The sequence below is a fragment of the Desertivirga brevis genome (assembly GCF_017355835.1).
In genome coordinates this window covers 1-57,671 of the sequence record NZ_JAFEWF010000010.1, presented here as the reverse complement: position 1 = coordinate 57,671, position 57,671 = coordinate 1, and the positions used below count along the sequence as shown (strand labels likewise).

The following is a 57,671-nucleotide window of genomic DNA, read 5'->3' as shown; positions in this document are numbered from 1 at the left end:
GTTGTATCAGAATCTCCTGCTTCACCAGCTAGTATTCTGGCGTTTTCTAACATCAATGACCCTAATGCTGTTGTTATTGGCTTACTTGCAAATAAAACTTATCACTTAGAGTGGAAGATCAGCAATAGTTGCGGTACGATCACCGATAATGTTACGATCAATACGACTAACAGCAACGGTCCTAAACAAGCTGTTGCAGGTGCAGACCAATGTAAGACATCTGGTACCACTAGTTTTACCTTAGCCGGAAATACCCCAGCAGGTGCTGAGACTGGTACATGGACCCTAATAGCTGGTGCTCCTAATACCCCGACATTTAATGCTGGCGTCTATAATACTACAGTATCCGGTGCGGTTAATGGTACCTATAAATTCGAATGGAGGCTGGAAAATGGTTCTTGTAATCCAACCAGGGATACTGTAACCATCACTATTTCAGGACCAACCACTGTCGCAACTATTACGGGTGCTCCCACTGTAAACGTTTGTAGTTTGACCGATATTAATTTACAGGGAAACACCCCCGCTGCCGCTGAGACAGGCTACTGGACACAAACTGCTGGTCCCGGTGGGGCAGTAATAGCTGACCCAAATTCCGCGGCTACTACGGTTTCGGGACTTACACCAGGCCGCTATAAATTTAAATGGACTATCTCAAATGGTGCTTGTTCAAGTTCTTCAGCTGAAATCACTTATAACATCAGCGAACCTCCAACAACATCAGTTGCAGGTTCCGACCAAGTGCTTTGTGATGCGACTTCTGTAAGCCTTGCAGCGAACAGTCCAACTGTCGGAACGGGACTATGGTCAGTAGTAAGCGGACCAAATAATCCTACATTCTCCAGTCTGAATAATTCAGCTGCAACAGTAAGCAACCTCGATCTGGGAGTTTATATTTTCAAATGGACGATTACAAATGGTTCTATTTGTGCTCCATCTTCTTCAACTGTAAAAATTACTGTTGGAAAGTCGGCGAACGCTGGAGCTGACCAGAACTTATGTAATACCACAACAACTTTATTACAGGGTAACGAGGGAAGTATGGGAAACTGGAGCTATGTATCAGGCCCTGCTCATACATTATCTCAAAATCCTAATACCTCTTACGCAGTTCTATCGGACCTTATACCTGGTAGTAGCTATGTATTTAGATATACCATCACAAGCGGAGGCTGTGGTACTGTAACAGATGATGTTACCATTAATGTGAGTGGTCCACCATCCACAGCTGACGCTGGTACAGACCAGGATCTTTGTACTGCAAATGGAACAAGTGTTTCTATAGCTGCGACAGCACCATTGATTGGAACAGGAGCCTGGAGTATCAGAAGCCAGCCAACAGGAGGAACAGCTGTAATTACCAGTACAAGTTCAGCATCTACTACGGTTACTGGCCTTACCAAGGCTGGTGTTTACATACTAGAATGGACCGTAAGTAATGCTAATTGCAGTGGTACTCAATCGAACAAAGATGTACTTAGAATTACGGTTTCGAACCCTCCTACAACTGTTCAGCCTATGGCTGCTCAGACTTCAGCTTGTACAGACAGGGTTGTATTAACCGGAACTACACCTCTGATTGGAAATGGTACCTGGACTTATGTTAGCGGTGGAACAAGTACCCCTGTTATCACAGCGCCAAATTCTCCAACTACTACTGTTACAAACTTAAATGCTGCACCCGGCAACCCTTATATTTTTAAATGGGAAATAAAAAGTGGTTCTTGTACTCCGTCATCTCAGACTGTTAGCGTGAATGTTACGGATGTAACTCCTTCAGCCGCAAATGCAGGATCAGATCAAACTACATGTACAAACGCTATTGGTGGAACAGGGAGTGTGACCCTTGCAGCAAACGCAGCAGTTGGTTCTGAACTTGGAACCTGGACAGTTGCTTCAAAGCCCGTAAGTAGCAGCCCTGCTTTTGCAAATCCTACAGTAGCCAGTACCTCGATCAGCAATTTAAAGGCAGGTGTATATGTACTAAAGTGGACACTTGCTAATGGAAGCAGCTGTACCAATGAAGATGAAGTTACTATCACAGCATTTGATCCTCCGTCAACAGCTGATGCGGGACCTGTTTCTGCAACCTATTGTTTATATGCTCCTGTTCAGCTTAATGCAACTGCCCCTGTTTCCGGTGTTGGAACATGGTCAGTAATAACTAAACCTGCCGGAGCGAGCGATCCTGTTTTCAGTAATGTAAATGCCGCTAATGCGAGTGTAAATGGTCTTATTCAAGGTGCTTATCAATTGCGTTGGACTACCTCTAATGGCCCTTGTACTACCAGTCAGGATGATATCACCGTTAACATTGAGGATTGTCAGATAGCGGTATCTAAAACGGCTGGTACTCCGGTACAGCAAAACGATGGAAGTTATAATGTAACCTTCTCGTTTAAAGTGAAAAATTCAGGATCAACTGCGCTAAGTAATGTACAGGTAGAGGATGATCTGGCTTTAACCTTCCCATCTCCTAAAACCTTCACGAAGGTTAATATTAATGCGACCGGTTCTTTAGTTGCAAATGCCAATTTCAATGGTGCTGCGGATAAAAACCTTCTTACTGCGGCCTCCTCTACTTTGCCGGCTAATGCAGAAGGAACGATCACACTTACAGTTAATGTCAAATTGAATTAATTACCGGGAGAACATATAAAATGAATATTACAAAGACATTTTTGAAAATTACCTTACCGGTAATTGGCCTTTTACTACTTACGGGTCGCCAGGATTCTTTTGCACAGGTTACCTTACAGGCAAAGAACACGGCAACGGCAACCGGTACAGCACCTGGTAATGTGTCTGTATCAGATATATCAAACGATGGTTTGACAATCAACAGGCTTTTATCTGATCAAACGCCTGTTATTTTCCCTGTAATCGGGATAGGTAAAACAGCAACTGTTTCAACAATTAAAGCAGACGGTTCTTACGACGTTCTTTATACAATAACGATAAAGAATTTTGGAACTATAGACTTAAAAAAGGTTCAGGTTACTGATGTATTAACAAATACCTTTCCCTCGCCTTTAACTTATACGCTTATCGCAGCTCCTGCTAAAACAGGAACGATTGCTTTGGCGGCGGGATATGATGGTACTGCTGCTAACTCTGCTTTATTAGATCCGGCAAATAGTACCCTTGTTGCCGGAGCATCTGCAACGATTACCATTAACTTAAGTGTTAAGCTGAATGGAGCTGCGGGTGGTACTACTTATAATAATACGGCCAGGGTTAGCGCTGTAACAAATGATGATACTCCGGTTTTTGACGACTCGAATAATTCGACTGATCCGGATGGAGACGGAGATGGAAGTCCTTTGGATGATAATATCCCCACTCCGGTTGTCTTACAAACAAGAGATATTGCAGTTACCAAAACGGTTAATAACGCAACACCGAATGTTGGAGACAATGTGATATTTACGGTTACCGTAAAAAATAATGGCCCTGCAGTAGCTGAAGGCGTAGAGGTTGTTGATCTCCTGCCTGCTGGTTATACTTTTGTTTCAGCTAGTCCTTCTGCTGGAGCTTACGATCCGGCAACAGGTAAGTGGACTGTTGGTACATTAACTAATGCCGCTACTCAGACACTTGCCGTTACAGGAAAAGTGGTGCCTGCAAAAACTGCAGCGGAATATAAGAACACTGCCAGCTCAAATTTAATTGCAGATAGTGAGAGTTCAAATAACAGCGCTTCCGTAAGTACAACTCCTGTTCAATTGCCTCCGGTCCCTGTTAACGATTCTAAAACAGGAAATACCCTGGGTGCTGATGTTACTCTGAATATTTTGTCGAACGATAAAGTCTCGGACGGATCCCTGGCCACTTCATCAAATTCTACAATTGACATTGACGTAAACACTCCCGGAGTACAAACCACCTTTACTAAAACAGGAGAGGGTGTATGGACCTATAACAGTACCACCGGTGAAGTAACGTTCAATCCGGATGCTGGATTTACGGTAGATCCTACGCCACTGGCTTATACATTGAAAGAAACGCTTACCGGACTTTCTGCTAATGCAACAGTTACAATTACATATATACCTACTAATCCTGTTGCTGAAGATGATTCTTCAACAGGTAACACCCTCGGAGCAAACGCTACGGTTAACCTTTTAACTAACGATAAACTGGGAGATAGCAGTGGGGCTCTTCCAGGTTTAGTTACTGTAGACCTTGACCTAACTACCGCAGGAGTTCAAACAACCCTGACGGTAGCTTTAGAGGGTGTCTGGACATATAATACGGCTACCGGAGCGCTTGTTTTTGATCCAAATACTGGATTTACAAAAGATCCGACTGCAATTCCGTACACATTAACGGAAAAGCTTACAGGTTTGAGTGATAATGCAACTGTATCAATGACCTATGTTAAGGGGCCTCCGGTTGCATCAGACGATAGCTCAACAGCAAACACGCCTGGAACTAACGTTACGCAGAACATTTTAACAAATGATAAGCTTTCTGACGGAAGTTCAGCTCTGCCAGCATTGGTAGCTGTGGATCTTGATCCTTCTACTCCGGCTATAGACCTGACTAAAACAGTTACAGGAGAAGGGGTATGGACCTATAATCCAGTTACGGGTAATCTTACATTTGATCCGAACAGCGGATTTACTACAGACCCTACCGCTCTTCCATATAAGCTGACAGAAACACTCACTGGGTTAAGTGCCAACGCTAGTGTAACAGTAGGATACACAAAAGTTCCTCCGGTTGCAGCTAACGATAGTTCATTAGGAAATACTCCTGGAGCTACCGTAACGCAGAATATCTTAACAAACGATAAACTTTCTGATGGAACTGACGCTCTGCCTGCATTAGTAACTGTGGATCTTGATCCTTCTTCTCCGGCAATTGATGTTACCAAGACGGTAACAGGAGAAGGAGTATGGACCTATGATCCAACTACGGGTAATCTTACATTTGATCCGAATGCAGGCTTTACCACAGATCCTACAGCGCTTCCTTATAAACTGATTGAAAAGATCACGGGACTAAGTGCAAATGCTACGGTAACCGTGGGTTATACAGAAGTTCCTCCGGTTGCAGCAAATGATAGTTCAACAGGAAACACGCCTGGTGCTAACGTAACGCAAAACATCCTGACGAACGATAAGCTTTCTGACGGAAGCCCTGCTTTACCTGCATTAGTAACGATCGATCTTGATCCTTCTACACCAACTATAGATCTTTCAAGGACTGTAGCAGGAGAAGGTGTATGGACATATGATCCAGCTACAGGTAATCTTACATTCGATCCGAACACTGGATTTACTACAAATCCTACTGCCCTTCCATATAAATTAATTGAGAAGATCACAGGTTTGAGTTCAAGTGCATCGGTAACTGTAACGTATGCAAAACTTCCTCCAGACGCTGTTAACGATATTGGAACCAGTACCGTTCCTGGAGTAAACGTTGTTAATATCCTTACAAATGATAAGTTATCTGACGGTAGCCCTGCAACCCCTGATAAAATAATAGTTGATCTTGATCCTTCAACACCTGGGGTACAAAATACCAAAACGGTAACCGGTGAAGGAACCTGGACTTACGATCCGGCGACAGGAAACACCACATTCGTTCCCGTGTTCGGATTTATCACCAATCCTACCCCAATCCCTTATGAACTTAAGGAAGTGGGAACAGGCTTGACAGACATTGCGACTATATCCTTCAATACTGCAATTAGTCTTAAGATCGGTATTGGGAAGACGGTGTCGGCTCCAAAACTTGAAGGGAACGGTAGCTACACCTTTACTTACACAATGAATGTTAAGAACTACGGAAATGTGGCCTTGAACGATGTGAAGGTTACTGATGACTTGAAAACAGCCTTCCCATCGCCCATGAATGTAAAAGTTAACGCTATCATCGCAAGCGGAACGCTTAAGGCAAACATTGGTTACAACGGAACGAATAACTTAGAGCTGCTTTCAGCAGGAAGTACATTGCCGATTGGTGCTACGGAGACAATAACCCTAACAGTTAATGTAATGCCCAATGGTTCTTCAGGCGTTTTCGAAAATTCAGCAACTGCAACAGGTACTGGAGCTAATACAGGGGGCGTGACTACGGATGTTTCCAATGATGGCTTAAATCCTGATCCAAATGGCAATAATAATCCATCTGAGGGGGGAGAGGCAAAACCTACACCAATAAGTCTCGATCCTACCAATGTGGTTATACCAGAAGGGTTTTCTCCAAACGGTGACGGAGTGAACGACAAGTTCGAGCTTGAAAATGTTGGTCCTAGACGAATAAATCTTGAGATCTATAACCGTTGGGGAAACCTGGTTTATAAAAATCCTGACTATAAAAATGATTGGGACGGAACATGTAATGCTGGTATTTATGTAGGCCAGAATGTTCCGGATGGAACTTACTACTACATAGCCATCATAGATGGAAAAGAGAAGAGAGTAAGGTTCATCACAATTAACAGGTAAAAGAACAATGAAAATCAGTAATCTAATATCGATGAAAAAATATATTGTAGCAGCTGCTTTAGTTTTAACAGCATGGCAGTCGCGAGCCCAACAGGACGCAATGTATACCCAATATATGTTTAACACTTTAGCGATAAACCCGGCTTACGCTGGGAGTCGCAATGTTCCCAGCCTAACAGGTTTATACAGATCTCAATGGGTTGGAGTTGAAGGTGCTCCCGAGACACAAACGGTGTCTTTTGATACCGCTTTACCGAATAAGCGCATTGGCGCAGGGATCCAGGTGTTCAATGATAAGCTGGGAATTACGAACACTACAGGTGCTAACCTGAGCTATGCTTACCGTATACTGATGGAAAAAGGTACGCTTGCTTTCGGTTTGCAGGCTTCTGTTACCCAGTACCGGGCTGATTTCAGTTCTGTTCGTTTAAATTCAGCGAACCCTTCAGACATGGCGTTCTATTCGAATGTGAATAAAGTGATGCCTAACTTTGGTGCTGGTATTTATTATAATACAGATAAGTTCTACCTCGGACTATCAACTCCTCACCTTTTTAACAATCGTCTGGTTAATGATTCTGTGACAACTTCAAACGCTTTGGCCGCAAGGCAATATCTTCACTTTTTTATGTCTTCCGGTTATGTGTTTACCTTGGATCGGACATTCAAATTAAAGCCTTCGGTATTGTTTAAAGGTGTTGCCGGAGCCCCACTGCAGCTCGACCTGAACTGCAACTTATGGATTGCAGACCGTTTTGCTGTTGGTGCCCAGTACCGTACAGGCGATGCTGTTGCAGGAATATTGGAGCTGCAAGCTTCAGACCAGATCCGTATCGGATACTCTTATGACAGAAGTACTTCAAAGCTTGTTGATTATAACTCGGGTTCGCACGAGATCATGATCAGATATGAGTTTGGTTTCAGAAAGGACAGAATTGTTGGACCGCGTTATTTTTAATCATGAGAAGAATCTATTTACTTTCAATAATCCTGTTTATATCCTCTCAAATCTTTGCCCAGAAGAAGGTTATATATAAAACAAAAGGAGATAAGGAGTTTAATGCTTTAAGGTATAGAGCAGCCATCCAACTTTATAAGCTATCTGATACTACCGATCAGGAGGTAATACAGAAAATTGCAGACTCATATCGTGCCGTCAAGGATTATAAAAATGCACAGGCCTGGTATCAGAAGCAGGCGGAACAAGCGGATCAAACAGCAGAGTTCTATTTAAAGTATGCAGATGTTCTAGCTGCAAATGGCCAGTATGAAGCATCTCATAAGTATTATAATCAGTATCTGCTGAAGAAACCATCCGATAAAAGAGCAAAAAATCTTAGCGACAGCTATAATAAGCTAAGTAGCTTTTATAAGGATTCTGCAGACTGGAAGATTAAGTACTTGTCTATCAATACTCCAAAAGATGAATTTTCCCCTGTGTTTTTTAAACGTGGCCTTATCTTTAGTTCTAACAGAGACAGGCGCTGGGGAGTAAGGAATGTTTTTGGCTGGACCGAAACGCCGTTCACTGATCTTTATATGGTTCAGGACACTGCTAAAATTGCTAAGGTTCCACCTGCAAATTATTTCTATAATGATAAAATGAGAGCTACTAAAGCACATAAACAACGCCTTCCGGTTTCAGTGAATGACACGAGGGTGCTTGGGGACATTACCTACCCGAGAACTATTGCCGATGTAAGTTCTTTCAAAGATTCTTCGGTCGTAAAACTGCTAAGGGGAGGTTTGAATACAGCTTATCATGATGGTCCTGCAAGTTTCTCTGGCAGTGAGTATTACATGATCTACAACCGGAACCAACGCGATAGGAGTACGGCAGAAGACAAGAAGAACGGCATTTATAAGTTAAACATGTACTCGGTAAATTACCTTGGTGGAACCTGGTATAATAAGCAGCCTTTCAAGTTCAATAACACAGAATATTCAACGGCTCATCCGGCATTAAGTGAGGATGGAAAAGTTCTTTACTTTGTTTCTGATATGCCGGGAGGCTTTGGTGGGAAGGACATTTACTATAGTACTCGTGAAGATCGGGACGCTGAATGGTCTGAACCAAAGAACCTGGGTTCTCGGGTTAACACTGAAGGTGATGAGACGTTCCCTTACCTTTCTAAAACGAACAAGCTATTCTTTAGCTCCGACGGTCTTTCTGGCCTGGGAGGATTGGACATCTTCTCCGTTGAGCTGAGGAATAATTTACCATTTTCAGAACCCCGTAACCTCGGGTATCCCGTTAATTCAACAAAGGATGATTTCGGTATCATATTAAGCGGAGATGAAAAGAGCGGTTACCTTAGTTCTAACCGCTATGGCAGTGATGATATTTTAAGGTTCAACTATGATCCTTTTATCCTTAAACTGGAGGGAACTGTTTACACAGACTTCGGGGGATATAAGCGAGTAGTTGAGAATGCGATGGTGAAAATTGAACATGACAATCAGGTTGATTCTTTGTTCACTGATAATATGGGACGTTTTACAACCCGGCTTGCTCCTAAAACAGATTATAGCATAACTGGTAACAAAGCAGGGTACTCTACAGACAGTAAAACAACTACAACCAAAGGAATTACGAAGTCGACCACTTTATATACGGAGTTGTTGCTGCATCGTTCCCTGGAGAACATTCCTCCTGCTGAAATTACCAACTGTCAGTTAAGTAAGCTTTTTGGTTTAAATCCGATCTACTATGATCTGGATAAGTCATTTATACGTCAGGATGCTGTGCCTGCACTTACCAGACTGGCTTCCTTGTTAAAGCAATACCCGCAACTGACTGTAATCGCAAGCAGCCATTGTGATAGCCGCGCATCGAAAGCATATAATGTTGGATTATCATTGAGAAGATCTGAGTCGGCTAAAAAATACCTGGTTTCCCTGGGTATTAATCCTCAACGGATAAAGATTACTTACCATGGAGAAACTCAGCTTACAAATGAATGTGGTGATGATGTTCCTTGTTCGGAAGAAGAACAACAAAGGAACAGGAGAACAGAATTCTATATTATTAAAAATGGATTGAACCTGTCGAGGTTAAATTGTGAAGGCAATTCCAGGTAATACCGGAAAACTGATATAAGTAAGAAAACCTGGTTCGAAAGTGTCAGGTTTTCTTACTTATAGTCCAACCCTTGTCGGATCGCAGGAACTGTTTCAACAAATACTACTAACATATCGAATAAATACTACATTAAATAGAAGCAGTAAATAATACTTTTGCTGAACATTTGGTGAGGGCGACAATCGCTTCTAATTATGAGTTTGATGGATAAAACGGGACTCTAAGTCCTTATTTAACAAGTATTTTAAGGGGTTCAAAAAGCTTATTTCTGGGGATATTTTAAATAAGCATAGCTATATCTACTCTCCAGTAATTATTAAATTTCAAATAGTAACATGAAAAATTCAACCATCAGCGTTAATGCAGCGCTTTTATTACTGATTGTGTCTTCCCTTTTTAGCTCCTCATGCAACACGATGACTAAGACGCAGAAAGGAGCCGTTATTGGAGCAGCTTCAGGAGGAACTATTGGGGCTCTTATAGGCAAAAGAGCAGGAAATACGGCCCTGGGTGCAATTGTGGGCGGAGCAATTGGGGGAACAGCCGGAGCATTTATCGGACGAAAAATGGACCGCCAGGCTGCCGAATTAAAAAATACGCTTCCAGGTGCGGAAGTGATAAGAGAAGGAGAGGGGATAATTGTGAAATTCGACTCAGGGATCTTATTCGACACAGGAAAGTCTAGCTTGAAAAGTGAAGCGAAAAAAAATATTGAAAGTTTGGTAGCTTCTCTTAAAAGTAACCCAGGTACTAATGTTATGGTGGTGGGACATACTGATAATGTGGGAAGTGATCAATACAATTTAAGTTTATCAGAGCAACGAGCTTCTTCAGTAAAAAACTATATATCCAATTTGGGTATAAATAGTTCAAGGGTAACTACAAGAGGTATGGGCGAAGCAGAGCCTATCGCAGATAATACTACAGAAGTAGGAAAAGCATCTAACAGACGAGTTGAGGTTGTAATAGTTGCCAATGAAGCCTTGAAAGCTGAAGCAGGTAAACAATAAGTTAAAATATTCTATCTACCTATAGAAGCAATAATAGACAGCCGGGTGTTCTACCGGCTGTCTTAAAATTGCAAGTAAACTTGGAGAATATTAGGTTGGAGATAGCCTTAATTCTGCTTAAAACTATTCTCAAGCACCAACACGATTCTTAAATATTTATATTGCTGCCGATTTAATTGTAGAAGGAAGCGATATAAAATGTTTTTTTTTAAGCGGATTTTGAGTTGGTGGGAATTTCTTAAAGGTTCACCGGAAGACTTTTCTTTACAGAGCAGGATCTATAACTCTGTTTGTATTGTTACTATTTTAGTTATCGCCTATAATGTTCCCTTTGCTCTTGTTCTGGGAAGTTGGGAAGAGGCTTTACCTTTTATTATTCTACTTCCAGTACAACTATTCCTTTATTATCTCTCGCGTTTTAAACATAGGCTTGTTCTAAGCTTTGTTATTTATTCAATTCTCATTAATATTTTTTTCAGTTATAACTATTTTATAAATGGTGGTATTCAGGGTTCTACCCTCTTGTCTTTTTGTATCACCTATTTTTTAATTATCGCTATTGTCCCACGTTGGCAATACGGCATCTGGACTTTTGGACATTTGGTCCTCGTGATGGGGCTGCTATACTATGAACATAAACATCCGGAGAGTATAATGAAAAAATATACCGGCAGTGATGCAGTCTTTATTGATAGTGCTTCTACATACATAATCAACACCATTCTTATTCTTGCTTGTCTCTCCTATATCAGGAATAATTACGCAATAGAAAAATCGAATGCAGAAGAGCGTGCCTTAAAGATGAAAAGCCTGAACCAAAAGAAGGATAAATTGATATCAATTATTTCTCATGATTTCAGTTCACCGCTTACAAACATTCGTACGTATTTAAATATCCTTCAGAAGAAAGAACTAAATCAGGAAGAGAGAGGGATTTTGGAAGGGAATTTACACCAAATGACCATGGACGCCCAGGAGTTGTTGAATAATCTGTTAATGTGGACCAAGAACCAGCTGGAGTTTACCGAAACGGTTATTGATACAATAAATGTAAATCAAGTATTACAGAATACCCTGCGATTGCTAGCTCATCTGGCAGATGAAAAGGGAATTTCTATTGATTACAGAATAGATGATTCGGTTGAAATAGAAGGTAACGCATCAATGTTTGATTTAGTAATTAGAAATTTAATCAACAATGCTATAAAATTTAGTAATTTTGATGGTGTTATTGTAATTAGAAGTGTTAAGGAGGATACACACTTTAAATTTCTAATTGAAGACAATGGGATTGGCATTTCTGAAGAACTACAGCATCGTATATTTTCTAAAGGTGTAGAATCCAGCTTTGGTACCAGGAATGAAAAAGGAGCAGGCATTGGCCTTCAAATCTGCAAGGAGTTTACAAAAGCTCAAAACGGAGATATTTGGTTTTCGTCCAAAGAAGGCGTGGGCACCACATTTTATTTGCGCTTCCCGGCCAAGGCATCTTCGTAGTCTGAAAAGTTTGTAGTTCGCCCCTTCTATAACGTGTTTGGAAATTTGATGAGCTTGAATTACAGGAGAAATATACTGATTGCTGATGATCACGCAATTGTTCGTTATGGTCTAAGCCTTCTTATTAATGAAAACATCCCTACAGCTACTTTGCATGAGGCAAGTACTTTTGATCAGGCGAAGGAGATTTTGAACGAGCAAAGGATTGACCTGCTAATTCTCGATATCAATATGCCGGGCGGGGATAGTATAAAGATGATTGAGAACATAAGGGTAAAATGGCCTGCGACTAGAATTTTAATGTTTTCAAGCTATTTGGAAGATTTGTACGCGATTAGATATATACAGGCTGGAGCTCAGGGTTATGTACATAAAGAGACGAACGAAAAGGATATATTAAAAGCTATCGAGCAGGTTTTATGCGGCAAGACCTTCATGAGTGAACATGTAAAGGAGATTGTAATTAATAATGCTATTGGAGGTGAAAATCCAACAGGTATTAGCTCGCTTTCCAACCGGGAACTGGACGTAGCTAAGCTGTTAATTAAAGGATCGGGGACGGTTGAAATTGCAAACATCCTAAATCTACAGATGTCTACAATCAGTACTTATAAAAAGAGAATTTTTGAGAAGCTTCGCATAAAAAATGTGGTCGAACTTGTTGAGCTGTTTCAAAAGGGTAATGTTAAACTTTAGACTTTGTTCAACTTAATCTGCCATAATCCGCAATTGAATAACAAGGCTTCATTCATCTCTGCCAAGACGATTATAAATTAGTTTTCTGCTTACATAAAACCGCCTGTTAGGTTTACAACCTGTTAGTTCTTCACAATTTCTTCTGCTTCGTCTTCTTTGTCTTGAAGTTTGTCTTCCTCTTTAGCCCGTCCAATCTTTAGTTTTGGATTCTCCTGTGATCCCCTTACTTGTATTGGAACCCCTAAAATACCGAAAGGAGGTAAGCCTAGCCTGAATTGTAAATTGAGATCTCCATCAAAACTTACTTGCCCTTCTATTCTTGGTCGGAACCCCGCAATCTTCATGCGTGTTCTTTCAATGCTAATAATATTATTTGCAATCGAAGAACGAATGGTAATTTGACTTAGTTTAGGATCTTCGAGGTCTTTATGCCCGGTTTTTTTACTAACTGCATTAAAAAGTTTAAAGCCCTTTAGTTTAACGTCTTTAACCGATATTATGCCATTGCCCTTTATTGATGGATAAACAGGTTCCATGTTGCCGTTTAATCTACCGCTGAGTTTGTAATCCAATGAGACGATGCCGCGAACATGTGCAGCAGAAGAAGCTAATTCTCTAAAAACCAGGCTGCTATTATAAGCTTTTTGAATGTCGAAATCCTTAGCATTTATTACGTACTGGAAATATGCCGTCTTTGAAGAAAAGGCCTTATAGGCGGCACTCATTTTTACGGGAGTTCCTATAAAATTGGCACTAAGATTCTGAAGGTCTAGCTGCCCATTTTTAATGGATACCATTCCATGCATTCTATCAAACTTGACTCCCCCGTAATTAACTTCCTTCGCTTCTCCTGAGAACTTGATTTTGAGGTTATCAGGTATCATTATTACCCCAGGCTTCCCTGGCATCGCTTTAGCTCCCCCAGGTGACACTGGTATTGAGCGAAACTCATCCGCAACGATTAAGTCGCTTTTTAGCTTGAAGTCGCCATAGAGCTCTCCTTTTGAGGTAGTAATGTAATCTATAATATTAGAAACACTACCTTCTAGTGCAATTTTGGTTCGGCCGAAACTGGCTTTGAAGGAGTGGAAGTTAATTTCGTCGTTGTTAAAACTAAAAATACCTCTATTAACCATGAAAGGCTTGGGTAAAAGATCGGAGGAGAGAGCGAGGTCTCTAACCCGGAATGTGCCTTTGTTAAAGAGCTTTTTGTAGTTGCCGTTATTCGCATCCTTTTGTTGTCCAGCCAGCTCAACGTTAGTACGAAGCAATCCTTGCACTTTATAATTGTTAGAGGCAAAAACACTGTACAGTTTTCCTATATCAAGAATCCCGTGAGAGGAAATCTTGTAAGAGAGATTACTTAGGTTAGCCAAATTTGCCCTTAATACAAAGGGCTGATTCATAAAATGAAAGGATAAGGGGCTAATGTTTATTTTGAAGTCTTTTGATTTTCCCCCGCTGCTGGATAAAAAAGAACTGATTTGAATTTTGCTTACAGGATATGGACTTTTTGATGTTTTAATGTATCCACCGTTTAAAAGTACAGAGGCATTCGTTGCAGGGTATTTTCTTCCTTTAATTTCTATACCACCTTTCGAGGCTATATCCATTTTTAATTCTCCCTCCATAGACATGCCTTGCATTGGGTAGATTTTGTTAAGGGAGGCCAAGTCTATAAAAGCCTTCAAACGGGTGTCGATATTAAGTTCAGAGTTCCGGGTTATACTTAGATGTCCATTCAGATAATTGTTTAACGACCTGGCATCTATTTTCTTTAAGTCAAGTTGTATGTTCCTATAATTACTGTCAGGGCAAGCAGCTCGTACGTCAAACTCAAAATGGTCAATACTATTTGGCATTGACGCATACTTGAAAAAGCCTTTAGAAAGTTGAGTGTTTAATTCAAAGCGGGGAATACTCATTAAAATAGTGTCAATATTTCCATTGCCATAGTTATTTAATTTGTATCTATAATTGCCCTCAGCACGAAGGCTAAGGTTTAAAATTCCGCGCGTATCTGTTTTTTGAATATTAAGAGCCCTTTGAATCTTCCCGAGGTCCAGGTTTGCCCGCAGATTGCCATTGATATAAGGACTATCTAAACCACGAGTGTGTAACACTCCCGCGAAAGACCCTCCATCAATATTAAAAAAAAGAGTGTCTAAATCAACCTTAGCTTTTTGAAGGTCAAAATCTGGAATAAAAGACCTCGCTTTCATTTGGATGTTATTCAGAGGAATAGAGCTTTTACGATGTCGGAACGCTCCATTTTTAATAGTCCATGACAGATCAAGACTGGGAAGCTCTTGATTTTGCGCGATGTATTTTCCTTTCAATCCCAGGTCAAAAGTTGATTTTCCTTTAATCTCAAATTCCTTAAAGTATTCAAGGTATTGTGGGGGTAGGGTATTAATTAAGTTTTCCAGGTCGGCCTCCGAGCTTCTCAACTTGAAATCCAGATCATAGCCGTTCTGTAGAAATTCGAATTTGCCTGAAAAGCTCAGCGGGACCTGATTTATTTGAAGTTTGTTTTTTATAAAAATCAGCTGAAGGGAATTAGTATTTATTCTGGTGATAAGATCAGCTTTAATTTTCCTTCCTACTGAATAAGGGATATTGTCATAGTAAAGGTCGAAGTGCTTAATTTGTGCCTGGGTTGTAAGATCAAATATTTCTTTGCTCAAATTTCCTTTTCCCGAATAAGTAAGACCTTTGATCTTTATCAGCATTGGCAGACTCTTGTCTTCGTAAATTAAATCACTCCTGGAAATGCTTATATCCTCAATCTTTAATCCGGAACTCTCAGAGGTAGTAGAAGAAGACGAGGAAGCGCCGGTGTTCAGCACGTTATAGTTAGCCCTACCCAAGCTATCAACTAATACATTGAATTTAGCCTTTTCCAGGAAAATCCGGTTGACAATTACCTGATTACCTATTAAACTTCTGAGGTTAATACCTAAGGCGAGTTCCTCGGCAGCTAGAAGTGTATCGGAGCTAAAAGGGGCAGACCCTTTTAAAGAAACATTATACAGGGATAATGTGAGGGCTGGGAAATGCTCAAAAAAGGAAAGTTTCATTTTGGTGAATGAAATTTTGCCATTGATGTTTTTATTGGCACTTTGCTTAACCCTGTCTGAAAAGCTTTTAGGGGTAATATAGGGCATTGCAGCCATTAGCAACAGGATAGTAGAAAGAACTATCAATAGGAAGAAGAAAAGGTACTTAGACAAAAGTTTCATTTTGTAATAGGAGCTGAAAGAATCAAATAAGATTATAGGATAGTTACTTCGGGAAAGTGACACAGGCTCTTCCACAAGTAGCGCTTTTTTCCTGAACCATCACATCATACCGCAAACTATAAACACTTAAAGGACGCAATAAAAAACGAAAAATATTTATGTTAGCGGGCATCTAGGAATGTGTTTAATGGCAAATATAGATATCGTACGTTAAAAAAGGGTTAAGGGAAAATAGAGATCAAGGCATTCTTCCTGGTTAAAAAATGCATATTGGAACTAAAAATGGAAATGAGGACACTTGGCAGATCTTTTCTTTCAGAATAACGATCTTTCTCTTAACCTTAACTTTTTTACCTTTGTGTTACCGCGGCGAAGTAATATATGCAGCTTTTGTCAATTCGGCTGAAACCTGCAACGAAACGCTTCGTATCAAGCAATGATGAGTTTAGGAGGCAGTTCTCCCATAATTCCCGCTTAACAATAAGAAATATTTTAAATGAAATGACTCTCTGTTCCAATGTGGGGATGGAGTAAAGGGGTAACGTGTATTATGGTTAATAGGTTCAAGTACAGAGTGAACGCATTAAATTTTCAACCGCCATGGCTGATCTTATTGATTGATGTGTTCTTTTCTTTTGTATCGGCACTTCTGGTGTTTGTGTTCATTTCACAAAGTGATAATTTTTATTTCCAGGTTCCGTTTTATTCTTCCCTGATTAAATTCCTTATAACAGGACTTATCAGTACTTCTATCACCAAAAGCTATCGCGGAGTGATCAGGCATACTTCCCTGGAAGATATATTAACTCTCCTTAAAACCAGCGCAATTCAATTAAGTCTTTTATTTAGCATCGAAATTATAGGTATCACTTTACTTAACAACACTTCTACTATTATTCTCTACTACTATTTTCTTAGTTCAGCTATGAGCCTGTTCCTCTTCTTTAACTACAGGATGGGAATTAGATATGTATTCTTGTTTGCTCGCACAGCATCGTCAGAGGGACTTAAAATCGGGATTTTTGGAGCGGGCGAATCTGGAATCTTGTTGTCGAATTACCTTAAAAATGATAGGGCGAATAAAATGGATGTCATTGCATTTTTTGACGATGAGTTAAGTAAATGCAGCAAGCTCATTAATGGTATCCCTGTAGTAAGTGCACAGCGTCTTGAAAGCTTTGCCAGGAAAAATGGAATAAAACAAATTATAGCTTCTCCAAGGGTAATTTCAAATGTAAGAAAGGAAGAACTCTTCGAAGCATGTAAAAAAGCGGGTGTTCAGTTGAAGGTAATCCCTCAAGATGATATATGGTTTGTAGAGAAGAAGAAACCTGAGAAATTACATGATATAGAGATCCTTGACCTATTAGGGCGCGAGCAGATTTCTACTGATAAAACAGAGATCCAGGCAATGATCTCAGGCAGGGCGATTATGGTAACGGGGGCTGCAGGCTCTATTGGAAGCGAGCTTGCTCGCCAGATCATTGCTGAAAATCCTTCTCTGTTAATTGTCCTGGACCAGGCAGAATCTCCTCTTCATGATCTGGTTATTGACTTAAAGAACATAATGCCCGAGGTCACATTGGTGCCAGTGCTCACAGATGTGGTAAATAAGAAAAGGCTCGACTATATTTTCAGTACCTATAAGATTGACGTTATCTTCCACGCTGCAGCCTACAAGCACGTACCTATGCAGGAACAGCATCCTTACGAAGCCTTCTATTGTAACATACAAGGAACTTACAATTTAGCTAATCTCGCAGTTAGCTACGAAGTTGGAAAGTTTATAATGGTATCAACAGATAAAGCGGTAAACCCCACCAATATAATGGGGGCAACGAAGAGGGCGGCTGAGATCTATACTCAATCGTTGAATACCCAGCTTGCTGGCAAAGGTACTCAGTTCATAACAACCCGGTTTGGCAATGTATTAGGATCTAATGGGTCTGTAGTTCCCTTGTTCAAAAAGCAGATCGCTGCTGGTGGACCATTGACGATCACTCACCCAGAGATTACCCGCTATTTTATGACCATAAGTGAAGCTTGTAATTTGGTGCTTGAAGCAGGAGCTATGGGTAAGGGGGGAGAAATCTTTGTATTCGATATGGGAACACCTGTAAAGATCAATGACCTGGCGGTAAAGATGATTAAACTGAGCGGAAAGGAACTGGGCAGAGACATTGAAATCAAATATACGGGACTGAGAGACGGTGAAAAGCTTTACGAAGAACTGCTCGCAAATGGTGAAAATACCAAGCCTACCTATAACAAGAAAATTATGATTGCGAGGGTAAGACCGCATGCCTATCAGGAGGTGGTCAGCCAGTTCAATGAGATATTTTCCTACATGAACGAAATGGATGAAATGGGGATGGTAGGAAGTCTTAAAACCTTAATACCAGAGTTCAAAAGCAATCAATCCCGGTTCTGCCATCTCGATAACATTGCGAAAGATTCCCTTCGAAAAAAGGAATATGTTTAATTGTAAAATTGATAACCTTTAAAAGACATTGACGTAAACATTCGATATCCTATGAATAGTCCTGATCCTCTATTGGTTGGGATAATTCATCTACAAATGATAACGAATTAATATCTATTATGCAAAACTGGCGTTCTCTGAAAAACAAACTTTGGTGCTTTCTTCTAACTGTCACCTTTTTCGGAACTTCCTGCATCTCGAACAAGAAGGTAGTTTACATGCAGAATAAGGACAAGAGCAAAGCTCTGGTAACTGATTCTTTAATTCAATATTCCGTTCCTGTTTATCATCTTCAATATAATGATATTGTTGATGTTAAAATAAAAACAACAATTCCTGAGATGAATGCCATCTTCGGATTGGAAGATCCCGAAAGCAAACAGAGTTCTTCGCAGGGAATGAATCAAAACAATGGAGATGTCTATTATATGACAGGCTATACCATTGACCAAAACGGTGAAATCAAACTTCCTTTTATTGGCAAAGTGAAGGTGATGGGCCTAACTACAGGGCAAGCAGAGACAGTTATTAGTCAAAAACTGGCAGGGTATTTCAAAAAAGTATCGGTAGAAGATCTATACGTTCGCGTGAAACTCGGGGGGATAAGATTTAGCACTCTGGGGGAATTCAATAAGCCAGGTAAATACGTTGTTCTTCAGGAGCGCATGACTATTTTCGAAGCTATTGCCCAGTCAGGAGATCTTACTGTGCAGGCCAAGAGAAATAAGGTGAAGCTTCTGAGGCAGTATCCAGAGGGAACCCGTATTCATATACTGGATCTGAATGACAGATCTATAATTAACTCGCCTTATTATTTCATACAGCCTAATGATCAGTTATATGTAGAACCTTTAAAGGTCAGGCAGTTTGGTACAGGGGTAACTGCAGCTCAAACGCTGCAAGTAATTATTTCGTCTATTTCGGCTGTTGTTTTAGTATTAAGTTTAACGAAATGATAATGAAGTCGCAATCGTCCTCCTATACATCAAGTAGTAAAGGATCAGACGATAATTCAGATATTAAGAAATTATTCTTCGATTTTGTTGCCATCTGGCCCGTGGTTCTTCTATTGGTTGTGGCTTTTCTTGGGGTAGCCTACTATATCAATCAAACTACTACACCAGCTTATCAGGTGCAAGCAACCATTGTGATCAAGCAGGATAAAAATGCTGCTTCCAAAGAGTTATTTGAAAGCATTGGCTTGAAAACAACATCCGATAATATGGAGAACGAGATCTCCATAATGAGATCATTCACTCTTGCTTATAATACACTTAAGCAGCTTGATTTCAATGTAGAGTATTACCGGGAGGGTGTATGGCGTAAAGTAGAGATCTATAATTCATTGCCATATAAATTGGAAGTAGACTGGAATCACCCACAGCTGATTGAAGGAGAGTTTTATGTTGATTTTGTTAATCCTCATGAATTTAAGATCTCTTTTAAAAAGTCTGCCTTTGCTCTGTACAATCCAGCGTCCCCCGATCAGAAGAGCGGGGCATTAGTACCTAAAGAGTTGAAAGGAAAGTTCAGGTTAAACAGCTGGATCGAGGGGAAGAATTACCGTTTTAGGATGATCAAGGCTGAAAATCCCGGAGCTAAACTGCAGAATTTCTCTTTTAAGTTGAGGTCTAATTACAATCTTGCTGTCTCTTATAGCAGAGCTCTAAAAGTTGAGCCGCAAAAGAAGGAGTCAACTATTCTTGCCCTCAGCCTGGAGAGTTCTATGGTTGAGAAAGGTAAAAAATATTTGAATAAAATAATTGAGGCTTATCAAGACCGCGAGTTAATTAATAAGAACAGAACGGCAACTAATACTGCCGAGTTCATCAACATCCAGTTGAAAAGCATTCAGGATTCATTGATGTACTTTGAGGATCAGTTGCAGAGGTACCGGTCGGATAATCAAAGTTTCGATGTTGGAGCTCAGAGTAATCTCGCTCTAACCCGGCTTGCCTCTCTGGAGGATGAGAAGTCAAAGATCAGCTTGAAGCTTAAATATTATCAAAACGTTCTAGGCTACCTGCAAAAAGAAGAGATCAACCAGCTTACAGTGCCTTCTTCTGTAGGTATAGAAGAAACAGTACTTGACCAGCTGATTAATGAGTTGATCAACATTCAGAATGACCGGTTGAGGTTAAATCAGTTCTTGTCTGATGATAACCGGACACTGAAGGATCTTAACTTTCGCTATACTACTGTTTTGAATACACTCAAAGAAAGTATAAGACGCGCCTATGAAACGTCAAAACTGTCTTATAATGATGTTGAGAAGCGGATTGCTAATATGAGTGGGGATTTGAATCGAATGCCTAAAGTTGAGCGGAACCTGCTAAGTATTAAAAGGCAATTTTCTATCAGCGAAAACATTTATACTTACTTGTTGCAGAAAAGGGATGAGGCCGAGATCAGCAGGGCAAGTAATATTCCTTCCAGTGAGGTTCTTGATCTTGCCAGACCAATGGGAGGAATGATAACGCCGAAGCCTTTAAGGAATTACAGTGTAGCTTTTTCGCTGGCGCTAATCCTGCCTCTGCTGTTTTTGTTTATCCGTAATATATTCGACAATAAAATTTATGATTCAAAGCTTCTGGAGCAGAAACTTAAGGTGCCGCTAGTTGGCAGTATTGGCAGAAGCAGGAAGAATGTTAATAATATTGTTTTTGAACAGCCTAAGTCTTTTGTGAGTGAAAACTTCAGAAATATAAGGGCAAGTGTTCCCTTTCTGCACTCGGGCGATTCAAGCCTGGTGATAGCATTCACAAGTAGCGTATCAGGAGAAGGTAAGACCTTTTGTTCAATTAATACTGCTGCTATTTATGCACTTGGAGGAAAGAAAACATTGTTAGTGGGTCTTGATCTTCGCAGGCCAAAGATCGCCAATGATTTCAACTTAATTAACGATCGCGGTGTTAGTAATTATCTGAGTAAGCCGTGTGACTTAGGAAGGATCATAAAAGAATCTGGTCGTGAGAATTTAGATATCCTGCTTTCGGGCCCAGTTCCTCCAAACCCAGCGGAGTTGATCGGTAGCGCTAATTTTTCAGCTATGATGCAGGAATTGAGGATGCACTATGATGTTATTATCCTTGATTGCCCCCCGTCTGGTCTCGTGTCCGAAACGATCGATATTTTTGGTGAATCAGACTTAACCTTCTTTATTTTCCGTCATCAGTTCTCCGATTGGGATGCAGTTGATAATATTAATGATCTGGTTGAAAAAGGTTTAATAAAGAAAACTTATGCAATATACAATGATCTGAAGTTGTCAATAGACTATGGATATGGTTACGGTTATATTTATGGGGATGAAGAAAATAAGCCGTCCTTAGTTCGAAGGCTAAAGGAGAAGATCCCTTTTGTAAGTTGATTGGATTGTTGTGAATAATATTATGATGAATACTTCTATAAAAAATTTTGACCTGACACCTCTTGAACAGTCAAAAATCGCAGTGATTGGTTTGGGTTATGTAGGTTTGCCTTTGGCCGTAGCCTTGGCAGAGAGATACAAAGTTGTAGGTTTTGACATTAACAGTAAACGAGCCGAAGAACTGCTTGCTGGCCATGATTCGACCCTTGAAGTAAGTGATGCTGACTTGGAAGCCGTTTTGTTTCCTTCTGCAGAGCGGTTGAATGCCAAAGAGTTTGGATTTGTTCCTACTATTAATCCTGAGGATATTTCTTCATGCAATATTTTCATAGTAACTGTACCCACTCCAACTGATAAACATAATCGTCCGGTACTCACCCCTATGCTTAAGGCTAGCGAAACAGTTGGGCGCGTTTTGAAAAAAGGAGATGTGGTAATTTATGAAAGTACTGTTTATCCAGGTGTTACGGAAGATGAGTGCGTACCCGTATTAGAGAAAGTTTCTGGCCTGAAATTTAATGTTGATTTTTATGCAGGTTATTCTCCTGAAAGGATAAATCCTGGGGATAAAGAACATACAGTTACCAAAATTCTTAAAGTAACTTCTGGAAGTACTCCGGAGGTGGCAGATTACATCGATGCAATGTATCGCTCGGTAATTACTGCAGGAACTTTCAAAGCTTCAAGTATCAAGGTTGCAGAAGCTGCCAAAGTGATCGAGAATTCACAGAGAGATATTAACATTGCTTTTGTTAACGAACTATCAAAGATCTTTAATCTGCTTGAAATTGATACCCATGAGGTTTTAGCTGCAGCGGGTACTAAATGGAATTTCCTTCCTTTTAAACCAGGTTTAGTTGGTGGGCATTGTATTGGTGTGGATCCCTATTACCTTGCACAGAAAGCACAGGAAGTAGGTTACCATCCGGAGATCATTCTTGCCGGAAGAAGGCTGAACGACAGTATGGGACGTCATGTAGCCATGGAGCTGATCAAGTGCATGATGCGTAAGAATATCAAAGTGATTGATTCAAAAGTTCTGGTATTAGGCTTTACATTTAAAGAAAACTGCCCTGATATTCGCAATACAAAAGTTATTTCCATTATTGATGAATTACATTCATTTGATGTAGCTGTTGATATTTATGATCCATGGGCTAGTCAGGCTGAGGTTAAGCACGAGTATGGATTGAACATTCTTCCTCCTGATCAGCTTCCTAATCTTGCCGATTATGCAGGAATTGTACTTGCTGTATCTCACAAACAGTTTGCAGGGCTGGATATTCGCAAGAGTGATAATTGCGTGGTTTACGATGTGAAGGGTATTCTAAATAAGGAGCTAGTTGACGCAAGGTTATAATAGCTTTATCAAGAATTACCTTTTAGGTTTTTAATTTAGAACTCTATGTTTTGTAATCCAGTACTCAATACTTGTAAAGCGTATTGGATTACTTTTAGATAAATATTTTGTCCTCGGTTTCAGCGTGAGGGGATTTTGTGTGGTTATGGAAAGAAATCAGTCGGTCGACACATTAAGGACTATTGCAACCTTATTAGTTTTATTGTTACATGCTTCTGCCAACTACGTTATTCAGCGTAAGGCCGCAGGAGTTTATGATTCGGTTTTTTGGACAGGGAATATTATAGATTCTTTCTGTCGGCTTGCAGTTCCGATTTTTGTTATGATTAGCGGGCGTTTTTTGCTTGGACGATCGGAGTCATTTGCTATTTCTTATAAAAAACGGGCAGTGCGTGTGCTTATTCCTCTAATCGTTTGGTGCTTGATTTACCTCATCTATAGACTAGTGTTCCTGGGCAATAGCAATTTGTCACTACCAACACTATTTAAGCTTATTCAGCCTTTCTATCATTTATGGTATCTTTTTATGATTTTGGGTCTCTATGTCATTACTCCTGTTTTAAATTTGTGTATTGAACAAATTTCTCGAAGGAGTTTATACTACGTCGCGTTTGCATTTTTGTTGATAGGAATGTTTTTGACAGCCTACGATTTGAAACTGGGTAATAAGCCGTTTTTTATTTTATGGTTTATCAATTACCTCGGCTATTTTCTTCTGGGATATCTCCTTGTTGGAGCGAGAAAAGTTTCATTGTTTATATTGATTATAGGCTACCTTGTATCGTCTCTACTAATAGCAGTACTTTCTTACTACACCGCCTCGCGGTTAAATCACTTGTATTTTTATGAATATCTCTCCCCTTTAGTAGTTATAGGAGCTTTAAGCTTCTATAAGATTTTTTGCCAGCTAACGATATCTAAGAATATATTGTCTAACATAGCACATCTAACCTTTGGAGTGTATTTGACACATGCAGGAATATTGGACTTATTTAACAGGATTTTGAAAAGCAGAAATCTTAATTTCTTAGATGATCCTCTCATTGGTATTCCTGTTAAGTTCGTGATCGTGCTGGCGGTATCACTTTTCGTCTCTGCCGCCATTTATAAGAGTAGAATGTTGAGAAAGATTATTTAGCATTGGATGTCGAATGCAGATAATTAATCCAAAGAGCACAAATTTTTGATTCCTTAAACTCTGCTGAGGTGGTAGGAGTGTTATTAGCAATTCGTAATCGTTGCTGATCATTTAATGCAAGTGTTGATAGCCTTGTTGCAAACTCTTTTACGTTAAAGGGAGGTATTAAATATCCGTTATGATCATTAGTGATTAGTCTTTGCGGGCCTCCTTCTATTGCGAATGCAATTGCCGGTAATTTATAATCGAATCCCTCTACGATTACCAATCCAAATGATTCTGATCTTGAAGTAAGGATTAAAATATCGCTATTGGCATATTCTTGTTCAATTGCATCAGTTTTTCCTTTTACAATAACAAAGCCTTGGTCGATATAATCTTTCATTTTTATCAGAAATTCTGCTTTCTGATCTCCTTCCCCGATAATCAGGAATCTCGATTTTGAGTCTTTTAATAAATGATGAGATTCTATAATTATTTCCATTAAAAGGTCTATACCCTTCTCAGCACTAAACCTGGTCACGCAAATGATCTGTTTAACGCCCATTTCTTGTTTCCCAAAGCCTTGACGCATAGCTACAACATTAGGAATGCAGGTTGCATGTATCTTATCCTCCAGATATTGTTTGACATCATACTCTGTCTGACAAACTACTCCTGATAAAGATCTGTACAGGTATTTTCTGACAAGTTGGAATGCTTTGCTCGGGAAGCTATAAAGGACATGTTCCCAAGCTATGATGTTGTAAGCTTTGCTTAAGGGAGCTAAAGTGAAGGAAATATAAAAATTGCAAGAGATAATAAAATCAGGAGAAATTTCTTCAAGTGTTTTTTTTAATTGACCATAGTAGCGGAAAACCTCGGAAGGATTTTTTATATCAATATTCAAGGATTCTTGTTCAATTCTATTATCTACAGCAAACAAAGGTTTCCTTTTCTGTGGGCGAATAGAAATTATAGTGATCTGGAAATCCGTATAAGTAATGAGTGCGTTGGCTAAGTTGATTGTTGCTCTCTCTGTCCCGTTTGAAGCCTGAAGAGAAACTACCAGGAATACTAGTTTTTGTGCCACAATACCTTAAAATTATGTCCTCATCAAATGTAGTTAACATAGAAGAAAAACAGGCATAAGTAAAGTGTTTGAGGAATTTGAATACTCTTTAGATCTCTTCTATAGAGGAAAATAAATTATACCTACTGGAAAAACTGTATTTTTGTGGCATATAAGGGGAATTGTAAATAATGCTATCCAGCGATTTGCAATTATTTTTTCATGCAGAATTTGTCGACATTGAGCTAAAGACATTGAAGCCATTGTACAAATAACTGTAACTGGAAGAGAAATGCTTCGTAAGATGCAGAAATGGGTTTAACAAATAACTCTGAGTTTCTAACAAATATTTAGCCATCAATATATAGTATAATTGAGGACTGTGTTTTTGCGATCTAAAGCAATAGCCAATTAAATGCAATAATCTTTGGCTGAAGTTGAATTACTATAGAATTGAAGAAAAGACGTGAATACATCAACGATAAATAATACCAGGGTGCTGGTAACCGGTGGGGCCGGTTTTATAGGCTCAAATCTGTGTGAGGTTTTACTAGCGCAGGGGAACGAGGTGATCTGCCTGGATAATTTTTCTAACGGTCACCGTAGTAATATTGAGCCATTCCTGCCAAATCCAAAGTTCAAATTAATTGAGGGGGATATCAGAAACTATGAAGACTGCCAGGAAGCGGTGAAAGGGTGCAAATATGTGCTTCATCAGGCTGCCCTTGGTTCTGTACCCAGAAGTATCAAAGACCCCATGACGAGTACAGATGTTAACATTGGGGGCTTCGTTAAAATGTTGCATGCTTCCGTTGAAGCAGGAGTAAAGCGCTTTGTATATGCGGCCAGTTCATCAACGTATGGCGATCATCCTGATCTCCCAAAGACAGAGCATAAAATTGGTAAGTCGCTGAGTCCTTATGCAATAACAAAGTTTGTCGATGAACTATTTGCAGAGAACTTTTCAAAGATCTATGGAATTGAAACAGTGGGCTTAAGGTACTTCAATGTCTTTGGGCGCAACCAGGATCCATTTGGTGCTTACGCAGCTGTTATTCCAAAGTTTGTTATTCAACTCCTTAAACTTGAAAGTCCGGTAATTAATGGAGACGGGGGTTATAGCAGGGATTTTACCTACATTGATAATGTCCTGCTGGCTAATCAACTCGCTGCGGTTACTGATACCGAACTTATTCGCGAGCGTCAGAAATCATACTACTCATCAATTGGCGAGAGCATACCGGCCGAAGAGCAAGCCTTGTCTGAAGTATTTAACGTGGCTTGTGGCGGTAATATAAGTTTAAGAGCTTTATTTGATATACTCAAAAGTAATTTAAGCAGCTTCGATGCACGTATCAGTGAGGTTGAGGCTACCTATGGGCCCGAAAGGTCGGGGGATATCCCTCATTCCCAAGCCTCTATTGAAAAAGGAAGGCAACTTTTTGATTATCAACCCGTATATACTGCTGATGAAGGTTTAGAGCTGGCTGCGAGCTGGTATTGGAACAACTACCGCGACTTACAAGAGCAAAACTCTGTCAGCTAGTTACTAAACATCACATTTATCTAATACAAAACGTCTTGGAAGCCATAAAGAATCTGTTCAGGAAGAACTTTACTAACTTCACTTATTTCTACCGACATTTAAGAGGAAGAATCTTCGTGTCTTTAATGCTCAATATCACCGTTGGCGTTCTGGATGGCTTTGGTCTTGCCATGTTCCTGCCTTTGTTGCAGATGGTGGATGGTAAAATGAAGATGGGTGAGGCTTCGGGAGGAAATATAGGGTTTATCGTAGATTTGCTAAATCGCTTCGGAATTGAGCTCACTTTACTAAAAGTACTACTGATTATAGTACTATTCTTTGCTGCTAAGGGTCTGGTACAATATACTCAAGCTGTTTACTCTGCTACACTTCTGCAAAGCTTTATAAAAAGGATCCGGATAAGAAATATTGCTAACCTTACCGGTCTGGATTACAAGTATTTCATCACGTCGGACGTTGGCAGGATACAAAACACCCTCACAGGGGAAGTGGACAGGGTATCACGTGCCTATCAAACCTATTTCAATTCTTTTCAGAGCGGAGTAATGGTTATAGTATATATGACCTTTGCCTTCTTCGTAGATTGGAAATTTGCGATAATGGTTAGTATGGGAGGAATGTCAACCAACTTTATTTACCGGACAATCTATAAGAACACGAAAGGCTCGTCGAAAAAGGTTACACGGGAGTCGAATATATTCCAGGGGCTTATTATCCAGGCTGTTGCTAATTTTAAATATCTCAAAGCGACGGGTCGTCTGAAATATTACAGCAAAAAGCTCGAACACCAGGTAAATAATATAGAACATAACAATTTGAAGATTGGGGTCTCCAATGCTGTTATGGCATCGACCCGTGAACCACTCATCATTTTCGTTGTTTCAGCGGTGATCTTTCTTCAAACTACTTTGATCGGATCTCCACTATCTGTAATACTGATTAGCTTGTTATTCTTTTATCGTGCACTTAATGCACTGATGATCTTGCAAACGTCCTGGAACACTTTTCTTGGCTTGTCTGGATCCTTAAGCAATATGACATCTTTCACCGAAGAACTGCAGAACCATCAGGAGAAGAATGCTAAGGTTCAGCTGAAGAAGTTCGAGTCGGAGATTCTGTTGAAGGACGTAAGTTTTAGCTACGATAAGCAAAGGATCTTATCGGATATCAATTTGAGGATTGTAAAAAATGAAACTTTGGCCTTTGTGGGCGAAAGCGGCAGTGGTAAAACAACACTTATCAATCTTCTGAGTGGCTTGTTTCCACCTACAGAAGGGCAGATGATTATAGACGGGGTTACCCGGGAAGATCTGGATGTTGGAAGTTATCAGAACCGTATAGGTTACATTACTCAGGATCCGGTCGTTTTTAATGATACGATCTATAATAATGTTACTCTTTGGGCAGAGAAGAATGCTGAGAACTTAACGCGATTTCATGAAGCCTGCCAGAAGGCTGCTATAGCCGGCTTTATTGCATCGTTGTCAGAAAAGGAAGAGACGGAGTTAGGTAATAATGGAATCAATTTAAGTGGAGGACAAAAACAGCGTATATCAATTGCGCGTGAGCTTTTTAAGGAAATTGATATTCTGATCCTCGATGAGGCTACTTCTGCACTTGATTCAAGCACAGAGAGTGAGATTCAGGAAAATCTTGAACAGTTGAAAGGAAGCTTCACCATCCTCGTAATAGCACATCGTCTGTCTACTGTTAAAAATGCGGATAATATAGTGTTCCTGCGGTCAGGTAAAATTCTTAGGATGGATACTTTCGAAGGGCTTACTGAAAGTCTGCCGGATTTTAAGAATATGGTGGATTTACAGGAAATAGGTTAATTAAATGAATCTCTATCGTTTTCTTTACGGTATTTATTTCCTGCAGTTCAGGAACAAAACAATTGATCGTTTATTTACTCGCGTAATTATACGGCTATCCAATGTTATTCTGCCTTTTTGTTTCCGTCTCTCATCTGGGAACAAATTTAATAGTATTGACAACAAGAAAAAGCAAGATGAAAACTTGCTGATAGTTTCTCTCACAACCTTTCCTGCAAGAATCGGTAAGGTTTGGATGACGATAGAATCGATTTTGAGACAGGAAACCAAGCCAGATAAAATTATTCTTTGGTTGTTTGAAGGTGAATTTGATGGTAAAAGGTCCTTGCCGGAAGAGCTTTTAGCATTAGAGAACCGTGGCTTGGAAATTAGGTTTTGTACAGATAATTTAATGCCACATAAAAAGTACTATTATACTTTATCTGAATTTTCGAATGCCAGAATTGTGACTATAGATGATGATATGTTGTATCCTCCAAACCTCTTAACGCTCCTGTTAAAGCATCATAATAATTTCCCAACTGCCATTTGTTGCGCAATTAGCAGGAAGATCAAGGTTAGAAATGGCTTGCTAATGCCGTATAAAGAGTGGAAGTATCTGCACAAAAATTCCTTACCTGGTTATTCAAACCTGATCATGGGAGGGGGTGGGACTTTATTTCCTGCCGGCTCTTTACCAGACCAAGTACTGGACAAAGAGGGGATCATTAAGCACTCATTGCGTACGGACGACCTTTGGCTTAAGATTATGAGCCTTAAAGCGAATACAAAAGTGCTAAGTCTTGCCGGAGAATTTCCACGTTTTTTTATTCCAATTTTATCAAAGAAGAACTTCCGCCTGGCGGATAGTAATATCGGCGACGGGCAAAACGACAAGATCTTTGCTCATTTAGTAAGTGAGTTCGATATAAATATTGAAAAGTTAAATGAAAACTAAAGGGTTAAATATCACCATCATCGCAGGTGCCAGGCCAAACTTCATGAAGGTTGCTCCAATTATTCATGCTATTAAGAAGGCTGGACAGGAAGGTGCTGCAATTAGCTATCGTCTTGTTCATACCGGGCAGCATTATGACTCGAAGATGAGTGATACTTTTTTTCAGGAGCTTAATATTCCCCATCCTGATGCACATTTAGGTGCAGGGGGAGGTACGCAGGCAGAGCAAACTGCAGCAATTATGATTGCTTTTGAAAAGGAGCTTTTAGCTAATCCTGCCGATTTGGTAATGGTGGTAGGTGACGTGACAAGCACTATGGCTTGTAGCATTGTAGCCAAAAAGCTGAACACTAAGGTAGCTCACGTAGAAGCTGGTATCCGTTCCTTTGATCTGAGTATGCCTGAAGAAATTAATCGTATGGTAACTGATGCTATTACAGATTATTTCTTTACAACCAGTACCTGGGCAGGTGCGAATTTGAAAAAGGCAGGTATCCCAGCCGAACGCATATTTTTTGTAGGCAATGTGATGATTGATACTCTTCTGGCGAACCAGGACCGTTTTTCAAAGCCTGCCGTGTGGAATGAAATTGGATTAAAAGAGAAAGAATACCTTATGCTTACCCTTCACAGGCCAGGAAACGTAGATGAAGGTGAGAAGCTTAAGGTAATGATGAAAGAAATTATTGATGGAGCCAGGGGAATTCCTATTGTTTTCCCTATTCATCCACGTACAGCGAAGATCTTTTCAGACCTTAATATTAAAGCTGATAACCTTTATATAACCGATCCGATGGGGTATTTGGAGTTCAATTATTTAGTGCAAAAATGTAAAGCAGTAGTTACAGATTCGGGAGGGATTACAGAGGAGACTACTGTTTTAGGGGTGCCATGTTTAACGTTGAGGGAGAATACTGAACGACCTGAAACCTGCGAAATAGGTACCAATGAACTGATCGGCACCAGAACTGAGGCGATAAGGGCAGCATTGCAAAAACTATTTTCAGGCGATTGGAAAAAAGGTGCAATTCCGGAGAAATGGGATGGAAGTGCCGCAGAAAGGATTGTGTTGGAATTATTGAAATTGTGAGAATGGAAGCTAAGAAAATTCTTATTGTAAGCAGGACCTTTTACCCTGATAATTCACCGCGTTCATTCCGTACAACTGAATTAGCGAAGGAATTTGCTGCCAGCGGTAATGAAGTGACTGTTATTACGCCCCGCAAAGCTGGTATTCACGATGAGTTTGAGAAACAGCATAAGCTCCTTATTAAGGATTTAGGAAAAGCCAGCTGGAAACCTATACAGATAGCTCAATCGGGCGCGCAACGATTCATTACAAGAGCAGTAACAAGGTTAAGCAACCTTTTATTCCTCTTTCCAGAGATTGAAATGATGTTTATGGTGAATAAGGCCTTAAGAAATGAAATAGGGCAATATGACCTGATGATCACCATTGCAGCACCGCATACTGTGCATTGGGGAACGGCAATGGCAATTTCAGATAGGCATAAAGTTGCTAAAAAATGGATAGCTGATTGTGGGGATCCTTTTATGGGAGGTGAGAACGACACGTTCAAGCGGATGTTTTATTTTAAATATTTCGAGAAATGGTTCTGCAGAAAGGCGCATGCGATCACCGTCCCGATTTCCGATGCTATTACCGCTTATTACCCCGAGTTCAGAGAGAAAATACACGTAATTCCGCAAGGTTTTAGATTTGAAGATGTAAAGCTGATTGAGGGTACAGTGAGCAATGAAGTTCCTACCTTTGCTTATGCAGGAACATTGATACCTGGAATTCGTGATCCCCATGAATTCTTTGACTTCATCTGCAAGAGTGATTTCGAGTATCGCTTTTTCATTTATACGAAAAACGTAGAGCAGGTAAAGAAATACGAAGCCGCGTCAAAAGGAAGAATAATAGTAAAAGGTGCTATGCCCAGGCACGACTTATTGCAGGAGTTACAGAAAATGGATTTTGTTGTTAACTTCGAAAACAAAGGGCCTAAGCAGTCGCCGAGTAAACTTATTGATTATGCGATCATTAAAAAGCCAATACTATCTGTAAAAACATTCGGATTTAGCAGTGAGGCTTTTACAGAGTTTTTACAGGGGAACTATCGGAATCAGTTGATAATTCCGGATTCAGATCAGTATCGCATCCAAAATGTTTGCCGTAAGTTCTTAAACATAATCTAGAGTGAAAAAAGACCGTAAAGCTACCCTCTTAATATGGCTACTTTTTTTATTGTCGCCATTTCTAACTCTTCTGTATTCATTAAGGAATAATAAAACAGGTTGGGCTAAGAATATTTTGTGGGCCTTTATAGTTTTTTACGGTTTTAACTTCGTAATATCTGACGAAAAAATGGATGCCAACAGGTATGCAGACAATTTCGTAGCTCTCCATAATAAGGAAATCACCTTCGAAAACTTTTTAAGCAGTCTTCTTACTGACGAGGAGAGCAGCTTTCTGGATTTTGCCTGTCCTGTGATTCAATTTAGTGTATCTAGATTCACCGATAATCCTTCTGCTCTTTTTGGAGCTTTTGCTATTATATATGGTTTCTTTTACTCCCGGAACCTTTGGTTCCTGCTGGATAAAGTAGAAGGTAAACTTCCGTTGCTTTCAGTCGCAATTTTTTCAATTGTGGCTCTTTTAATGCCTTTTTGGTCTATAAATGGATTTCGGTTTTGGGCTGCTTCGCACATATTTCTTTACGGGCTGTTAAGATATTTGTATTGTGGAAGCAACCGGAAGGATTTGCTGGTGGCTTCGGTCGCAATCCTTTTTCACTTTTCCTTTATTATTCCTTTGTTTATCGTAATTGGATCTTCGGTAGTAAACGGCAACCTCAAAGTTCTGTTCTATCTTTTCCTGGCCTCATTTCTTGTAACCTCTTTTAATTTACAGCCATTGCAGGATTTTCTAATGAGATATTCTCCTGCAATATTTCAGAAGAAGCTACATACCTACGTGAATCAGGACTATGCTGATAGTATTGAAACGGCAAAGCAGTCAACCAAATGGTTCGTACTCATGCGCTCAGATTTTCTAAAGTATTTTGCGTTATTATTGGCTTCGCTGGTTTATTTCAGGTCCTCTGTGATCCTAAAGAAGAATTCAGTTTACCTGCCCGTTTTTGCTTTTATATTATTTTTTTCTTCCGTTACTAACATCATATCAATAATTCCATCAGTAGGGAGATTTCAAATGATCAGTTATTTTTTACTTTATGGATTTGTGTTCCTGCTCTTACAAAATTATTGGAGGGAGGTAAGGGCTATTAAACGTGCCGTTCTGGTATGCTTACCACTAATTGTATTTTTTGTGGTGTTTCAGTTCAGACTAGGTTTCCAAACGATCAATGTGTTAACTTTTATCGGGAATCCTTTTGTCTGTATAGTTGATCCAGGGATGGCTATGATTGATTTTATTAAAAAATAAGGTAAGTACTAGCAGGCATATAACATAAAATGATTAGTAAGTTAAAAAAACGGATCTCTGATAGTCTTCTAAGCTACCGCGGTTGGAAAACGAACAGGAAGATTGTTGTTATTGAGTCTGATGACTGGGGTGCTATCAGGATGCCATCTTCGGAGGTATATAACGCTTTGCTCAAGGAGAATATAAGAGTAGATAAATGCGCATATAGTAAATTTGATTCACTTGAAAGCGTAGAGGATTTATCAGAACTTTTTAATGTACTCTCAAAATACAAGGATAAGCATGATAGTCCCGCAGTAATTACTGCGAATTTTATAATGACCAATCCTGACTTTAGGAGAATGAAGCAGGACAACCCCTCAACTTATAAGAATGAGTTATTCACCGAAACCTATAAAAGCTACGAAGGACGCGAAGGTTCTTTAGAGCTGGTTCTTGAGGGGGGTAGAGAAGGGTTATTAAAAGCCCAATGCCATGGTAGAGAGCACGTGAATGTTTTAAGATGGCTGAAGTTTCTGAATAGTGGCTCAAGAGAAACAATGCTGGCTTTCAATCACAATCTATTTGGGTTGAGCCAGACCATTACAAGCGAAGACAGAGGCAGCTTCATGGCTGCGTATGATTATAAGGATGAGAGTGAGAAGAGCAACTATCAGCAAATAGTATCAGAAGCATTAGAACTCTTTCACAAGACTTTTAACTACCATTCATCTTCTTTCATAGCACCTAACTATTGCTGGGATGATGATGTTGAACTTGGCCTGTTCAGAAATGATGTGCGGATCATTCAATCCGGCAGGGTACAAGTGAGACCTTCTTTTTCCGGTAAAGCGTATGTTAAACATTATACTGGTGAAAGAAATAAACTGGGGCAGGTTTATACGGTGCGCAATTGTCATTTCGAACCGTCGCTAAGAAAGAACAGGGCTTCAGCAATAGACAGTTGCCTTAAGGAAATGGAGACTGCTTTTTTCTGGAAGACTCCGGCTATTGTGTGTTCACACCGCTTAAATTATATTGGATCAATAGATCCTGATAATAGAGCTGAGAATTTATTGCTTCTGAATACCCTTCTGACTCAGATCGTTAGGAAATGGCCTGAGGTCGAATTTATGTCTTCGGATCAATTGGGTCGTTTAATCTTATCAGACATACAGCAATAAAATGAAGGAAAAAATAACTCTGTTTATAGCGGGCGATTATTGTCCGGTTAATCGCATAGAGAAACTTGCTGTTAAAGGAGAATTTTCAAAAATATTTAATGACCTGCTTCCGGAAATAAGTGAAGCTGATTTGTCAATTGTCAACCTGGAGTGCGTAGTTACAACAGGTGAAGAAGAGGGAATAGATAAGACAGGACCGGCCTTAAAGGCTGTCCCTGAAACTCTTGATGCCCTTAAGAATGCAGGTTTTAATATGGTGACGCTTGCTAATAATCACATCATGGATTTTGGCAGTGCAGGTTTGCGCAGTACGATTACCCATTTAAAGGAGCGGGAAATAGATTTCCTTGGGGCGGGAAGGAATGCAGCTGAAGCAAGTAAGACCAAGTATTTCAGGCTCAAAGGACATAATATTGCTTTTATCAATATTAGCGAGAATGAGTTCTCTACCACCAATGACGATCATCCCGGTGCACATGCTTTAAACCTTATTGAAAATCACCGTACTATTTCGGAGGCAAAGCGGAAAGCGGAATTTGTTATTCTCATTATACATGGAGGCCATGAAATGTATCAGCTTCCTAGTCCCCGTATGAAGGATACCTACCGTTTTTATGCTGATGCGGGAGCTTCTGTTATCATTAATCATCATCAACATTGTTACAGCGGTTATGAAGTTTATAATAAAGTTCCAATTTTCTACGGTATTGGAAACTTTATATTCGATGAATATGGAAGCAAAAATCCGAAGCATACGAATCCGGTTTGGAGTGAAGGATTTGCGGTAAAGCTAGAAATTGACCAGGAAGGAATAAATTATAAACTAATTCCTTACGTACAAAATAAACAAGAGGCAGGTCTTAGAAAAATGGCAGCCTCAGAGATTCAAAACTTCGGAAAGAAGGTTCGGGAGTTCAATGAGATTATCCAGGATGACCAACAGTTAAAGGATAAATTTTCTGAAATGTGTAAGAAGAAGATGTATGTATACACCAATTATCTTGAGCCTTTTAACAATAAGTTTTTTAGAAGTCTGAAGAGGTATAACGTGTTACCATACTTTTTCAGTAAAAAGAAGAGACGGCTTCATCTAAACCTCATCCGATGCGAGTCGCACAAGGATATTGTAATGTATGTATTGAAGTCTTTGTCTTCCTAAAGAATTATTACATAGAATGTTGAGAGAAATGAAACCCTACGCGGATTCATTCGAAAAAGAGAATAGTTAATTCCTGCATTAAAAAGATTAACGCATTTAATGAAACTAGCAATACATAAAGAAGGAGATTCTTTTACGTCAAGATGGGTTGCCTATTGTGATCGTAAAGCTATCCCCTACAAGATGGTGGACTGTTACGCGTCTGATATTATACGCGACCTGGAAGACTGTGACGCGCTATTATGGCACCATAGTCATATGAGGCCGAAGGATGTGTTGTTTGCAAAGCAATTGCTATTTTCCTTAGAGCTATCTGGTAAAGCGGTTTTTCCTGACTTTAAGACCACATGGCACTTTGACGATAAGGTTGGCCAGAAATATTTGCTCGAAGCCCTGGGTTTACCAGGAGCCAAATCGTATGTGTTTTATAGTAAGAAAGAAGCGCTTCAATGGATGCAAACCACTTTATTGCCAAAGGTATTTAAGCTTAGAGGAGGTTCTGGATCGTCTAACGTAGAGTTAATTAAAAGCAGGTCAGAAGGCGTTGCCATTATCAATAAAGTCTTCGGTGCAGGTATTAGCAATTACCAGGCATGGGGTAACTTGAAGGAACGATACAGAAAATATAGGGCAGGAAAGGGTACCTTTTCAAATGTTATAAGGGGTGTAGGCAGGCTAGCGTATTCTACACGGGCTGCAGAGGTAAAAGGCAGGGAAAAGGGTTATGCGTATTTTCAGGAATTTATCCCGAATAACGATAGTGATATCCGTGTTATCGTGGTAGACAATAAAGCTTTTGCTATTAAGCGAATGGTCCGTAAAAATGATTTTCGAGCTTCGGGCGGAGGCGATATTATTTATGACAGGGATCAGATCCCTCTGGCTGCTGTCGAATTAGCTTTTAAAGCAAATGCGATTATCAAAGCTCAATGTATTGCCTTTGATATTGTGTTTGAAAAATACGCTCCTGTTATCATTGAAATAAGTTATGGTTTCAGAGCTTCGGGTTATGATGCTTGTCCGGGGTACTGGACAAAAGACTTACAATGGGTTGAACAGTCATTTGATCCTTATGGGTGGATTATTGATAATGTATTGGAGAGAGCAAATGAGAAAAAGGGGGAAATTATTAATGGCTGATAAACCTTATGCAATTTGCCTTATCTCTCCCTCCCTTCAAATGGGCGGACTAGAACGTGCAATGTCTAATCTTGCAAATTATTTCTGCGAGCAGGGGCATAAGATAACCTATATTACACTCTATAACTTTGAGAAGTTCTATAAACTGGATGATCGTATCACTCTTATGGAGCCCCATCTGGACTACAAAAATACCCCGAAATATCTTTACTATTTGAAGCTTTTAAAGTATATCCGCAGGGAAGTTCTTAAAGCTGAACCAGACACTGTTCTATCATTCGGTGATTATCATAACGCCTGGGTGCTATTAGCACTGAAAGGAATAAAGGTTCCGGTTTACGTGTCAGATCGTTCCAGTCCGGATAAGAACTTCGGCCGTGCCTATACTTTTTTTAAGAAACTTACTTATAAAGATAGTGCCGGTATTATTGCACAGACAAGGCGGGCAGCTGATCAGAAGAAACGGCTATTAGGGCGAAACGCTAAAATAACGATCATTCCTAATACAGTTCGACGTGTTGAGCCCTCCGCAGTAGTACGTAAGAACTATATACTGGGAGTTGGAAGACATTACCATGTAAAGGGGTTTGATCGCCTGATTGATGTCTTCGCCTTACTTAATACTGATTGGAACCTGGTATTAGCTGGAGATGGCGGGCCACAAAGTCAGGCCCTTCGTGATCAGGTAGACCGCTTAAATATAAAGGACCGGGTAGTGTTCCTTGGTAAGGTAAGCAATATGACTCCCGTATATGCAGAAGCCGGAATATTTGTTATGACATCGAGAAGCGAGGGATTTCCAAATGCTCTTTGTGAAGCTATGGCAGCTGGTATACCTTGTGTAAGCTACGACATATCTGCTGGGCCTGCTGATATTATTAGAGACAATGAAAATGGTTTTTTGGTCCCGGACAACGATTCGCGGGCATTAGCAGCAGTTGTCCAGCGGCTGATTGATGATTCAAATTTACGCATGATAGTGGGTGAAAAAGCAAGCTTGATTCAGGACGAATTGTCTTTTGAAAGATCGGGCGGCAAATTTTTAAATACAATAACCTCTCATATTAGCCGGTAATGTCCTTAATAGTTAATCCGCTGGTCGCGGTCATGATGCCAGTCTATAACGGCGAAAAAACAATAGACCTTGCAGTAGCGAGTCTGTTAGCTCAAAGTTATACCAATTGGGTTTGTTACATAGTTAATGATGGTTCAACAGATGGCACAAAGAGTTATCTCGATAAGCTAAGCGATCAACGATTCCGTGTAATTCATTTTGATAGTAATAAAGGAAGACCTTATGCGAGGCAGGCTGCTTTAGATGCGGCAGAAGGAGATTTTCTGGCCTTTCTTGATGCCGATGATTTTTTTCACCCTCAAAAGCTTGAAAAACAGCTTAAGGCTTTTCTTGAAAACCCTGAGTTAGACCTGGTAAGTTGTGGTATGGGGTCGTATAACGGTAATTTCGAGTTGTTAAAGGTACGGGGTAATAATGCCTTGAAAACTAATAAGGTTTTGAAGGTAGAGGTTTCAGGCAAGTATGATGCCCCTCACGCGCCCTCAATGGTACGGTTAAATATTGCTAAAAGCATTGTCTATAATAAGGCAATGAAGCTGGCGCAGGATACAGACTTTTTTATTCGCTATCTGGATGGTAGAAAGTACATGATCCACGGCGAGGTGCTTTACTTCTACTCAGAATTTGTCTCGGTTACAGGAAGGAAGATTTTGAAGACAAACATGCTTATTATCAATCGTAATATTGCCTTGTTAACTAAAACTCCTGTTGTGGCATTAAAGACAATTTTAATTGCCGTACTAAAGTCACTCATAATGTTTATTGCACTGCCTTTTGTAGGAACTGAATTCTTTGTGAACCGCAGAGGCGTAAATCCTACTCTGGAACAGTTGGCTGAGTTTAACCGGATAAGGGCTGAATTTGGTATTAAAGTTTAAGTGGAATTTGGGATTTAAGATTTACAATAATTAATCAGGGTTAGAGTGAGTAAAAAGATTCTAGTTGTCGCAACATCAGATATTCATCTGCAGGTTTTTCACCTGCCGTATTTTGAGATGTTAAAGGCAAAAGGCTGTACAATAGATGTAGCTGTTGAAGTGCGAGGAAACGGTATCGTTCCCTTTACAGACCAGCTGCATAATCTGCCTTTTAAACGGTCTTTATTAACAACCCAGCTTATTGGAGCCTATAAGCAGTTGAAGCAATTGATAGACCAGGGAGATTATGATCTTATCCATTGTCATACGCCTATACCTTCGGCTATTACCCGTTTAGCCGCTAAGGATGCAAGGAAAAAGGGAACCGTTGTGATGTATACATCTCATGGCTTTCACTTTTATAAAGGCGGGCCTGCCTTAAACTGGTGGCTTTTCTATTCCGTAGAAAAGTTCCTCTCGTCTAAAACTGATGTTATCATAACTATCAACGAAGAGGACTATCAGGTTGCCAAACAGGAATTTAGAGCGAAGGAAACTTTTTATATGAGAGGTATCGGTGTCGATACGTCCCGGTTCCAAACTAGTATAAGCGCAAATAAACGCGAGTTGAAGGTTGCAATGGGATATCAGGCGAATGACTTTATCTTGTTTTATGCCGCTAACTTCATCCCTAGAAAGAATCATATTTTCGTTCTAAAAGCCCTTATAGAGCTTAAGAAAATTATACCCCAGGTAAAAGTATTGTTTGCGGGTTCTGGCAAACAGCTTGACAAAATGAAGCATTTTGCTGCGGAAAATAATCTTTTTGAGAATGTCGAGTTCCTCGGATTCAGGAAAGACATCGACAAGTACCTTGCTGTTACCGATATAAGTATTTCCGCAAGCAAACATGAAGGATTGGGTTTGGCACTTGCAGAAGCTATGTTCTGCAGTATTCCTGTTGTAGCCACTATTGATCGCGGTCACAAGGAATTGATAGAACATAATGTAAACGGCTTTCTTTTTGAACAGGAAAATATCGCCCAGTTTAACGACTATATTTTTAAGCTTTTTATTGATAGAGAACTAGCAAAAAGTTTTGCAGATCGAAGCAGGGAAAAAATTCAGACATTCTCGATCGAAAATTCCTTAAGATTTATGGATACTATTTACTCTAAATATATAAGCAATAACTAATGAATTTTCACTCGTTAAAGCGTTCTCTCGTATCGGTGATAAAGAACCTTCCGGGGAAGTCTGTCGGCAGGAAAATTCTTGTAATAGAAGCAGACGATTGGGGAAGTATTCGCATGCCATCAAAACAAGCATTTGCCACGTTGGCTTCAGCCGGGATTCCGGTAGAGAGGAGCAGGTATGGTAAGTTTGACGCCCTTGAAAGTTCGGAGGATTTAGAGTCCTTGTTTGAGGTGTTGACCTGGCACAAGGATAAGAAGGGAAATAATGCGGTTATTAGTCCCTTTTGTAATATGGCAAATCCCGACTTTCAAAGGATACGAGAAAAGAACTATTTTGAATATGCTTACGAAACGTTCACTGAAACCTACCAGCGGTATTCAAGGAATGGAATTATGAACTTGTGGCAGCAAGGGGTAGACCGGAATATATTTGTGCCGGAATACCATGGCAGGGAGCACATTAGTACCGATCTCTGGTTAAAAGCTCTGCGTTCAGGTGATACAAAAGTAAAAGCAGCTTTTGAAAACGAGTATGTTGCTTATTCTCCCGTCAGTTTTCCCAAATTGGCTAAAGACTTCAGACCTAGTTATTTTATAGAATCAGATCAATCCTTAGGAAGGTTGAAAAGTTCATTGGAAGATGGCATAGATATCTTTCAGGAAAGCTTTGGATTTCTACCCACTATATTTAATGCGCCTAACGCGGTTTTTGTCCCCTCGCTCAATCCTGCGCTAATAAGCAAAGGAATAAAATTCAATGCAGTGCCAAAAAAACGATTAGACAGGACTTCAACCGGCACTTACGAGCACTTTACCTATTCAACCGGACAAAGAAGTGCTGAGGGGATTACCTATTACGTGCGTAATTGCAATTTTGAACCCTCAGATCCTTCTTACAGGGGAATAGGGCATGTGCTAAGTCAGATTCAGGGAGCCTTTTTCTGTGGTAAAGCAGCGATAGTCGGAACTCACCGCGTAAATTTTGTTGGGGGGCTAGACGAGTCTAACAGAAGGCATGGACTTTCAGAGTTAGATGATCTTTTGACAGCTGTGTTAAAGCGATGGCCGGAAGTTGAGTTTATGAGTTCTAAAGAATTTACGAGCCTGTTATGATTAGAAAAGTGATTTCTCTTCTTTTATATCATGCCTACAGCACTTTTGTAGGAACTTCCATTAAGAAATACCTGGAAGAGGTGAGAAGGGCTCATTCCCAAAATTCTCCTATTGACGAAGACCAGATTAGAAATTACGTTTCTTATTTTGGTTATGATTATAGCCACTGGAATTCCTTACCCTTAATGGGTAAGAAGGACATTGCGGAGAAATTGAAGGATGTAAGTTCCTCTGATATTCACTCCTATGCCTATACAGGGGGCTCATACGGGGAGCCATTCAAAGTGCCTTATTCGAAGTCCCGGGCTAGTGTTCGCACTGCATCATTTACTTATTTCAACGAGATCGCCGGATATTCTCTTGGAGATCCTTTTCTTTTGATAGCTGCTAAGGAAAAGCCTCTATGGTGGCAGTTTTTAAGGAATGAATACCGCTTTGTTCCAAAGGACCTTTCAGAAAGAAAGATCGGAGAAGTAGTGAAGCTGATCGTAGATAAAAAGATCAGCGTGATTATCGGCTTCCCCTCGGTGGTATATGAGCTGGCATCTTATATTTTAAAGAAAAATGTAAAGCATGGCGTGGAAGCGATCATATTTACCTCAGAACCTACAGATGAAACTAAACGCCTGTTTATCAAAAATGCGTTTGGTTGCCGGGTTACCGACAGGTATAGTAATGAAGAAGTCGGACTGATTGCACAACAAAAGGAATTTGGAGGGGTATATTACACCAACCGCTATAATGTTTTCGTAGAAATTGTTGATGAGAATAAGGTTCCTGTAAAGGCAGGCGAAGCAGGACGGGTTGTAGTTACCGACTTGAAATCAGATCTGGTTCCAATTATCAGGTATGATACTGGAGACATCGCCATAGCAGATGAATATAGCAACGGACAGCTGGTATCTCTTCGGGCAGTTTCAGGAAGAACAACAGAGCAGATTCTTACCGCAGATGGAAATCCTATTGCAGCTCTTGCCCTTGGCCCTTTGATTCATAAGCCTTTAACTGCAAAGAATTTCTTCAACCAGTTTCAGTTTGCACAAACCGGCGAAATAGTTTACGAGCTAAGAATTAAAGGTGGAAGCGCAGTACCTGAGGTAGTCCTAAATAAAATTAAAGATAACCTTCAGGGAATTCTTGGAGTAAAAGCCATCATTGAGATCAGGTCAGTTGAAGATATAAAACCTCAAAAATCGGGGAAAAGACCTATTTATAAAAATGAGTGGAGGAGAAATTGATGGAGGCCTATGTATAGAAATTTACTTAAAAGATTGTTTGACTTGTTAATTTCCTGTATCGTTTTAATACTTTTTTCGCCCTTAATGCTTTGCGTTTACGTAGTGTTAAAGGTGGTAAATAAAGGAGATGCATTTTTCCTGCAGGAACGTCCGGGACTTCTGGGAAGGCCTTTCTATATCATTAAGTTTAAGACAATGCGCGACCTCCATAATAAAGATGGGAAGTTGTTGCCTGATAAAGAGAGGTTAACGAGAGCAGGAAAAATTATCAGGCAACTCTCAATTGATGAATTGCCTCAGCTTCTAAATGTTTTGAGAGGCGAAATGAGTTTGATCGGTCCCAGACCGCTTTTAATGGCTTATTTGCCATTGTACAATGGTTTTCAGAGAAGAAGAAATGAAGTAAAGCCCGGTATAACAGGTTGGGCTCAAGTGAACGGAAGAAATGCGATTAGTTGGAATCAGAAATTCGAACTGGACGTTTGGTATGTGGATAACATTAGTTTTCGAACCGACCTTAAAATTCTGATTCTCACCGTGGTAAAGGTTATGAAAGGCAGCGATATTAACAGTTCAGTTGATGTGCCGATGCCAAGGTTCACAGGGAATAATTGAAAAATAATAATGAGTTTGTTACAAATTAACTAACTTTAACCGTTGAAGTATGTCTTTTGTTTTGGCTGGTTGAAAATTTTGTAACAAATATTTTTTTTCGCCGAATACAATAAGAGTTTGCAGTCCATTGGCTGCGTGATGAGTTTAAGAAATGGATTTAGTAATAGTTGGTGCCGGGAGTGTAGGGGGACACTTGGCTCTAAATCTTGAAGAGTACACTGGAAGCTTGAACCTTTTAGGATTTGTAGATGATGATCCTAGAAAGCAAGGGACAAAGGTGTTTGGATTTGAGGTTTTGGGCAAGATTGATTGGCTTTTAGAGAGAGAGAACCTCGCGGTTGTAGTCGGTATTGCATTTCCAAATATTAAGGCAAAAATTATAGAAAAGCTTCGGGCTAATAGAGGCCTGGTTTTCCCTACACTGATTTCCTCTAAAGCGTGGATATCAAAGGGAACGGTGATAGGGGATGGATGCCTTATCTACCCGGGTGTTTCTATTAATTATGGTTGTAATATCAGTGATTTTGTCATAATTAATATGAATAGTGCAATTGGGCACGATTGTACGATCGGGAAATATACCAGCCTTGCTCCAGGAGTAAATCTTGGCGGGCATACTAATATAGGCAGGGTTGTAGAAATAGGAATAGGGGCTTCAACCAAACAGAGTGTAGAAATAGCAGACGGCGCCGTTATTGGTGGCCAGACTATGTTAATTGAGTCAGTATTTCCAGGAGAAAAAGTAATTGGGGTGCCAGGCCGAGTACTTGGTAAATAAACGTAACATCTGTTCCTCGGGCGTGGTGGTTCGGGGTAACGTAATTCGAAAGTTTTTAAATAACTTATATAAATAAATAAAATGCGTTCAATGAACAAAACCTTATTAGCTATTCCCATTCTGGCTATAGCTTTGCTATCTTCGTGTAAGAAGAACGAGAGTGAGAGTGCTTCTGAAGAAAATGGAGGAGTGGATTTTGCCACCATGGCAGTGCCCGATAAATTCTCCTATGCAACTTCAGAAACGCAGCCATTAAGTGCTGAGGTGCTTTTGTTAGGAAAAACTCCTTACGCAGGTGCTCAGTTTGAAGTGTATTTGGAAGACCCAACGGCAAGTCTTGATGATCCGGCGGTTCTTGATTCTATTCAGATGGTATCAAGTTTTACTTTAAACAATAATGGGCAGTACAACTCAGAAATTAAAGTTCCAACCTATGTAGAAAAAATTTACTTATTATCAAAGTCTTTAGGTATTCCTGAGGTGTTCGAAATAGATAGAACTTCAGCCGGATTTAAATTACAATACAGCGCAGATGCTGCTGTTGCAAAAAATAGAACACTTTCAGGTGTGAAGTTATCGAATAAGGTAATGAGTACAACAGGTGGAGGTGCCAGCACAAGCGCTGTTGCCCGTACCTGGAATTCGGTAGGTTATCCAAATTACCTTATAGATCCGTACTATGTAAGCGGTATGTTCGTCAGAAGATTCCAGACAGCGGTTCCTTATAAAACTAAAGTGAACCCAGCTTTACTAAACACTTCTATTCCTAGAAATATCGTGTTGGATTTAAAGCCTGGTCAAACTGCAGACATCTCTATTTCTTTTATGTTTGCAACTTCTACCTATCGTAATACCCTTGGTTATTACTGGTATGATAGTAATAATCCCCCAGCCTCTCCTGCAGCAATTGTAAATAAGGGGTATGTTTTCCCTAGTACATCAAGAAGCGCAGTTTCGAGCTATAGTGGTTTAGTTGCCGGGCAAACAGTAAAGCTTCAGGGACCAAATGCTGACGGATCCTTTAACCCTGGTACAACAGTAGGTTTCTTCATTATTGCTAATGGTTTCATTCCTAGCACAGACATCAACACACCGGGTACGATTAGAACAGCAAGGACCACTTATTATTCTGATAAGAGATTTAATGCAGCCGGAACTTCAGGGAACATGAATGGTATCACTGAGCGTATGGTTGTATTATATGATCAAACGACTAACAAGATCGTATGGGCGATCGAAGACGGAACTGATGCTGATTATTCTGACGTGGCGTTCTTTGCATCCTGGACTCCAAATGAAGCGATTCCTACTGGCAACTACCCTAAATTGCCTGACGTTCCTCGTACAGATAAAGACTATGTTTTCTTCCCTGGTAAAAACTTGAAAGGAACTTTACTGTATGAAGATTGCTGGCCAAGATTGGGAGATTTCGATATGAATGACTTGGTTATTAACCACAATTACACTGGTTATTTGGATGAAACAGGAAAGGTAACTGATATAAGCTTCTCTTTTGATCTTAAAGCTCTTTCGGCTCAATTAAATAATAGTTTTGGTGTTATGGTTCCTGGTGTATCGCCTAACAATGTTCAAGTTGTAAATAGCTATAACCTTGACAACGTAAACTCTAATACAGACAAGAGCCGTACCTATGCTATCGAATCAGGGCACACAAATGATGTTGTTGTCAAGGTATTTACAGCTGCAAGTACGATTATGGGGGGTAACGTAGTAAACAATACAGGAGATGGAGCTATAACCAGACCGGTTGAGAAGTTTTCATTTACTGTAAGATTTAAAACACCGATTTCTGTTGCTGATTTCAATAAGATCTCTCCATTCATCATTACTAACGATAGACGGAACGTTGAAACCCATTTGCCTAATCGCAGACCAACTATTAAGGCAAACGCTGGCAGATTTGGAACGGAAGATGATGGTTCATCTACAACAGGCAATAAGTTTTATCTAAGTAATGGAACCAGGGCAGCCGCAAATCTAACCTGGGCTGTTGAAGTTCCTTCGGAAATTCCTTATACCAAATCCGGAAGATCAATGACCAGAGCATTCTTGAAGTTTTCTGACTGGGTAACTTCGGGTGGTGTAAATTCCACCAACTGGTACACTGGTGCTACCGGAAACAGAGCCGGCTCTTTATTGGTTTATCCATAAAGAAACAGCTTATATTAACGCTCTCAAATGAATGATCTCAAAAATTTTTTTTTAAATCTTTGGGCCATTACCGTGTATTCTTGTACAAGGTGGTGGCCCTTTGCTAAAATTCCAATAAGCAGTGACCTGCACAGGGATGGTGCCTTAATAGTAACATTAACAGCAAAACCCTCCCGAATTGAGAAACTATGGCTTGTTTTAGAATCTATACTACGACAAACTGAAAAGCCTGATGGTCTGATATTATATCTTGCCCGGGAAGAATTTGCCAATGAAGACGTTCTACCTGAAAGTCTTACCAGATTGAAAAAAAGAGGTTTACAAATTGTCTTTGTAGAAAGTAATCTCAAGCCTCATAACAAGTATTATTTTGCTATGAAGAGTTTCCCCCGGGCTAATATTGTAACTGTAGACGATGACAAGATCTACCCTGCAAATTTAATTGCGAATTTGAAGAAGGGACATGAAAAATATCCTACAGCCATTTGTGCTTCGATGACAAGATCTTTGGTTAAAGAAGATTCAAAGTTAGCGCCCTATGTAAAATGGCCAGTTTACAAATTTAACTCAAAGCCTTCTCATCTGTTGGTAGCACTAGGGGTATGCGGAGTTTTATATCCTCCAAATGCTTTACATTCAGACGTGTTTGATGAAGATCGATTGAAGCAGCTGGCTCTTTATGCGGACGATCTATGGTTAAAAGTAATGGCATTAAAAGGTAATACTCCTGTGTTTTCGGTTGCCGGTTCATTTAAAGAGACTTTAATATCTATTAGCGGCTCCAATACAGAGCAATTAACCACTAGAAATATTGGTAACGGAGAGAACGACATTGTGGTAGGCAAGCTTTTTTCATTCTACCATATAGAAGAAGATTTTATTTCCGAAGAGAGAATTTTACAAGATATATAGTTTGTTGTGAAGGTTATTGAGTTGCTAGGTCCTTCTGGTGTTGGTAAAACTTTCCTTTACTCCAGGTTGGTTGATAAAGGTATCCCTAACAGGCCTTTTCTAACTGCTAATGAAGCTCACATCAATGCAGCCCTGAACAATAGGTTCAAAGGTATATTGAACAGAAATGTTTTATATAAAGCCCTTTTGAAAGTTCCGGCCTTTAAGGACAAACGATATGGAGTTTCTGTGAAAATGCTGAATAGCCTTGAAAAGGACTTCGTATATCAATATAAGTTTTCGCTATCGGTTTTATCTGAATATTTAGTGAAGGTAGAAGACAGATCTTTAGCTCATAAAAGGATTAGAGCGTTCCAAAAGCGAGCTGATAATGTATGTCTTTTAAATAATATTTTAGGTCAGGATGAAGTAGTTGTACTTGATGAGGGGCCATTACATCACCATCATGGATTGACGCCTGAACTCTTAACAAAGTATCCTCCCGACGAATGGAAGAATGACACAATCCTTAATCCTGCAGCAGTGATCTCTTGTGAACTTGAACCAGACGAGGTGTTTGCAAGAGCTTTGCAGCGAAGAAGGGGAGGAATAAATACATTTAGTCATCGATCTTTAACAGAAACTGAACTTCGTGAATACGTGATACGTAATGTTGAAGAATATAAATTAAAAATTGATTTTCTTGAAGGGATAGGAGTTCCTGTATTAAGGATCAATACAGGGGGCGCCATTTGGGGCAATGTGAAGGACGTACGGGAATTTATTGCTTCTATTCCTTTAAATGTTAACAGAAAATAATTAAATAAGTAGTGAGCCAAGTTACGAAGACAATAAAAGCATTAACCTATACTTTGCTTTTAGTTTCAGGGATGATAGTTGGTAGCGGAGCGAAAGCTCAGGATGCAAGAGTATCTCAATACAGAGCTATACCGCTATTGGTTAATCCAGCACAAACAGGGGATATCGAGGAGGGAAGGAGCCGTATAACCGGGCTTTTTGCAAGAATTAGTAACAGGCAGGATTATAATCTTTTTTATAATATGTCTGCCGACGTGCGATTGGGAAAGAAAGGCATGTGGGGATTAGGTCTTAATTACATGCAAACAGGCACTCCTGATATTCCTATCTCTGGAAAATATGCCGGAGTTTCAGCAGCAAGGCAGTTTTATATTGATAAGCATAAGTTCCAGGAGCTGAGAATTGGCTTTCAAGCCAGTTATCTATATGGATCGGTAGATGAGTCAAAAGGGCCATATGATCGACTTATTGATGTAAGACCTGTAAGGTGGTTTACTCCTGTTAATGCAACTGGTAATTTCAAAGGTTCCTTAGGATATTTAAATTATAGTACTGGGTTAAAATATAAACTAACCCTGGACCGCCTAAAAATTGAATCCGGCTTTTCTGCCTATAATATTACAAATCCGGATTATAACCTGATGTACAAGAACATGGGTTGGCTGTTAAAAAGGTATCGCGTGAATGCTTTGAGTAGCATTTACTACCGTCCTGATCCTAAAAATGCCTTAAAGGTTGAGCATTATTCCTGGAAAGAGGGAATTTATTTGAGGGATTACAAGGCAAAAAGGGATGATAGTACTGAAATTCATGAGACAACTTATAGCTTGACTTACTATAGGTATACGCCCAAATCTTCCGTCAATATAGGGATGTATTCCAGGTCCTGGAAGGCGGTTTACGGTATGGTAGGTATGAATATTAATGACAAGCTAGGCTTCCATGTGAGCTATGAAATGCCAATTTTGAAGACCTATTATGACGTATCTCATGTTGAACTTTCATTGAGCATTTTTCCTCATGGCTGGAGGAAGAAGAAGCCGGGTGATATCGAAAAATATCAGGAACAACGTGATAAAAAGCTTATCAGTCAGATGGAGGCCTTATTGCCTTTCGGAACTACCTTCTGTCTTCCTTGTGGTGGGAATAATCTGGCTAACATAAAGACTGCTCCGGATGCTCCAAAACCTGCAACAAAAAATCCTTGTGATTCTGTAGCGCCTATTTTAGTGAGGAATTCTGAACGCTCATCACCCGATACCTCAATGGCTGTTACTATTGATGAGAAGTTGTCCAGGAAGTTCAGAGTATTTTATAAAGACACGATCTACTACGACTTTGACAAATATTATATAAGGCCAAGCGCAGCATTTACGCTTAGTAAGATCAGTAATATAATGAAAGGCGATAGCTCTTTGACACTGCAGATTAAATCACACACAGACTTAAGAGGTAGTATCGCTTATAATCAGACATTAAGCCAAAACAGGGCTTCTTCTGCCAAGAATTACTTAAAACGTACCGGTATTGATACTCAGAGGATTTCAACATCCTGGTATGGCGAGAAGACTCCAATTAATAACTGTGAGGGCTGTAAAGATATAGTTCAGCAAAAAAACAGGAGGAGCGAACTGTATTTGTCAGGGTTTAAGGAGAAAGAACTGGGCGAAAACACATTTGGAAGCGATACGGTGACGCAAGCACAATTGCTGCAAAGGATTAATGCTTTTATGGCACTTGATGTGGATACTATTAGCTCAGCAAAATCAGGTAATCCAAATTACTTTACTATATACCTTGGTTCTTCTGCAAATGTTGGCGATGGAAATATCTCTTACTTAAAGGGATTAAATGCGAATGTATTTGAGAGGAAGGATGACAGGGGGCATAGCCTATATTTCTTCGGTATTTTCAACAATGAAAAGACTGCTGAAGATCGTTTGAGGAGGATTAGGGCATTGGGCTTACGTAATGCATATCTGAAGAAAGTTCAGACACCATAAAAATTCAGTAATCTTTAGAATAGGTTGAAGATTACCGGAACTTCTGGATTTATTATTCGTAGAACAATATGTCTGCAACTTATTGATCAACAATAGGATTGGTAGACAAGGAAAAGGGTTGTTAGCTTCTTAGGCTATTATAGATGAGTATATTCACTGGGACAAAAATTTGGCTAAGCTCGCCACATATGAGCGGCCGTGAGGATAAGTATGTTAATCAAGCATTTGCCACGAATTGGGTTGCTCCTTTAGGACCAAACCTGGATGCATTTGAACTTGCGTTAAGTAATTATACACAATCACCACATGTAGCTGCTTTAAGTTCAGGAACCGCGGCTTTGCATCTTTCATTAATAATGTTGGGTGTGGGAGAGGATGATTTCGTCCTTACGCAAAGTTTAACATTTGCTGCTTCAGCGAATCCTGTCAGGTATTTAGGTGCCACGCCTGTTTTTGTCGATTCAGAATATGCTACCTGGAATATGTGCCCCGAAAGTTTGGAGGAAGCCATCCTGGCCTGCCTGGCCGGAAAGGTTAAAACCGCCGGCGGTGTAAAAAAGGCAAAACTTCCTAAAGCTATTATTCCCGTTCATTTATTTGGGATGCCATGTCAAATGACGGAAATTAATCGTATTGCAGAGAAATATGGAATTCCCGTTGTTGAAGATAGTGCAGAAGCACTTGGAAGTACCTATAAAGGTCAACATTGCGGAACACTGGGTACCTTAGGAGTAGTAAGTTTTAACGGCAATAAGATCATTACAACTAGTGGTGGGGGAGCCTTATTTAGCAAAGATAAAGCTCTTATAGATAAATCTAAATTCCTTGCCACACAAGCAAGAGACCAGGCGGTGCATTACGAGCATAGTCAGGTGGGATATAATTATAGGTTGAGCAATGTACTGGCGGGAATTGGTTTGGGCCAGTTAGAAGTGATAGATGAACGCGTAAAGGCAAGGAGAGATAATTTTTTCCGTTACAAGCAGGAGTTAAGTATGCAACCGGGCCTAACTTTTCAGGAAGAACCTACTTCTGATTTCTACTCAAATTACTGGTTGACCTCAATCCTTATTAACCCAAGAGAAACGGGTGATATCGATGCGGAATTTATCAGGCGTAAATTTGATGAAAGAAATATTGAAACTCGCCCTGTATGGAAACCTCTTCATACTCAGCCTGTTTTCAAAGACTTTCCCTATTTCGGCAACGGAGTGGCTGAGCATATCTTTAATAGAGGACTTTGTCTGCCAAGTGGTAGTAATTTAACTTCTGAGGATTTCGACAGGATCTTTGAATGCTTTGATAAAGTTTTCAATACTCCTGTTTTGCAGGATCTGCAGCCTGTTAAATATTACCTGACTGCATAAGCTATTGGTTTAAGGGGCCGTCTGACATTCCAGCCAAGTTCAACGGCTCCCCTAACCATTTTGTTGATCTAAAAATCAAATGAAAAACTTCCTTTGTATTTATTCAGCCTTCAATAAATGGCTTGGGTTCCTTAATTCTATAATGGACTAAGTGAAGCAGTTGTTGAAAAATGTTGTTGAATAGGCCTTTAAAAAGACCAAAATGCTTTATATTCGGGTGGTAAACATATTTTACTGCTCTCGTAATGAATATTCTTCAATTTCTGCTATGCCCTCTCGGTTTTCATAAGTGGAAATATCGTTTTGATGGGTCGAGAAAGAAATGTTATTGGTGCGAAAAACGTATAGACCTTTCTTAGGGTCGTTTTTGCTATCTAATTTTTCATATAGCTGTAAAATCAGCCATCTTAACTCCTTGAAACTTATTTTCAAACCCCCAGGTACTTCATCCTCAATACTTTCTTGGCTCTACTGATTTTCCAATCGGGCGCCTTCTTATCAATACCGGGCATGCTTTTGTCTGGACGGGTAGGAAGATTCAATCTTTAAGCAACCAACTCATTTTTTATTACGTAGAAGCGGTAATTCTTTTTCCATATTGTCATGAATGCCTGGCGCTCCTTCCACTCAAGCGCTGAGTTTTGAGTATGGATCTGGTAAGAAATCAGGGGTAGGGATAAACATGTATCATGATGAAGCTGGTCTTTAAAAGAGAACCCGTGTAAGAGGAACCTATGCTTATCAATTGCCACTAGATGCAGATGGGCAGAAATTAAGCTTTGGGGTATCCTTAGGTTACAGTGACGACCGCTTGATGCAGGAACATTTAAGCTCAAACGTGGATGGATCTGATCGTTCAATCCCGGGCTACCAGAATCGCAAACCTTATTTTGATGGCGATTTTGGTACAGCTTATCAGGGCAAAAGGCTAGGCTTAGAGCTTGCCGTACCTAACCTAAAATCATTCTTCAAGAAAGATCAGGCGGAGGGAAACATAGCCGACGAGTCGAAGCTGTACACAGCTGCCAGTTACAAGCTGTACTTTGCTGATGCACTGGATGGTATGACCCTGGAACCAAAAGTGGCTTATCGTCAAATCAAGGGCTATAAAGACATTGTTGATTTCGGAGCTAATATGACAATTGCGGAAAGCAAGGTAAATGTAATGGCAGTATATCACAGCACCAGAAGCACCACCATTGGCATGGGTGTTAAATATCAGAAATACCTTGTGATCAGCGGGATCTTTACTTCAGGAACAGCAGCTATCAGAGACTATACCAATGGGAACTTTGAAATGAACCTGAGGGTAAATCTTGGTGAAGTGTTTAAAGGGAAGAAGTAATACATTGTTTTTTTAGATGCTAAAAATTAATAATGAGTAATATAAAGGACCTTTGTTTAAGTACAAGGGTCTTTTTGCTTTTAAGTAGATTTATTTACTGTAACCCGTTCATCTATTGATCGTAATAAATTGGAAAATAGAAGTGCGGGGATGATCAAATTTTACGATATTATACTATTCATCGGCTTGTCAGGTGGATTAATGCTATGTAGTGTTTTATTTTTCAAGAGGAGTGGTAATAAATATCTAGGGCGGCTTTTAGCAAGTAGCCTTCTTTTAATAACGCTGTATTTCATTGTATATGAATCGCTGCTAACGCGGTTAATATTGCAGATGCCTGCTCTTTACGGTATAGCTTTTCCTTTTTATTATCTAATCCCTCCCGTTTGTTATCTCTACGTCCAGGGTAAGTTGAAAGGTCGTCAGGGACTTAAGAAAGTCGATTTAATTCATTTTATTCCCGGATTGTTAGCTCTTCTGGACCTCATACCCTTTTATTTGCAGCCTGAGAATGTAAAGGCTTCCTATATGTTGTCAATTCTTGACGATGTAACACTATCACATTCTTTGAAAATGGGATTTCTAAGTCCTGCAATTCATTTTCATCTGCGTTTAGTCCAGGCCTTTCTTTATTTAGGTGCTCAGATGTGGGCCTTAATAACCTACGTTCGGAACGGAAACTCCGAGGTTCGGCTATCTAAACAATGTCTCAGGTGGTTAACTTCCTATACTTGTTTGGTTATTTTAATTTATACTAATCTTTTTGTATTAACCATTGATGTCGAAACCCATCTTGCTGCTCATATGAAATTGACGGAGCTCCATGGACTACCTATGACATTCATTGCATTTTCTTTTCTGGGAATTGTTCTTAATCTATTTTTTAATCCTGAAATACTTTATGGCTTAAATCCGGTTCATGATCCTGTAAAAATTGAAAGTCCTGTTGAGAAAGAGATCATCAAGCTGGTTCCGAGTGAGTATGAAGAAGCTGTTAATGAAGAATCAGGATATGAGAAAGATTCTGCTCTGATACCTGCCGAGCAATTATCAGTATTTGTGCAGAGATTAGAAATGCAGCTGGAACAGCAGGAGTTATATAGAGAACAGAAGCTTGTTATAACAGGGCTTGCTGCTAAAGTTGATATCCCTCCTCGTACCTTATCATATATACTCAATTCCCATTATCAAAAGCGCTATACTGATTTCATCAACCAGTACCGTGTCAATTATGTTATCTCTCGCTTTGAGAAGGATGATTGGAGAGGTATGACCTTGGAAGGTTTGGCCTTCGAGGCCGGCTTCTCATCGCGCAGTACCTTTTTCACAGCCTTTAAAAAGTTTACTGGAAATACCCCTTCAGAATATCTGGAGCAAAACGGGGAAATGCAGGCTTCTGCCTAAATTTCTTAAGGAGGTGCTCACACGCGCTTAACTGAATTTTCTTTTAAATTCTAGGAGATTACTTACCTGGCTGAAGTAGGAACGGATTTGATATGAGGGCAAACTAATGCGGGTTTAGTTTCTCCTATTCATAAACCTTCTCTAAGCCTTAAACTCCATGCCGAAATTTCGTCATTCGCTAAATCTCTTTAAATCAGGCCTTTTTTGTTAGTCCGAACTACTGATTTTAATACCTAAACAGCTAAACTCTCCCCAGAAACCAGTCGTAGGAATACCACGAGTGATATTGTATCAGCTTTAACGTATATGCTAGAGAAGGCTTAATACCCCAAAGTCTGGTTTAATATCTCTATCCTAAATAATTATTAAATGAAAAGAGAACAGTTGTTAAAAATCTCTACCTGTCATTGGCCTGGTAGCCAGGGAAGAATTAGAGTGAAATTAAATTTTCGAAGGAACGAATTGGAGGGCAGGATATGAAGAAATATATACTGTTTGTCTTTATGCTTATTGGGGCAGTGGAGTCACTTATTGCCCAAACCGCTAATACTTCTCCTCTCCAGTTCAATGGCTCAAATCAATATGGGTCCGTTCCTAATGTATCAGGACTGGAATTTGCTCAGGGTACAGTCGAAGTTTGGGTAAAGCCTACATGGGATGCAAACACCCAAGTTGGCAATCCAGCAGTTATAGCCCAAAGGGATCCAACAGGCACTCGTTACAGTTTTCACATCAACAATGCCTTGAGCGGAGTAGGGTTATGGAATAGTAATAGTTATAATACACGGCCATACACCTTTGTCAAAGGTACCTGGTATCATCTAGCCTTCGTCATGACGAGTACCAATACTGAAATTTTTGTTAATGGTACATCAATTGGATTTACAGGGAACGCTATTAATACAGCCAAAACAGGCCTGCCACTAAATATTGGTGTTGCTGAATTTGGTGCTTCAAGTTATTTTGAGATTTTTAAAGGGGAATTAGACGACATTCGCATCTGGAACACGCCCCGGACTGCAGCTCAGATTTCTGCCTCTTATCAGAATCCCGTAGCTGCAAATAGTGCTAATTTAATCGCGTACTATCAAATTGAGTCAGGTATCACTGGTTCCTCTAATCAGCAAAGTCGTACTCTAACTGATGTAACAGCTAACAAGTTCAACGGCAAACTATATAATTACTGGGCGCCGGTAGTTTCATCTGCAACGCCTTCGACTATAAAGTCAACTTCTGCCATCTTAGGCGGAAATGTATCCAGTGAAGAAGATATGGTGTCTGATTATGGTATTGTTTATTCGTCAACAAATACAAGTCCGACCATTTCCAACACTAAGGTGAAAATGGGAAATGGTGATGGGATGTATGCAACAACAGTTTATGGTCTTTCTGCCAATACTACTTATTATGCGAGAGCGTATGCAACTAATACAGTAGGAACAACTTATGGAGATGTTAATACTTTCAGGACATTAAACACGAATGCTTTTTTAAGTGGATTAAGCATAAGTAATGGGACACTTACTCCTACTTTTAACAGTAATTCAACTAGTTATTCTGCTACGGTTGACTATTCCGTCAGCAGTCTTACGGTTACGCCTACTCTTAACGATCCTAATGCAAAAGTAAAGGTTGCTGGAGTTGCTGTTTCTGATCAAACAGCTTCTCAAAGTATCAATTTAGGTATAGGTACTAATTCGATTGGGGTTGTCGTAACTGCTGAGGACGGACTAACGAATAAAACCTATACTGTTAATGTAACCCGGAATAAGAAATCTCAAGAAATTACTTTTGATCGCATTTCAGAAAAAACTTACGGTGATGTTGATTTTGATGCTGGTGCAACTTCCAGTTCAAATCTTTCTATAGCTTATAGCTCAGATAATACAGCGGTGGCCACAATTGTGAATGGTAAAGTCCATATTGTGAGTGCAGGAACTGCAACAATTACAGCTGGTCAGGCCGGAGATGATACGTATGCAGCAGCCAATAATGTGCAACAAATCTTAACCGTTAGGAAAAAGGCTTTAACAGTAAGCGCTGATAATAAAAGCAAAGCTTACGGAGACATTAATCCTGAATTAACTGTGGCTTACGATGGGCTTGTTAATAATGAAACTGCTCTCAAACCAGCGCCAACTGTGTCAACTACTGCAACTGAATTATCAGGAGTAGGAACTTATGATATCGAGGCAACAGGAAGCTCAGACAATTATGAGCTGACCTTTAAAAAAGGAACCTTAACGATAGGTAAAAAAGCTTTAACGGTAACTGCAGAAAATAAAAGCAAAACGTATGGTGATGAGAATCCTGAGTTAACCGTCAAATATGACGGTTTGGTAAATAATGAAACTGCTTTAAGTCCTGCACCAACGGTAACAACTGCTGCTACAAAAGAATCGGGAGCAGGTACTTATGATATCGAGGCAACAGGAAGCTCAGACAATTATGAGTTGACCTTTAAAAAAGGAACCTTAACGATAGGTAAAAAAGCTTTAACCATAACTGCAGAAGATAAAAGCAAAACCTATGGTGATGAGAATCCTGAGTTAACAGTTAAGTATGACGGTTTGGTAAACAGAGAAACAACTTTATCTCCGGCACCAACGGTAACAACTGCTGCTACAAAAGAATCGGGAGCAGGTACTTATGATATCGAGGCAACAGGAAGCTCAGACAACTATGAGCTGACCTTTAAAAAAGGAACCTTAACGATAGGTAAAAAAGCTTTAACGGTAACTGCAGAGGATAATAGCAAAACTTATGGTGGTGAGAATCCTACGTTAACCGTCAAGTATGATGGCTTGGTAAATAATGAAATTGCTTTAAGCCCTTCACCAACAGTAACAACCACTGCTACAAAATTATCAGGAGTAGGAACTTACGATATCGAGGCAACAGGAACATCAGACAATTACGAGCTGACCTTTAAAAAAGGAACCTTAACGATAGGTAAAAAAGCTTTAACGGTAACTGCAGAGGATAAAAGCAAAGTTTATGGCGAGATTAATCCTGCTTTAACCGTCAAATATGATGGTTTGGTAAATAATGAAACTGCTTTAAGTCCTGCACCAACGGTAACCACCACTGCAACTGAATTATCAGGAGTAGGAACTTATGATATTGAGGCAACAGGAACATCAGACAACTATGAGCTGACCTTTAAAAAAGGAACCTTAACGATAGGTAAAAAAGCTTTAACGGTAACTGCAGAGGATAAAAGCAAAGTTTATGGCGAGATTAATCCTGCTTTAACCGTCAAATATGATGGTTTGGTAAATAATGAAACTGCTTTAAGTCCTGCACCAACGGTAACAACTGCTGCTACAAAAGAATCGGGAGCAGGTACTTATGATATCGAGGCAACAGGAAGCTCAGACAATTATGAGTTGACCTTTAAAAAAGGAACCTTAACGATAGGTAAAAAAGCTTTAACGGTAATTGCAGAGGATAAAAGCAAAACGTATGGTGATGAGAATCCTGAGTTAACAGTTAAGTATGATGGTTTGGTAAACAGAGAAACAACTTTATCTCCCACACCAACGGTAACAACTGCTGCTACAAAAGAATCGGGAGCAGGTACTTATGATATCGAGGCAACAGGAAGCTCAGACAATTATGAGTTGACCTTTAAAAAGGGAACCTTAACAATAGGTAAAAAAGCTTTAACGGTAACAGCAGAAGATAAAAGCAAAACCTATGGTGATGAGAATTCTGAGTTAACAGTTAAGTATGACGGTTTGGTAAACAGAGAAACAACTTTATCTCCGGCACCAACGGTAACAACTGCTGCTACAAAAGAATCGGGAGCAGGTACTTATGATATCGAGGCAACAGGAAGCTCAGACAATTATGAGTTGACCTTTAAAAAAGGAACCTTAACGATAGGTAAGAAAGCTTTAACGGTAACTGCAGAAGATAAAAGCAAAACGTATGGTGATGAGAATCCTGAGTTAACAGTTAAGTATGACGGTTTGGTAAACAGAGAAACAACTTTATCTCCGGCACCAACGGTAACAACTGCTGCTACAAAAGAATCGGGAGCAGGTATTTATGATATCGAGGCAACAGGAAGCTCAGACAATTATGAGTTGACCTTTAAAAAAGGAACCTTAACGATAGGTAAAAAAGCTTTAACGGTAACTGCAGAAGATAAAAGCAAAACGTATGGTGATGAG

37 protein-coding genes and 1 pseudogene (1 of these 38 running past the window's edge) are annotated in these 57,671 nt (G+C 39.8%); 36 read left to right on the top strand and 2 right to left on the bottom strand.

Annotation, left to right across the window (positions count from 1 at the left end; all coding sequences use genetic code 11):
- The 7 genes from J4N25_RS21465 to J4N25_RS21435 all read left to right on the top strand — a co-directional run.
- A protein-coding gene (locus tag J4N25_RS21465; RefSeq protein WP_207423867.1) for a PKD domain-containing protein crosses the window boundary here: on the top strand, positions 1–2,640 show its 3' portion. 1,842 nt of this gene lie to the left of the window's left edge; only the last 2,640 of its 4,482 coding nucleotides appear in the window; the start codon falls outside the window, past its left edge; its stop codon occupies positions 2,638–2,640.
- Positions 2,641–2,660: 20 nt separating this feature from the next.
- Complete coding sequence (locus J4N25_RS21460; RefSeq protein ID WP_207423866.1) at positions 2,661–6,461, top strand: T9SS type B sorting domain-containing protein; 3,801 nt, start codon at positions 2,661–2,663, stop codon at positions 6,459–6,461.
- 31 nt (positions 6,462–6,492) lie between these two features.
- Positions 6,493–7,419 carry a PorP/SprF family type IX secretion system membrane protein gene (locus J4N25_RS21455; RefSeq protein WP_207423865.1) on the top strand — a complete coding sequence of 309 codons (927 nt, stop codon included), beginning with the start codon at positions 6,493–6,495 and terminating at the stop codon, positions 7,417–7,419.
- Between the two features lie 2 nt (positions 7,420–7,421).
- Positions 7,422–9,542 (top strand): OmpA family protein, encoded by a 2,121-nt coding sequence (locus tag J4N25_RS21450; RefSeq protein ID WP_207423864.1) that lies wholly within the window; start codon positions 7,422–7,424, stop codon positions 9,540–9,542.
- A 336-nt stretch (positions 9,543–9,878) separates the two neighbouring features.
- Positions 9,879–10,553 carry a YiaD family glycine zipper/OmpA-like lipoprotein gene (locus J4N25_RS21445; protein ID WP_207423863.1) on the top strand — a complete coding sequence of 225 codons (675 nt, stop codon included), beginning with the start codon at positions 9,879–9,881 and terminating at the stop codon, positions 10,551–10,553.
- 198 nt (positions 10,554–10,751) lie between these two features.
- Positions 10,752–12,050 (top strand): sensor histidine kinase, encoded by a 1,299-nt coding sequence (locus J4N25_RS21440; RefSeq protein WP_207423862.1) that lies wholly within the window; start codon positions 10,752–10,754, stop codon positions 12,048–12,050.
- A 48-nt stretch (positions 12,051–12,098) separates the two neighbouring features.
- A complete protein-coding gene (locus tag J4N25_RS21435; protein ID WP_207423861.1) occupies positions 12,099–12,746 on the top strand; it encodes a response regulator transcription factor in 648 nt (215 codons plus the stop codon).
- A gap of 122 nt (positions 12,747–12,868) precedes the next feature.
- On the opposite strand, the gene J4N25_RS21430 is transcribed toward J4N25_RS21435, so the two are convergent.
- On the bottom strand, positions 12,869–15,988 hold the full coding sequence (locus J4N25_RS21430) for an AsmA family protein (RefSeq protein ID WP_207423860.1): 3,120 nt from the start codon (positions 15,986–15,988) through the stop codon (positions 12,869–12,871).
- 574 nt (positions 15,989–16,562) lie between these two features.
- Between J4N25_RS21430 and J4N25_RS21425 the strand changes: the two genes are divergently transcribed.
- The 5 genes from J4N25_RS21425 to J4N25_RS21405 all read left to right on the top strand — a co-directional run bounded on the left by J4N25_RS21425 (position 16,563) and on the right by J4N25_RS21405 (position 24,338).
- Positions 16,563–18,470, top strand: coding sequence for a polysaccharide biosynthesis protein (locus J4N25_RS21425; RefSeq protein ID WP_207423859.1), 1,908 nt, complete (start codon positions 16,563–16,565; stop codon positions 18,468–18,470).
- A 218-nt stretch (positions 18,471–18,688) separates the two neighbouring features.
- On the top strand, positions 18,689–19,426 hold the full coding sequence (locus J4N25_RS21420; protein ID WP_207423858.1) for a polysaccharide biosynthesis/export family protein: 738 nt from the start codon (positions 18,689–18,691) through the stop codon (positions 19,424–19,426).
- 2 nt (positions 19,427–19,428) lie between these two features.
- Entirely contained in the window at positions 19,429–21,840 is a 2,412-nt protein-coding gene (locus tag J4N25_RS21415) for a GumC family protein (protein WP_207423857.1), read from the top strand.
- A 22-nt stretch (positions 21,841–21,862) separates the two neighbouring features.
- Entirely contained in the window at positions 21,863–23,200 is a 1,338-nt protein-coding gene (locus J4N25_RS21410; protein WP_304622445.1) for a nucleotide sugar dehydrogenase, read from the top strand.
- A gap of 145 nt (positions 23,201–23,345) precedes the next feature.
- Complete coding sequence (locus J4N25_RS21405) at positions 23,346–24,338, top strand: acyltransferase (protein ID WP_207423856.1); 993 nt, start codon at positions 23,346–23,348, stop codon at positions 24,336–24,338.
- On the opposite strand, the gene J4N25_RS21400 is transcribed toward J4N25_RS21405, so the two are convergent.
- Positions 24,331–25,410, bottom strand: coding sequence for a glycosyltransferase (locus J4N25_RS21400; protein ID WP_207423855.1), 1,080 nt, complete (start codon positions 25,408–25,410; stop codon positions 24,331–24,333). The genes J4N25_RS21405 and J4N25_RS21400 overlap by 8 nt on opposite strands.
- Positions 25,411–25,855: 445 nt before the next feature.
- Here J4N25_RS21400 and J4N25_RS21395 point away from each other — a divergent pair, with 445 nt between their 5' ends.
- The 24 genes and pseudogenes from J4N25_RS21395 to J4N25_RS21280 form a co-directional block, all read left to right on the top strand.
- Positions 25,856–26,935, top strand: a complete 1,080-nt coding sequence (locus J4N25_RS21395; protein WP_207423854.1) for an SDR family oxidoreductase — start codon at positions 25,856–25,858, stop codon at positions 26,933–26,935.
- A 35-nt stretch (positions 26,936–26,970) separates the two neighbouring features.
- Entirely contained in the window at positions 26,971–28,770 is a 1,800-nt protein-coding gene (locus tag J4N25_RS21390; RefSeq protein ID WP_207423853.1) for an ABC transporter ATP-binding protein, read from the top strand.
- A gap of 4 nt (positions 28,771–28,774) precedes the next feature.
- Positions 28,775–29,707 (top strand): glycosyltransferase, encoded by a 933-nt coding sequence (locus J4N25_RS21385; RefSeq protein ID WP_207423852.1) that lies wholly within the window; start codon positions 28,775–28,777, stop codon positions 29,705–29,707.
- Complete coding sequence (gene wecB, locus J4N25_RS21380; protein WP_207423851.1) at positions 29,697–30,797, top strand: non-hydrolyzing UDP-N-acetylglucosamine 2-epimerase; 1,101 nt, start codon at positions 29,697–29,699, stop codon at positions 30,795–30,797. The genes J4N25_RS21385 and wecB overlap by 11 nt, the downstream gene beginning before the upstream one ends.
- 2 nt (positions 30,798–30,799) lie before the next feature.
- Positions 30,800–31,909: a glycosyltransferase gene (locus J4N25_RS21375; RefSeq protein ID WP_207423850.1), complete on the top strand. Its 1,110-nt coding sequence runs from the start codon at positions 30,800–30,802 to the stop codon at positions 31,907–31,909.
- A gap of 1 nt (position 31,910) precedes the next feature.
- Positions 31,911–33,158 carry an EpsG family protein gene (locus tag J4N25_RS21370; protein WP_207423849.1) on the top strand — a complete coding sequence of 416 codons (1,248 nt, stop codon included), beginning with the start codon at positions 31,911–31,913 and terminating at the stop codon, positions 33,156–33,158.
- 29 nt (positions 33,159–33,187) lie between these two features.
- The gene (locus J4N25_RS21365; protein WP_207423848.1) at positions 33,188–34,321 is read left to right on the top strand and encodes a hypothetical protein; all 1,134 of its coding nucleotides are present in this window, start codon (positions 33,188–33,190) and stop codon (positions 34,319–34,321) included.
- Position 34,322: 1 nt separating this feature from the next.
- Positions 34,323–35,480 carry a CapA family protein gene (locus J4N25_RS21360; RefSeq protein ID WP_207423847.1) on the top strand — a complete coding sequence of 386 codons (1,158 nt, stop codon included), beginning with the start codon at positions 34,323–34,325 and terminating at the stop codon, positions 35,478–35,480.
- Between the two features lie 99 nt (positions 35,481–35,579).
- On the top strand, positions 35,580–36,620 hold the full coding sequence (locus J4N25_RS21355) for an ATP-grasp domain-containing protein (protein ID WP_207423846.1): 1,041 nt from the start codon (positions 35,580–35,582) through the stop codon (positions 36,618–36,620).
- Positions 36,613–37,695, top strand: coding sequence for a glycosyltransferase (locus J4N25_RS21350; RefSeq protein WP_207423845.1), 1,083 nt, complete (start codon positions 36,613–36,615; stop codon positions 37,693–37,695). The genes J4N25_RS21355 and J4N25_RS21350 overlap by 8 nt, the downstream gene beginning before the upstream one ends.
- Complete coding sequence (locus J4N25_RS21345) at positions 37,695–38,573, top strand: glycosyltransferase family 2 protein (RefSeq protein WP_207423844.1); 879 nt, start codon at positions 37,695–37,697, stop codon at positions 38,571–38,573. Before J4N25_RS21350 ends, J4N25_RS21345 begins: the two co-directional genes overlap by 1 nt.
- 45 nt (positions 38,574–38,618) lie before the next feature.
- Complete coding sequence (locus J4N25_RS27190) at positions 38,619–39,749, top strand: glycosyltransferase family 4 protein (RefSeq protein ID WP_207423843.1); 1,131 nt, start codon at positions 38,619–38,621, stop codon at positions 39,747–39,749.
- Positions 39,749–40,861, top strand: coding sequence for a hypothetical protein (locus tag J4N25_RS21335; RefSeq protein ID WP_207423842.1), 1,113 nt, complete (start codon positions 39,749–39,751; stop codon positions 40,859–40,861). Before J4N25_RS27190 ends, J4N25_RS21335 begins: the two co-directional genes overlap by 1 nt.
- Positions 40,858–42,099, top strand: a complete 1,242-nt coding sequence (locus J4N25_RS21330) for a phenylacetate--CoA ligase family protein (RefSeq protein ID WP_207423841.1) — start codon at positions 40,858–40,860, stop codon at positions 42,097–42,099. The genes J4N25_RS21335 and J4N25_RS21330 overlap by 4 nt, the downstream gene beginning before the upstream one ends.
- Before the next feature lie 9 nt (positions 42,100–42,108).
- Positions 42,109–42,714 (top strand): sugar transferase, encoded by a 606-nt coding sequence (locus J4N25_RS21325; RefSeq protein WP_207423840.1) that lies wholly within the window; start codon positions 42,109–42,111, stop codon positions 42,712–42,714.
- 151 nt (positions 42,715–42,865) lie between these two features.
- Complete coding sequence (locus tag J4N25_RS21320; RefSeq protein WP_207423839.1) at positions 42,866–43,492, top strand: NeuD/PglB/VioB family sugar acetyltransferase; 627 nt, start codon at positions 42,866–42,868, stop codon at positions 43,490–43,492.
- 90 nt (positions 43,493–43,582) lie between these two features.
- Positions 43,583–45,664: an LruC domain-containing protein gene (locus J4N25_RS21315; RefSeq protein WP_207423838.1), complete on the top strand. Its 2,082-nt coding sequence runs from the start codon at positions 43,583–43,585 to the stop codon at positions 45,662–45,664.
- 27 nt (positions 45,665–45,691) lie between these two features.
- Positions 45,692–46,576, top strand: coding sequence for a hypothetical protein (locus J4N25_RS21310; protein ID WP_207423837.1), 885 nt, complete (start codon positions 45,692–45,694; stop codon positions 46,574–46,576).
- A gap of 6 nt (positions 46,577–46,582) precedes the next feature.
- A complete protein-coding gene (locus tag J4N25_RS21305) occupies positions 46,583–47,374 on the top strand; it encodes a P-loop NTPase family protein (RefSeq protein ID WP_207423836.1) in 792 nt (263 codons plus the stop codon).
- Positions 47,375–47,385: 11 nt separating this feature from the next.
- The gene (locus tag J4N25_RS21300) at positions 47,386–49,377 is read left to right on the top strand and encodes an OmpA family protein (RefSeq protein ID WP_207423835.1); all 1,992 of its coding nucleotides are present in this window, start codon (positions 47,386–47,388) and stop codon (positions 49,375–49,377) included.
- A gap of 143 nt (positions 49,378–49,520) precedes the next feature.
- Positions 49,521–50,744 carry a DegT/DnrJ/EryC1/StrS family aminotransferase gene (locus J4N25_RS21295; protein ID WP_207423834.1) on the top strand — a complete coding sequence of 408 codons (1,224 nt, stop codon included), beginning with the start codon at positions 49,521–49,523 and terminating at the stop codon, positions 50,742–50,744.
- A 724-nt stretch (positions 50,745–51,468) separates the two neighbouring features.
- Positions 51,469–52,089 (top strand): annotated as a pseudogene (locus tag J4N25_RS21290) (type IX secretion system membrane protein PorP/SprF); the annotation flags it as partial.
- A gap of 150 nt (positions 52,090–52,239) precedes the next feature.
- Complete coding sequence (locus tag J4N25_RS21285; protein ID WP_207423832.1) at positions 52,240–53,493, top strand: AraC family transcriptional regulator; 1,254 nt, start codon at positions 52,240–52,242, stop codon at positions 53,491–53,493.
- Between the two features lie 476 nt (positions 53,494–53,969).
- The coding region (locus J4N25_RS21280) for an MBG domain-containing protein (protein ID WP_207423831.1) at positions 53,970–57,671 on the top strand (3,702 nt) is incomplete at its 3' end.

Coding starts and splice junctions, on each gene's coding strand:
- J4N25_RS21460 (WP_207423866.1), top strand. CDS start 2,661: ATGAATATTACAAAGACATTTTTGAAAATTACCTTACCGGTAATTGGC.
- J4N25_RS21455 (WP_207423865.1), top strand. CDS start 6,493: ATGAAAAAATATATTGTAGCAGCTGCTTTAGTTTTAACAGCATGGCAG.
- J4N25_RS21450 (WP_207423864.1), top strand. CDS start 7,422: ATGAGAAGAATCTATTTACTTTCAATAATCCTGTTTATATCCTCTCAA.
- J4N25_RS21445 (WP_207423863.1), top strand. CDS start 9,879: ATGAAAAATTCAACCATCAGCGTTAATGCAGCGCTTTTATTACTGATT.
- J4N25_RS21440 (WP_207423862.1), top strand. CDS start 10,752: ATGTTTTTTTTTAAGCGGATTTTGAGTTGGTGGGAATTTCTTAAAGGT.
- J4N25_RS21435 (WP_207423861.1), top strand. CDS start 12,099: ATGAGCTTGAATTACAGGAGAAATATACTGATTGCTGATGATCACGCA.
- J4N25_RS21430 (WP_207423860.1), bottom strand. CDS start 15,988: ATGAAACTTTTGTCTAAGTACCTTTTCTTCTTCCTATTGATAGTTCTT.
- J4N25_RS21420 (WP_207423858.1), top strand. CDS start 18,689: ATGCAGAATAAGGACAAGAGCAAAGCTCTGGTAACTGATTCTTTAATT.
- J4N25_RS21415 (WP_207423857.1), top strand. CDS start 19,429: ATGAAGTCGCAATCGTCCTCCTATACATCAAGTAGTAAAGGATCAGAC.
- J4N25_RS21410 (WP_304622445.1), top strand. CDS start 21,863: ATGATGAATACTTCTATAAAAAATTTTGACCTGACACCTCTTGAACAG.
- J4N25_RS21405 (WP_207423856.1), top strand. CDS start 23,346: ATGGAAAGAAATCAGTCGGTCGACACATTAAGGACTATTGCAACCTTA.
- J4N25_RS21385 (WP_207423852.1), top strand. CDS start 28,775: ATGAATCTCTATCGTTTTCTTTACGGTATTTATTTCCTGCAGTTCAGG.
- wecB (WP_207423851.1), top strand. CDS start 29,697: ATGAAAACTAAAGGGTTAAATATCACCATCATCGCAGGTGCCAGGCCA.
- J4N25_RS21375 (WP_207423850.1), top strand. CDS start 30,800: ATGGAAGCTAAGAAAATTCTTATTGTAAGCAGGACCTTTTACCCTGAT.
- J4N25_RS21365 (WP_207423848.1), top strand. CDS start 33,188: ATGATTAGTAAGTTAAAAAAACGGATCTCTGATAGTCTTCTAAGCTAC.
- J4N25_RS21360 (WP_207423847.1), top strand. CDS start 34,323: ATGAAGGAAAAAATAACTCTGTTTATAGCGGGCGATTATTGTCCGGTT.
- J4N25_RS21355 (WP_207423846.1), top strand. CDS start 35,580: ATGAAACTAGCAATACATAAAGAAGGAGATTCTTTTACGTCAAGATGG.
- J4N25_RS21350 (WP_207423845.1), top strand. CDS start 36,613: ATGGCTGATAAACCTTATGCAATTTGCCTTATCTCTCCCTCCCTTCAA.
- J4N25_RS21345 (WP_207423844.1), top strand. CDS start 37,695: ATGTCCTTAATAGTTAATCCGCTGGTCGCGGTCATGATGCCAGTCTAT.
- J4N25_RS21335 (WP_207423842.1), top strand. CDS start 39,749: ATGAATTTTCACTCGTTAAAGCGTTCTCTCGTATCGGTGATAAAGAAC.
- J4N25_RS21330 (WP_207423841.1), top strand. CDS start 40,858: ATGATTAGAAAAGTGATTTCTCTTCTTTTATATCATGCCTACAGCACT.
- J4N25_RS21325 (WP_207423840.1), top strand. CDS start 42,109: ATGTATAGAAATTTACTTAAAAGATTGTTTGACTTGTTAATTTCCTGT.
- J4N25_RS21320 (WP_207423839.1), top strand. CDS start 42,866: ATGGATTTAGTAATAGTTGGTGCCGGGAGTGTAGGGGGACACTTGGCT.
- J4N25_RS21315 (WP_207423838.1), top strand. CDS start 43,583: ATGAACAAAACCTTATTAGCTATTCCCATTCTGGCTATAGCTTTGCTA.
- J4N25_RS21310 (WP_207423837.1), top strand. CDS start 45,692: ATGAATGATCTCAAAAATTTTTTTTTAAATCTTTGGGCCATTACCGTG.
- J4N25_RS21295 (WP_207423834.1), top strand. CDS start 49,521: ATGAGTATATTCACTGGGACAAAAATTTGGCTAAGCTCGCCACATATG.
- J4N25_RS21285 (WP_207423832.1), top strand. CDS start 52,240: ATGATCAAATTTTACGATATTATACTATTCATCGGCTTGTCAGGTGGA.